General features: G+C 51.4%; 49 protein-coding genes (1 of these 49 only partly in view). 10 read left to right on the forward strand and 39 right to left on the reverse strand.

The features are described 5' to 3' along the window. Nucleotides 1-557, reverse strand: the 5' portion of a protein-coding gene (locus MIB40_RS06690; RefSeq protein ID WP_249692244.1) for an AraC family transcriptional regulator. It extends 349 nt beyond the left edge of the window; 557 of the gene's 906 nt are visible here — the first part of the coding sequence; it begins with the start codon at nucleotides 555-557; the stop codon falls past the left edge of the window. Nucleotides 558-780: 223 nt separating this feature from the next. On the opposite strand from MIB40_RS06690, the gene MIB40_RS06695 reads away from it, so the two are divergent. Both MIB40_RS06695 and MIB40_RS06700 read left to right on the forward strand, forming a co-directional pair. Continuing rightward, complete coding sequence (locus MIB40_RS06695) at nucleotides 781-1,683, forward strand: DMT family transporter (protein WP_249692245.1); 903 nt, start codon at nucleotides 781-783, stop codon at nucleotides 1,681-1,683. Between the two features lie 108 nt (nucleotides 1,684-1,791). After that, nucleotides 1,792-2,916 (forward strand): M14 family metallopeptidase, encoded by a 1,125-nt coding sequence (locus tag MIB40_RS06700; protein ID WP_249692246.1) that lies wholly within the window; start codon nucleotides 1,792-1,794, stop codon nucleotides 2,914-2,916. An 81-nt stretch (nucleotides 2,917-2,997) separates the two neighbouring features. Here the strand turns inward: MIB40_RS06700 and MIB40_RS06705 are convergent, their stop codons facing one another. Next, on the reverse strand, nucleotides 2,998-3,657 hold the full coding sequence (locus tag MIB40_RS06705; RefSeq protein ID WP_249692248.1) for an alpha/beta hydrolase: 660 nt from the start codon (nucleotides 3,655-3,657) through the stop codon (nucleotides 2,998-3,000). A gap of 165 nt (nucleotides 3,658-3,822) precedes the next feature. On the opposite strand from MIB40_RS06705, the gene MIB40_RS06710 reads away from it, so the two are divergent. Continuing rightward, the gene (locus MIB40_RS06710) at nucleotides 3,823-4,821 is read left to right on the forward strand and encodes a metal-dependent hydrolase (RefSeq protein ID WP_249692249.1); all 999 of its coding nucleotides are present in this window, start codon (nucleotides 3,823-3,825) and stop codon (nucleotides 4,819-4,821) included. A gap of 118 nt (nucleotides 4,822-4,939) precedes the next feature. Here the strand turns inward: MIB40_RS06710 and MIB40_RS06715 are convergent, their stop codons facing one another. The 4 genes from MIB40_RS06715 to MIB40_RS06730 all read right to left on the reverse strand — a co-directional run bounded on the left by MIB40_RS06715 (nucleotide 4,940) and on the right by MIB40_RS06730 (nucleotide 9,885). Then, on the reverse strand, nucleotides 4,940-6,316 hold the full coding sequence (locus MIB40_RS06715) for a M16 family metallopeptidase (protein ID WP_249692251.1): 1,377 nt from the start codon (nucleotides 6,314-6,316) through the stop codon (nucleotides 4,940-4,942). 355 nt (nucleotides 6,317-6,671) lie between these two features. Continuing rightward, a complete protein-coding gene (gene cynS, locus MIB40_RS06720; RefSeq protein ID WP_249692253.1) occupies nucleotides 6,672-7,121 on the reverse strand; it encodes a cyanase in 450 nt (149 codons plus the stop codon). Between the two features lie 71 nt (nucleotides 7,122-7,192). Further along, entirely contained in the window at nucleotides 7,193-8,914 is a 1,722-nt protein-coding gene (locus MIB40_RS06725) for a bifunctional protein-serine/threonine kinase/phosphatase (protein ID WP_249692254.1), read from the reverse strand. 158 nt (nucleotides 8,915-9,072) lie between these two features. Further along, nucleotides 9,073-9,885, reverse strand: coding sequence for a formate/nitrite transporter family protein (locus MIB40_RS06730; RefSeq protein WP_249692256.1), 813 nt, complete (start codon nucleotides 9,883-9,885; stop codon nucleotides 9,073-9,075). 381 nt (nucleotides 9,886-10,266) lie between these two features. Here MIB40_RS06730 and MIB40_RS06735 point away from each other — a divergent pair, with 381 nt between their 5' ends. Then, nucleotides 10,267-11,148: a MaoC family dehydratase gene (locus MIB40_RS06735; protein WP_249692259.1), complete on the forward strand. Its 882-nt coding sequence runs from the start codon at nucleotides 10,267-10,269 to the stop codon at nucleotides 11,146-11,148. A gap of 949 nt (nucleotides 11,149-12,097) precedes the next feature. Here the strand turns inward: MIB40_RS06735 and MIB40_RS06740 are convergent. The 8 genes from MIB40_RS06740 to MIB40_RS06775 form a co-directional block, all read right to left on the reverse strand. Then, nucleotides 12,098-12,646: a thioredoxin family protein gene (locus tag MIB40_RS06740; protein ID WP_249692260.1), complete on the reverse strand. Its 549-nt coding sequence runs from the start codon at nucleotides 12,644-12,646 to the stop codon at nucleotides 12,098-12,100. Nucleotides 12,647-12,662: 16 nt separating this feature from the next. After that, nucleotides 12,663-12,953 (reverse strand): putative quinol monooxygenase, encoded by a 291-nt coding sequence (locus MIB40_RS06745; protein WP_249692262.1) that lies wholly within the window; start codon nucleotides 12,951-12,953, stop codon nucleotides 12,663-12,665. Nucleotides 12,954-13,389: 436 nt separating this feature from the next. Continuing rightward, nucleotides 13,390-14,094 carry an NYN domain-containing protein gene (locus tag MIB40_RS06750; RefSeq protein ID WP_249692265.1) on the reverse strand — a complete coding sequence of 235 codons (705 nt, stop codon included), beginning with the start codon at nucleotides 14,092-14,094 and terminating at the stop codon, nucleotides 13,390-13,392. Nucleotides 14,095-14,230: 136 nt separating this feature from the next. After that, entirely contained in the window at nucleotides 14,231-17,512 is a 3,282-nt protein-coding gene (locus MIB40_RS06755; RefSeq protein WP_249692267.1) for a type I restriction endonuclease subunit R, read from the reverse strand. A gap of 153 nt (nucleotides 17,513-17,665) precedes the next feature. Beyond that, the gene (locus tag MIB40_RS06760; protein ID WP_249692269.1) at nucleotides 17,666-18,661 is read right to left on the reverse strand and encodes a nucleotidyl transferase AbiEii/AbiGii toxin family protein; all 996 of its coding nucleotides are present in this window, start codon (nucleotides 18,659-18,661) and stop codon (nucleotides 17,666-17,668) included. 73 nt (nucleotides 18,662-18,734) lie between these two features. Then, a complete protein-coding gene (locus tag MIB40_RS06765) occupies nucleotides 18,735-19,421 on the reverse strand; it encodes a DUF6088 family protein (RefSeq protein WP_249692272.1) in 687 nt (228 codons plus the stop codon). A gap of 153 nt (nucleotides 19,422-19,574) precedes the next feature. Beyond that, nucleotides 19,575-20,999, reverse strand: a complete 1,425-nt coding sequence (locus MIB40_RS06770; RefSeq protein ID WP_249692275.1) for a restriction endonuclease subunit S — start codon at nucleotides 20,997-20,999, stop codon at nucleotides 19,575-19,577. After that, the gene (locus MIB40_RS06775; RefSeq protein ID WP_249692277.1) at nucleotides 20,999-23,392 is read right to left on the reverse strand and encodes a type I restriction-modification system subunit M; all 2,394 of its coding nucleotides are present in this window, start codon (nucleotides 23,390-23,392) and stop codon (nucleotides 20,999-21,001) included. Before MIB40_RS06775 ends, MIB40_RS06770 begins: the two co-directional genes overlap by 1 nt. Nucleotides 23,393-23,629: 237 nt before the next feature. Between MIB40_RS06775 and MIB40_RS06780 the strand changes: the two genes are divergently transcribed. After that, nucleotides 23,630-24,529 carry a translation initiation factor eIF-2B gene (locus MIB40_RS06780; protein ID WP_249692279.1) on the forward strand — a complete coding sequence of 300 codons (900 nt, stop codon included), beginning with the start codon at nucleotides 23,630-23,632 and terminating at the stop codon, nucleotides 24,527-24,529. Here the strand turns inward: MIB40_RS06780 and MIB40_RS06785 are convergent. After that, complete coding sequence (locus tag MIB40_RS06785; RefSeq protein ID WP_249692281.1) at nucleotides 24,513-26,744, reverse strand: PAS domain-containing sensor histidine kinase; 2,232 nt, start codon at nucleotides 26,742-26,744, stop codon at nucleotides 24,513-24,515. The genes MIB40_RS06780 and MIB40_RS06785 overlap by 17 nt on opposite strands. After that, nucleotides 26,741-27,841 carry a substrate-binding domain-containing protein gene (locus tag MIB40_RS06790; RefSeq protein WP_249692283.1) on the reverse strand — a complete coding sequence of 367 codons (1,101 nt, stop codon included), beginning with the start codon at nucleotides 27,839-27,841 and terminating at the stop codon, nucleotides 26,741-26,743. Before MIB40_RS06790 ends, MIB40_RS06785 begins: the two co-directional genes overlap by 4 nt. Nucleotides 27,842-28,041: 200 nt before the next feature. Here MIB40_RS06790 and MIB40_RS06795 point away from each other — a divergent pair, with 200 nt between their 5' ends. Then, on the forward strand, nucleotides 28,042-29,916 hold the full coding sequence (locus MIB40_RS06795; RefSeq protein ID WP_249692285.1) for an ABC transporter transmembrane domain-containing protein: 1,875 nt from the start codon (nucleotides 28,042-28,044) through the stop codon (nucleotides 29,914-29,916). Between the two features lie 29 nt (nucleotides 29,917-29,945). On the opposite strand, the gene MIB40_RS06800 is transcribed toward MIB40_RS06795, so the two are convergent. The 19 genes from MIB40_RS06800 to MIB40_RS06890 all read right to left on the reverse strand — a co-directional run bounded on the left by MIB40_RS06800 (nucleotide 29,946) and on the right by MIB40_RS06890 (nucleotide 47,236). Then, nucleotides 29,946-30,650 (reverse strand): pirin family protein, encoded by a 705-nt coding sequence (locus tag MIB40_RS06800; protein ID WP_249692290.1) that lies wholly within the window; start codon nucleotides 30,648-30,650, stop codon nucleotides 29,946-29,948. Between the two features lie 336 nt (nucleotides 30,651-30,986). Further along, nucleotides 30,987-31,883: a protease HtpX gene (htpX, locus tag MIB40_RS06805; RefSeq protein WP_249692292.1), complete on the reverse strand. Its 897-nt coding sequence runs from the start codon at nucleotides 31,881-31,883 to the stop codon at nucleotides 30,987-30,989. 489 nt (nucleotides 31,884-32,372) lie between these two features. Beyond that, on the reverse strand, nucleotides 32,373-32,948 hold the full coding sequence (locus tag MIB40_RS06810) for a DUF1415 family protein (protein WP_249692294.1): 576 nt from the start codon (nucleotides 32,946-32,948) through the stop codon (nucleotides 32,373-32,375). A 128-nt stretch (nucleotides 32,949-33,076) separates the two neighbouring features. Beyond that, entirely contained in the window at nucleotides 33,077-33,325 is a 249-nt protein-coding gene (locus MIB40_RS06815; protein ID WP_249692298.1) for a hypothetical protein, read from the reverse strand. Between the two features lie 100 nt (nucleotides 33,326-33,425). Continuing rightward, nucleotides 33,426-34,022: a DUF1415 domain-containing protein gene (locus MIB40_RS06820; RefSeq protein WP_249692300.1), complete on the reverse strand. Its 597-nt coding sequence runs from the start codon at nucleotides 34,020-34,022 to the stop codon at nucleotides 33,426-33,428. 119 nt (nucleotides 34,023-34,141) lie between these two features. Next, entirely contained in the window at nucleotides 34,142-34,771 is a 630-nt protein-coding gene (gene ureG, locus MIB40_RS06825; protein ID WP_249692302.1) for an urease accessory protein UreG, read from the reverse strand. 63 nt (nucleotides 34,772-34,834) lie between these two features. Beyond that, nucleotides 34,835-35,500 (reverse strand): urease accessory protein UreF, encoded by a 666-nt coding sequence (locus tag MIB40_RS06830; RefSeq protein WP_249692303.1) that lies wholly within the window; start codon nucleotides 35,498-35,500, stop codon nucleotides 34,835-34,837. 26 nt (nucleotides 35,501-35,526) lie between these two features. Next, nucleotides 35,527-36,075: an urease accessory protein UreE gene (gene ureE, locus MIB40_RS06835; RefSeq protein ID WP_249692305.1), complete on the reverse strand. Its 549-nt coding sequence runs from the start codon at nucleotides 36,073-36,075 to the stop codon at nucleotides 35,527-35,529. Nucleotides 36,076-36,156: 81 nt separating this feature from the next. Beyond that, nucleotides 36,157-37,863 (reverse strand): urease subunit alpha, encoded by a 1,707-nt coding sequence (gene ureC / locus MIB40_RS06840; RefSeq protein ID WP_249692308.1) that lies wholly within the window; start codon nucleotides 37,861-37,863, stop codon nucleotides 36,157-36,159. Next, entirely contained in the window at nucleotides 37,863-38,219 is a 357-nt protein-coding gene (locus MIB40_RS06845; RefSeq protein ID WP_249692316.1) for an urease subunit beta, read from the reverse strand. The genes ureC and MIB40_RS06845 overlap by 1 nt, the downstream gene beginning before the upstream one ends. Before the next feature lie 20 nt (nucleotides 38,220-38,239). Then, nucleotides 38,240-38,542: an urease subunit gamma gene (locus tag MIB40_RS06850; RefSeq protein WP_249692317.1), complete on the reverse strand. Its 303-nt coding sequence runs from the start codon at nucleotides 38,540-38,542 to the stop codon at nucleotides 38,240-38,242. A gap of 63 nt (nucleotides 38,543-38,605) precedes the next feature. Beyond that, a complete protein-coding gene (locus MIB40_RS06855) occupies nucleotides 38,606-39,508 on the reverse strand; it encodes an urease accessory protein UreD (RefSeq protein ID WP_249692319.1) in 903 nt (300 codons plus the stop codon). Nucleotides 39,509-39,787: 279 nt separating this feature from the next. Next, nucleotides 39,788-40,483 (reverse strand): urea ABC transporter ATP-binding subunit UrtE, encoded by a 696-nt coding sequence (gene urtE / locus MIB40_RS06860; RefSeq protein WP_249692321.1) that lies wholly within the window; start codon nucleotides 40,481-40,483, stop codon nucleotides 39,788-39,790. A 4-nt stretch (nucleotides 40,484-40,487) separates the two neighbouring features. Then, nucleotides 40,488-41,318 carry an urea ABC transporter ATP-binding protein UrtD gene (gene urtD, locus MIB40_RS06865; protein ID WP_249692323.1) on the reverse strand — a complete coding sequence of 277 codons (831 nt, stop codon included), beginning with the start codon at nucleotides 41,316-41,318 and terminating at the stop codon, nucleotides 40,488-40,490. Then, a complete protein-coding gene (gene urtC, locus MIB40_RS06870) occupies nucleotides 41,315-42,403 on the reverse strand; it encodes an urea ABC transporter permease subunit UrtC (RefSeq protein WP_249692333.1) in 1,089 nt (362 codons plus the stop codon). The genes urtD and urtC overlap by 4 nt, the downstream gene beginning before the upstream one ends. Nucleotides 42,404-42,406: 3 nt before the next feature. Next, nucleotides 42,407-44,026 carry an urea ABC transporter permease subunit UrtB gene (gene urtB / locus MIB40_RS06875; RefSeq protein WP_249692335.1) on the reverse strand — a complete coding sequence of 540 codons (1,620 nt, stop codon included), beginning with the start codon at nucleotides 44,024-44,026 and terminating at the stop codon, nucleotides 42,407-42,409. 124 nt (nucleotides 44,027-44,150) lie between these two features. Continuing rightward, complete coding sequence (gene urtA / locus MIB40_RS06880; protein WP_249692336.1) at nucleotides 44,151-45,449, reverse strand: urea ABC transporter substrate-binding protein; 1,299 nt, start codon at nucleotides 45,447-45,449, stop codon at nucleotides 44,151-44,153. A gap of 303 nt (nucleotides 45,450-45,752) precedes the next feature. Continuing rightward, nucleotides 45,753-46,214 (reverse strand): flavodoxin family protein, encoded by a 462-nt coding sequence (locus MIB40_RS06885; protein ID WP_249692338.1) that lies wholly within the window; start codon nucleotides 46,212-46,214, stop codon nucleotides 45,753-45,755. A 116-nt stretch (nucleotides 46,215-46,330) separates the two neighbouring features. Continuing rightward, nucleotides 46,331-47,236, reverse strand: a complete 906-nt coding sequence (locus MIB40_RS06890; RefSeq protein WP_249692340.1) for an EamA family transporter — start codon at nucleotides 47,234-47,236, stop codon at nucleotides 46,331-46,333. A gap of 271 nt (nucleotides 47,237-47,507) precedes the next feature. On the opposite strand from MIB40_RS06890, the gene MIB40_RS06895 reads away from it, so the two are divergent. Further along, nucleotides 47,508-48,176 (forward strand): energy-coupling factor ABC transporter permease, encoded by a 669-nt coding sequence (locus MIB40_RS06895; RefSeq protein WP_249692342.1) that lies wholly within the window; start codon nucleotides 47,508-47,510, stop codon nucleotides 48,174-48,176. Nucleotides 48,177-48,748: 572 nt separating this feature from the next. After that, nucleotides 48,749-49,648 (forward strand): helix-turn-helix domain-containing protein, encoded by a 900-nt coding sequence (locus MIB40_RS06900; RefSeq protein ID WP_249692344.1) that lies wholly within the window; start codon nucleotides 48,749-48,751, stop codon nucleotides 49,646-49,648. Nucleotides 49,649-49,796: 148 nt separating this feature from the next. Here the strand turns inward: MIB40_RS06900 and MIB40_RS06905 are convergent, their stop codons facing one another. Then, nucleotides 49,797-51,272, reverse strand: a complete 1,476-nt coding sequence (locus MIB40_RS06905) for a sodium:solute symporter family protein (RefSeq protein ID WP_249692346.1) — start codon at nucleotides 51,270-51,272, stop codon at nucleotides 49,797-49,799. Between the two features lie 38 nt (nucleotides 51,273-51,310). Continuing rightward, nucleotides 51,311-52,282 (reverse strand): DMT family transporter, encoded by a 972-nt coding sequence (locus MIB40_RS06910; protein ID WP_249692349.1) that lies wholly within the window; start codon nucleotides 52,280-52,282, stop codon nucleotides 51,311-51,313. A gap of 539 nt (nucleotides 52,283-52,821) precedes the next feature. On the opposite strand from MIB40_RS06910, the gene MIB40_RS06915 reads away from it, so the two are divergent. Beyond that, nucleotides 52,822-54,054, forward strand: coding sequence for a serine/threonine protein kinase (locus tag MIB40_RS06915; RefSeq protein ID WP_249692351.1), 1,233 nt, complete (start codon nucleotides 52,822-52,824; stop codon nucleotides 54,052-54,054). Between the two features lie 704 nt (nucleotides 54,055-54,758). Further along, on the forward strand, nucleotides 54,759-55,001 hold the full coding sequence (locus MIB40_RS06920; protein WP_249692352.1) for a hypothetical protein: 243 nt from the start codon (nucleotides 54,759-54,761) through the stop codon (nucleotides 54,999-55,001). A gap of 90 nt (nucleotides 55,002-55,091) precedes the next feature. On the opposite strand, the gene MIB40_RS06925 is transcribed toward MIB40_RS06920, so the two are convergent. Next, nucleotides 55,092-56,261, reverse strand: a complete 1,170-nt coding sequence (locus MIB40_RS06925; RefSeq protein ID WP_249692354.1) for a phosphoglycerate dehydrogenase — start codon at nucleotides 56,259-56,261, stop codon at nucleotides 55,092-55,094. 102 nt (nucleotides 56,262-56,363) lie between these two features. Continuing rightward, nucleotides 56,364-57,482 (reverse strand): phosphoserine transaminase, encoded by a 1,119-nt coding sequence (locus MIB40_RS06930; protein WP_249692355.1) that lies wholly within the window; start codon nucleotides 57,480-57,482, stop codon nucleotides 56,364-56,366. Nucleotides 57,483-57,671 lie beyond the last annotated feature (189 nt).

Consider the following 57,671-nt stretch of genomic DNA (forward strand, 5'->3'; position numbering starts at 1 on the left):
CCCGGTCGCACATAGCGCTTTAAAAGATGCAACATGACGGCTTCGCTGGCTTGTTGCAGCGCCAGGGTTTGTTCCACCCCCTGCCATTGCAACGGCATCATTTCCCGGTGCATCAGGCTAACCAGCTCGGGGTCGTCAAAATAGGTCAGGTCTGGCAAAGCCACCCGCCGCGGGTCCAGATCCAGCGCCGTCAGAGCCAGTTGCCCAAGCGCCTCATCGGTAAAGTAGAGATGGATAAACTCCAGATAATCGTCAATCTCCCACTGTGAGTCGTGCCCCACCGGGAACAGGCAGAGGCTATCGGGCTGACCTTTTAGCTGCGGCAGATCCCTGCGGCGAATACTGGGACCACCGCCCTGCAGGTAAAGGCTCAGGGTATGGTGATTGAGATTTTCGTAACTGACCCGGTCCTGATGATTGCTCCAATGGCCCAGGCTGATGCCACCGGGCAGGGTCATCTGCTGGTGACGCTGCGCCCGGGATGCCCCCAGCGTCTCATCCACGCGGGACGAGATATCTGCAGGAGTTGCCGAAGAAGATGGAGTAACCGAATTCATAACGCCAGTGTACCACTGTTGCCTGCTGACTCAGATTCAAATCCTTCGTGACTCATCCAGTAACCGCAAGATCAGAACAAAATCGCAAGATCGTGATATTCGAAGACCCGGCTCATCATCCAAACTGACCACCACAGAACACAACCTGACACATAACGCGGCTCTGACTCAGTCCCATTCGCCAGGCCCGGGACCACAAGCCACATTGAGGATACGGATCATCATGAACGCCACACTTTACCTCTCTACCGTCTTGATCTGGGGCACCACCTGGATCGCGATCCACTGGCAACTGGGAGACGTTCCCGTACTGGCTTCGGTGTTCTACCGTTTTGCCATAGCCGCAGCACTGTTACTGCCCCTGCTCTACCTGAGTGGTCGCGTGCAGGCTACCAACCGGCGGGATCATGGCTTTATGGTGCTTCAGGGGATCTGCCTGTTTTCAATGAATTTCGTTTGCTTCTATACCGCAGGGCTCACGGTCACCAGTGGTCTGATGTCGGTCATCTTCTCCGCCGCCACCCTGTTCAACGCCTTTAACAGTCGGCTGATCTGGGGTGAACGCCCTGCCCCTGTGGTGTTTGTCGCCGGTGGGCTTGGTATCGCCGGACTGGTGCTGATGTTCTGGCCCGAGCTCAGCAAGGGCTCGGCAGACCTCAAGGGTATCCTGCTCGCGACCCTCGGCACCTATCTCTTTTCCCTCGGCAATATGGTGTCGTTGCGTCACAGCAAGAAAGGCCTGAAACCCATCACCAGCAATGCCTACGCGATGATCTACGGATCCCTGGTACTGGCAGCGCTGCTGGCGATCACGGGAACTCCGCTGGCCTGGGACAGCGAACCTCGCTATATCGGCAGCCTGCTCTACCTCTCGGTGATTGGCACCATCGTGGGTTTCACCGCGTACCTGTCACTGGTGGCTCGTATCGGCGCCAACAAGGCGGCCTATGCCACAGTGATGTTTCCGGTCGTTGCCCTGACGCTCTCCACCTGGTTCGAAGGCTATCAATGGACCATCGCCAGCGTTGCCGGGCTGGTTTTGGTTCTGGCGGGTAATGCCCTCATGTTGGGATTGCGCTGGCCCGACCTGTTACGTCCGCGCACCGCCAAAGTCACGGAAAGCTAATCCAGCCATTGCCAAGGGCAACACACCTGATCCAACCCCAGCTTTGTCTGGGGTTGCACCCACTCTCCAACCTGCAATAATCCATGCATTACCCTTTGGAGAGATCTCATGCAGATTAATGCCGCTTTTGATGGTGGAAACATCGAGGTTGTCAGTGCCGAGCGTGCCGACGATATCCAGCTGAATATCCGCACCGATCACAACAGCGATTTCTATCAATGGTTTTATTTTCGCCTCAGTGGCGTGCGCGGCCAGGCCTGCCATATGAAAATCCTCAACGCCGCCGGCGCGGCCTACCCCGGTGGCTGGGAAAACTACGCAGCGGTTGCCTCTTACGATCGAAAAAGCTGGTTTCGGGTTCCTACCACTTACCGTGATGGAGTGCTGGGCATCAAGCACGAACCCGTACACAACGCCGTGTACTACGCCTACTTCGCCCCCTATTCGATGGAGCAACACGCCGATTTTATCGCCAGTTTGCAAACCCATAGCAGGGTGCAGCTAAAGGTATTGGGTGAAACCCTGGACGGACAGCCGCTGGATCAACTGGTTATTGGCGAGCCCGGCGCCGGCAAGAAAAAGCTCTGGATTCAGGCCCGCCAACATCCCGGTGAAACCATGGCCTCCTGGTGGATGGAAGGCTTCGTACCTCGCCTGCTCGACAGCAACGACGCCATTGCTCGCGCCTTGCTGGACAAAGCCGTTTTTTATGTGGTGCCCAATATGAACCCGGACGGCAGTCGCCGCGGACATTTGCGCACCAATGCCGCCGGCGCCAACCTCAACCGGGAGTGGCTGACACCCACGGCTGAACACAGCCCGGAAGTCCTGTTAGTACGCGAACAGATGGCGCAAATCGGGGTCGATTTCTGCCTCGATGTTCACGGTGATGAAGCCCTGCCCTATAACTTTATTGCCGGCACCCACGGTATCCCCTCCTGGAATGAGCAGCGGCTCAATGCCCACAACGGTTTTGGCCAGGCTCTGCGCCGTGCCAATCCGGATTTCCAGATGGTTCACGGTTACCCGGATAACCAGCCGGGCAATGCCAATATGAACATGTGCACCAACTACGTGGCAGAAACCTTCGACTGTGTTGCAATCACCCTGGAGATGCCCTTCAAGGATACCGCCGACACGCCGCAGCCCAAGGAAGGCTGGTCCCCGGTGCGCTGCAAGCGCCTTGGGGCAAGTGCCCTGGACGCCCTGCACGATATTATCGATCAGCTGTAACTTTCAGCAGAACCAAAAAAACGGCCGATCAGTGATGCTGATTGGCCGTTTTTTAAAACAGCTTTATCGCTCGATAACCTTCTACCCCAGCACTTTCTGCAACCAGCGGGAGATATCACCAATCTGCTGCGGACACACCTGATGCTCCATCGGGTAGGTACGATATTCCGGTGCATAACCCCAGGACTGCAAAACCGCCACCGCATGCTTACCCAGAGCCTCCGGTACCACAGGATCGTACATGCCATGATCGACGATCATCGGTAGCTGGCGATTGGCCTCGCTGCGCTCCAGGGTTTCGTGGGTAGCCAGATAGGTCGATAACGCCATCAGCCCGGCCAGGGGTTTGTCATAGCTCAGCGCCGTTTGATAAGCCACTGCGCCGCCCTGGGAGAAACCCGCCAGCAGAATACGCTGACTGTCGATACCCCGTTCGATCTCCCGCTCGATCAACGCGGTAATCGCATTCGCCGATTGCATAATCTGGCTTTGATCGATCTTGCGGTCGATATCCATCGATAGAATGTCATACCAGGCGGGCATCACCATACCGCCATTGATCGTCACCGGAATCTGCGGCGCATGGGGAAACACAAAGCGCACCGCCATGGATTCGGGCAAACCTAATTCGGGCACGATGGGCTCGAAATCATGACCGCTGGCGCCCAACCCATGCAACCAGATAACGGCACTGGTAGCGGGTTGCTCAGGTTCAATTTCGATGCAGGGTAAATAGCTCATAGGGGCTCCTTGTTGATGGCCGCCATTATCTACGTTGTGCACAGCCTCAGCAAATTCTGAAAGGCTCGACAAACCGGAACCCTTATCGCTAGCATGGGTCCAAATTGGACAATCGTGATTCATCACAGCTACTTTTTTCACAACAACTAGAGCACTGCACATACAATGGATCCTGTAACCCAGGGCGTTCTGGGCGCTACCCTGGCCCAAGCGGCCAGCAAACCCAGGTTTATTATCGGCGCGACATTACTCGGAATCGCCGGCGGCATGGCACCCGATCTGGATATTCTGATTCGCTCCGAAACCGATCCATTGCTGTACCTGGAATTTCACCGGCAGTTTACCCATTCGTTGTTTTTTATCCCCTTCGGCGGTGCCCTGGTGGGCTTTTTGATGCACTGGGTATTGGGTAAGCGTTGCGGTCTGTTGGTGTGGCAAAGCCTGCTGTTTGCCACCCTGGGGTTTGCTACCCACGCCTTGCTGGACGCCTGCACCACCTACGGCACCCAACTGCTCTGGCCCTTCAGCAATGCAAGGGTGGCCTGGAATACCCTGTCCATTATCGACCCCCTTTATACCCTGCCTTTGCTGGCCCTGATCATCGCTGCGGCGCTCAAACGGCGACCGACATTCGCCCGCATCGCGCTGGCATGGGCCCTGATCTACCCCACCATCGGCATGGTACAACGGGATCGGGCCGAAACCATTGGTTGGGAGATCGCCAGCCAACGCGGCCACGAACCGATTCGCCTGGAAGCCAAACCCAGTTTCGCCAATTTGCTGGTGTGGAAAATCGTCTATGAAACCGACCAGCATTATTACGTCGACGCCGTTCGGGTGGCCGCCAACCATAAGGTCTATCCGGGACAACATATTCAAAAGCTGAATATTGCTCGCGATCTGCCCTGGCTGGATCCTGCATCGCAGCAAGCTCAGGATATCGAACGTTTCCGCTGGTTTTCCAACGGTTACATCGCCAGGGATCCAGAGCGTCCAAACCGGGTGGTGGATGTGCGTTACTCCATTATCCCGAACGAGATCAAAGCCCTCTGGGGTATCGAGTTAAATCCATTGGCCGATCATCGACAGCATGTTCAATACCAGGAGGGGCGCGATACCGGCCAGCAGAATCGCGACAAATTCTGGAGTATGTTGTTCGACTGAAACCCTTGCAGGATTGCCCCCCGACGCCGAGCACTCACAGAGTATGCCCTGCCGCCTTGCTACCCTGCTGGACCAAGTATCATCACGAGAAAGAAAGGTGTTGATCGCGAATCAGGGGCTAACGCGATCGACGCCGAAGCCACCAGCGCCACAGGGCCAGCGCCGCAACCAGCAATAGCGCCACAATGCTGGTGATAAAGGCGCCGAAGCTCATCAAAGGCGACTCCACAATTCGATAGCCGGTACCCCCCAGGTTACGTTGGATCACCTCGTTCATCTGCTCGACGGTCAAGGACTCGGTGGCCGCTTCCATATCAAGAAAGCGATCGCCTTGCAGCTCAAACAGTGAGGCCGTGTACAGATCGGCCAATGAGCTGTTGGTTTCATAGCTGATGCTGTATTCCAGCAAATCGGTACGAATCAGGCTTTGCAGGGTTTCTTGATCGATGCCCTGCACTTTCAGTTCGGCAAAGATTTGCTCAATGATCTCCAACGCCAGGTTTTCATCATCCGGAGACACATCGGCATACCCCCACAGCCAACCACCGCGTGAATCTTTTAAAGACGAGGTCCCCGGGGTATAGGTAATCCCCTCCCGCGTGCGCAGCCGGGCATAGAGTTCGTTGTCCACATAACGATCCAGAATGGTCAGAGCGTAAAGGTCCGGCGAGTAGAGATTTTCCGTCAGATAGACCACCCCCACTTCGCTCTCACTACCAAACAGCGATGACAGAGTGCCATCGTATTTCGCCCGAGCCGGTGTCAGGTAAGGCGTCAGAGGAGGCACCTGAACGGGCTTGGCGATCATCTGGCCGAAGGTCTGTTCAATGGTGGTGAGCAAATCATTATCGATATCCCCAACCACGATCAGAGTCATATTTGCGGGAACATAATGTTTATCCCGCTCATCCACCAGGCGTTGTCGATCCAGATGATTGGCGGTATCCAGCACCGGACACAGGGCTTCCATATCGTACATAAATTTGGACGCCGCACTGTGAAACAACCCCATTTCAAACAACCAGTTATAGACCGCACTGTCATCGTGGCCCGATTCACGATGCACCACATCACGACTGTTCGCGACTCGGTCTTCGGTAAAACGAGTATCCGTCATCATCTGATAGAGCAAAGAGACCGCTTCATTTTGATAACCGCTGTACAGGTCGAAGTGATATTCGGTTTGTTCCGTGTCGGTATAGGCATTCCAGGATGCCCCCCAGCTGCTGACCAGGTCTTCCAGCTCGGTTTCACTGTATTGGCTGGTGCCACTGAACATCATGTGCTCCAGCAGGTGGGGCAGTTCGCGATCCTCGCAGCTGTAATGGTCCATGCCAATACCCACCACCAGGCGGATGGAAACGTTATGAGCCCCGTCGGTCGGTTTCAGCAACACCTTCAGGCCGTTGGCCAGATCTATACGATCAACCTGATACAGCCCATCCCGGCTATAACGTTCTGCCTGAACCGCATTCGCCCCACCAAGCCAGGACATAGACACACTCAGAGCCACGACCAGGAGACGAGTAAGACATCGGCAACCAAAAGCCCTGGCCGTTAAACCCGTTTGAAACTTAAATGAAAGCAATGCCATGGAAACTCGCTGGTTAATTCGTTTCCAAAGGGTAGGCAAAAACCGAGAATAAAAAAAGCCCGCCTGTCGATCTCCATCAACAGGCGGGCTTAAAACTCGACCAACTCTTATAAGGTGACGCTGTTTTAGCTAAGGCAACTCTGACCGATTTAGATAACGTGCTGCCGGGGTTTCAGACGCATCAAACAGCGTTACTCCAATTTTTTCAGCAAAGGAGCATGACATGCGTCATTCGACATTGTCATCAAGCACCCGATCAATAGGTTTTATACGGCAGAAACTTACCCGACATCACCACATTGACACGATCGCCTTTGGGATCCGCTTCGCGCTGAATATCCATGGAAAAATCGATGGCGCTCATAATGCCGTCACCAAACTCTTCATGAATCAACTCCTTGATGGTGGTGCCATAGACATTGACCAGCTCATACCAGCGATAGATCAGTGGATCGGTCGGCACCGCCGTGGGTAACGAGCCTTTATAGGGGGCAATTTGCAACCAGGCCACGGCCTCATCGGGCAGGTCGAACAAACGCCCGACAAGTTCCGCCTGACTTTTATCAAGCGCCATCTGTCCCAGGCAAGCCGCCGTCGTCCACTCTTTGGACAGACCGATCTCAGCCGCCACATCCTTCCACTTGATGCCTTTAGTGACCTTGGCAGCCAGAATCATTTGAGTGACTTCATCACGATGACTGATCATAGAGTTTTCCTCTTGTTCGATAAATGGATAACACACTTGGGATCTAATAACGCCGGCAAGATCATCTCTTGCTAGCGGCTGAGCAAAAACACAATCACTGCCGCCAACACCACCGACATGCCCTGCCAAAACAGCACCGGATTCCGGTCGATCAATGGAGGCCGCGTTTTATTGATAAAGGCCTGGTTTGGTTGACGCAGATCCGTTAGAAATTCGGATAAAGTGTCATAACGTTTTTCCGGAAAAGGACTGACGGCTTTCTTCAAGGTCTCATCGACCCAGGCAGGAATTTCCCGCTCCTCATCCAGTACCGATTGATAATTTAGCCGTCGTTGTGCCGCCACGGTTCTGGCCTGGGAAACCCTGGTGCCATAGGGAAACTTTCCGCACAGCATGTGATAGGCCAACACCGCCAATGAATAGATATCCGATGAATAGGTGCCCAGATCGCCCAGAAAATATTCGGGCGCGGTATAAAATGCCGTGCCCAACATCGCCTGTTGCTGCGCCATGGGGGAAGCCTCAACCACGCCCGCGACGCGCGCCGAACCAAAGTCGATAATCTTCACCGTACCGGTTTTATCGATCATGATGTTGTCGGGTTTCAAGTCCTGATACAGAATCTCTTTACGATGCAGCGCCAACAATCCTTTGGCCACCTGATCGATAATGTCCCGAACGGTTTCCAACTCGGGTTTGGGGTTATCAATCAACCACTGCGCCAGGGTCTGGCCTTCGATGTACTCCATCACCGTATAGAGATAATTTCGCTTGCGATGTTGCGGCCCGGCTTTTAACACGTGAGCACTGTTCACCCGACGCGCCACCCACTCCTCCATCAAGAAACGCTCCAGGTAATCAGAATCGGTGCGCAAATCGATTGAGGGGGTTTTCAGAATCACTTGAGTATCGGTGCTTTCATCCAGCGCCAGATAGACATGACTGCGACTGGTTGCATGCACTTCCCGTACAATCTTATAGCCATCGAAACTGGCTCTGGCCTCCAGAATCGGCGCAAAAGGCAGCGCTTCCATTTGATGCTGAATAGCATTGGCATCGGCCTGCGGCAGTTCATTGACCTGGACAATTTGCAAACTCAGATTATCACCGCTGCCCTGCTTAAAGGCCTCGTCGACAATCAACCGCGCGGCGGCATCAAGCTCATCCTGCTGCTCATGAATACTGCGGATCATAAATTCGGCATCGACGAATTCGTAAACACCGTCGGTGGCCAGAATAAAAATATCGCCGCTATCAACGGCTACTGATTGGTGGTCAAGCTCCAGTTGGGATTCAATCCCCATGGCTCGACTCAGATAACTTTGCTCCTGGGACACCCAAAGCCGGTGGTCTTTGGTGAGTTGCTCCAGTGCCTTGTCCTGTAGACGATAAACTCGAGTATCGCCGACATGAAAAATATGTGCCCGGTTGGATTTGATCACCATGGCACTCAGGGTGCTGACATAGCCCCGATCCTTGTCGAAACGAAATTCGCTGTTCAGGGTTTGCGAATGCAGCCAGGAATTGGTCGCGGATAACACGCGCTGTACCGACTGTTTTACCGACCAGGCCTCGGAGGTACAGAAATAATCATCAAGAAAACTTTTTACCGCGGTTTCGCTGGCAATATGACTCACCTGGCTGCTGCTGATACCGTCGGCCATGGCCACAGCAACCCCTTTCAAACTGAGCTGGGGTTCGGTGGGAATACAAAAACCGTAGAAATCCTGATTGCTGGCCTTGCGCCCTTTATCGGAATACTGCCCCACAGAGACTTTCAGCTGACTACTCATAAGTCGATCACTACCCCGGCATTATTCGATAACCATTAATGGCTTCAGGTTGTGCGGCATGAATCTGAACAAAGCCCCAACAAGGGGATCATCGGGGCCTTGCTCAAATTCACAACAACCGGGCGCAAACGTCGACTGCGTTTGAGCCCGATATGCCATCAGGCAGCTACGCGCTTACCCACGGTGCGAACGTGAGTGGTGTAAAGCGTCAGGCCAGTGAAGGCCAAACCACCCACCAGGTTACCCAGCACAGTAGGAATTTCATTCCAGATCAGGTAGTCCATGATGGAGAACTCACCACCCATGATGATGCCAGATGGGAACAGGAACATATTAACGATGGAGTGTTCGAAGCCCATAAAGAAGAACAGCATGATCGGCATCCACATCGCCATCACCTTGCCGCTGACGGTGGTCGAGATCATCGCACCAACAACCCCCATGGAGACCATCCAGTTGCACAGCATGCCGCGCAGGAAAATGGTCGCCCAACCGGCGGCACCAAACTCGGCATAACCCAGGGTACGCGCTTCACCGACCGTGGCGATCTTGGCACCAACCGCACCCGGGTCTGTGTTAAAGCCCATGGTAAAGACAAATGCCATCATCACGGCAACGGTGATGGCACCACCGAAATTACCGATAAACACCAGCCACCAGTTGCGCAAAATGCTTTTGATGGTCACCCCCGGACGACCGTCGAGCCAGGCCAGAGGCGTTAAGACAAACACCCCGGTCAACAGGTCGAAGCCCATCAGGTAGAGCATGCAAAAGCCCACCGGGAATAAAATGGCACCGATTAAAAATACGCCGGTTTTTACCGCAACGGTAATCGCAAACGCCGCCGCCAGGGCCAGAATAGCACCGGCCATAAAGGCCCGAATCAAGGTATCGCGGGTCGACATATGAACTTTGGATTCACCGGCATCTACCATCTTGGTGACAAATTCGGATGGAACTAAATAAGCCATGATATTTCCTCATTGAGCATTAAAGTGTGGGTCATTTGCTTACCGCCAGATGTTGTTTTTGTTCTCTTCAGTCCTGCCTTCGAGGGCAGGTACTGCGCTGGTCCAAATGATACTGTCTCATAGCAAGAGCTATGCCCAACCTCAAAAAAATCAGTTTTAAGCTTAATTATCAATAGGTTAACAAACACCCGACAAAATCCGACAAACATCAACGCGCCACAACGGTGCGAAGCGCAACAGCACTGCTCCGATAACGGGCGCGCACCCATTAAGCACGCACTCACTTCAGCGCACGGCTATCACCGCTGCCGATTGCCTTTTATACTATCGCCCTTTCAATCTCCCCTTCCGGGATAACCACCTGCCCTAATGGAACCCCCAATGTCCGATGTCACGCTAAGTTTCGATACCAAACCCGCGATCGCCCCCGCCATGCTGAAAGCCCTGCTGCTGCCCCGCAAAGGCTTTAATGCCGCCACCGGTTTGCCGAGCATTAGCGCCGCCTGGAACGACCTGCACATCGACCCCAATGCGCTTGATAATTATCTGAACCTGTTAGGGCTTGCCGCCACCGATCATCTGCCAGTGCTTTACCCCCACGTGATTGCGGGGGCCATGCATATGCATATGCTGACGCACAAAGCCTTTCCGATTCGCCTGTTAGGCGCCGTGCATTTAAAAAACCGTATTCTTCAGCACCGCCCCATTGGCAAGCATGAAGTCCTCAGTTTGAGCAGCGAGATGGGCGACACGCGCCTGGTGGAAAAAGGCGTCGAGTTTGATTTCACGACGCAGGTCAGGGTACAGGGCGAAACGGTGTGGGAAGAAACCACCATCTACTTTATGGCCGGACGCTTTGGTGGCAAGGAGAACCCCAGCCCGCAGCAAAGCTTTGACCTGGCCAGCCTGGACAGCGCCGAAGAGATCGCGTCCTGGTCGATCCCGGCCAATCGTGGCAAACAATACGCCCGCATTACCGGCGACTACAACCCCATTCATATGTCGGCCACGCTGGCCAAGCTGTTTGGTTTTAAACGGGATATCGCCCATGGTTTTGGCGTTCTGGCCCAGGCCATTGAGCGCAGCCAGATTGCTATTGAAAGCGGTAAGAAAACCCAGGTGGATGTGATCTTTAAAGGCCCGGTGTATCTCGACAGCTCGGTGCAGATCCAACAAAACCAAGCGCAGGATGCCGCCCGGTTCGATCTCTATTGCGGTGATAACCCCAAGCCCAGTATCTGTGCGGCGGTGTTGTCCGTCTAAGTGGTTTTATTTTCGGCTGTTTTGATTACCTCAGGTTATTCCGAGTAATCACAATCCAATTGGCTTTTATAATTGCCGGGAAGGACCCCGGCTGGTCCCTCAAGGGCTGGAACCGCCCAGCCCGGCCGCTCTGGGCCATCCCTGGCCTCTCGGCATTCGAACATCCATGTTCATCATATCCCGGCGGCCCCACATACTGCCCGCTGCGCGGTTCCCTACGAGATTCCTTTTTTGCTCAGGTCGTGCCCATTCGCTCCCGCTCAACGGCACTCAATCGGCCATCCCTGGCCGATGGCCCTGGCAATAACGAAATCGCTTCGGTCAGCATGAAAGGGGGATGGATCGAGTAGACAAAGAGCTTTGATGCAAACCCCCCTTCTCTCTTTGACGGAAGTAAATTATCGATGCCGGGGCCTTCTTGCCAAGAAAGTGCCATGGACGGACATTTGAGTAACCCGACGCAGGACGCGGCTGGTTACGACCCTGACAGCGCTAATTTGCTGGAGTGAATCGTGAAGCGACAAAGAGAGTGGGGCTGGGGGGATTCTTAAGGGGAAGACAGCCCTTCCCCATAAGGCACTCGTCGGGGTGCGTCCCGACCGATGATCTAATTGGATTATTAAAAAAGCACAAATATAGTAACGGGATAATATTTCGAGTCCGCAATGCGTTTTGAACACAGGCTCAAAGTATCTGATTTATTGTCGAATAGATTGCCGGGAAGGACCCCGGCTGGTCCCTCAAGGGCTGGAACCGCCCAGCCCTTAAGAATCCCGGGCGGCCCACATGCTGCCCGCTGCGCGGTTCCCTACGAGATTCCTTTATTGCTCAGGTCGTGCCCATTCGCTCCCGCTCAACGGCACTCAATCGGCCATCCCTGGCCGATGGCCCTGGCAATAACGAAATCTCTTCGGTCAGCATGAAAGGGGGATGGCTGAGTGCTTTCAGGCTAGATGCTCCATTTAATAGAACACCCCATACTGGCGATCTGCTCCTTGGGACCCTGGCCGGTGGCCGCTATCAGGCGCATGGCATTGAGCAATTCGGGCACTCGCTCCGAGGCTTCTCCCATGCGGGCATCGTCCAACCGGCCTCGGTACTGCAACTCACCCGAGCGATTGAAGCCGAAGAAATCCGGCGTACAAACCGCGCCAAAAGCTTTACCGACGGATTGATCTTCATCCACCAGATAGGGGAAGCTGAAACCCTGCTGACGGGCAAAGGCGCGCATCTTGTCGGGGGCATCGGCCGGGTACGACCGATAGTCGTTGGACATGATCGCCAGTACGTTAATCCCCTCTTCCATCAGCAACTGAGTATCGGCCGCCAGACGCTCAGCAATGCGTTGAACATAGGGGCAATGGTTGCAGATAAAGGCGACCAGCAGGCCTTTTTCACCCAGCTGCTCGCTCAGGGTAAAGGGCTTGCCATCCGGGTCTTTCAGGGTGAAATCCGGGGCTTGCCAGCCGAAATCACAGATTGGGGTATCCAGTAACATAGTCGACGTCCTTGACTTAACCGATGGGGGTCATCTCATTCAGGGTAAAGCTGTCCACCGCGCCCTCGACAGCGGCCAGATAGTCTTTCAGGTGCTGATTCTCCATATGGGTCTGCCACAGCTCACGGGATTGCCAGTTCTCGAAGAACAGGAAATGCGCAGGATTTTCGTTATCCTGATGCAGGTCGTAATTGATGCAACCCTCTTCCGCACGGGTAACATCGATCAGCTTTAACAGCTCGGCTTTCACCAGATCGACCTGATCGGCCCTGGCGATGATATTGGCAACGATGGTTAACTGGGACATCTCTTTTCCTCGAACAGGTTGTGTTGGAATCGAGTTTAAGAATAGCGGTAATTGGGAGGGGCAAAAATGGGGTAATTGTTGATTTATTATCAATGATTATTTGTTAATGCTGTTTCGGGAACGACCCCGACAGGTCGATCAAGGGCTGGCGCCGCCCAGCCCTTAATGATCCCGGCGGCCCCAACATGCAGCCCGCTGTGCGGTTCCCTTCGAGACTCCGTTGCTACTCGGGACGTGCACATTCGCATCCTGCTCAACTGCACTCAATCGGCCGTCCATGGCCGATTGCTCCGATATCAACAGAATCTCTCCGGTCAGCATGAAAGGGGAATTTGGTTCCGAGCATACTGGGGACTCAAGAGATAACGCTGTAGCGGTTCGAACAAACATCTCTGTTTTGGATTGCACACTTCACTCGGAAATTATAGGACCAGACTCAACGCTTCTTTCTCGAATCCCTCACTTTATAACCGTTGCCTTCGATTTTTTGCAATTCAAACAGATCAATGGCTCTGAACAGGTCACTTAATTTACTGAAGCCGTAGTTTCTTTGATCAAAGGAGGTTTGATTCGAAATATGGGAGCCAACCGGGCCCAGCGATGCCCAACCGTCATCATCCTCGTTGGCCTCAATCGCCTGGCGCAACAGGTTCATTAACTTGGTATCCGACTTAATGGGCACCGTATCATTAACAGCTTCGTTTATGGTTTCTGGATCATCCAGATAGAGAAACTTAGAGCAAGCATTCACAAATGGCGTCGGTGCTTTACGTTCACCAAAACCAATAACCAACTTACCGTCAGACACTATGCGAGTCACCAACGGGGTATAATCGCAATCCGAAGAGACCAAACAGATCACTTCGACCTGCTTGGTATAGAGCACATCCATGACATCAATCACCAACGCAATATCGGCCGCGTTCTTGCCCTTGGTAATATCAAATTGCTGTATCGGCTGAATCGCATAATCGTGAAGAATATCTTCCCAGGATTTAAGTGCGGGCTTCTTCCAATTGCCATAAGCCCGCCGAATGCTGACCACTCCATACTTGGCCACCTCGGACAAAATTGACTCCATCTTTGATGCCGGTGCGTTATCTGCATCGATAAATACTGCGATACGGTCTTTGTTTAACATTTAGCTTCATCCTTAAAGAAACCCTCTGTGGTGAGTATTCATCAAACGAACAACCAACAAAGGCACAACAAAAAATCCAGTTTCACTTAACATTGAATATCAACACTGATATTTCTTTCTAAGCATATAGCAGCCTTTACTGGTGTAATTTCAACAAATCAAAAATCAATTGCGAAAACCTAGCCGCCTTGTCAGGGTTTGATAACAATTGCACCATCTGAATCTGATGCGCCTCGCTGCTGTTCAAAATCGCATCATCAACGGCCTTTGGAAAATCACCCAACATTGCCTGTTCCGCGGTATTGTTTGCTAACTGATTCATTACGAGTGCATTCTCTTTAACCTTATCGCGCACGGTGTAAGCGTAATTCACCATGTCATCGTCAGTTAAATCATCAGTGACAAAGAGCTCATTCAAGCGCTGGACTATCTGCGACAGGAATTCTTCTTTTTTGTCTTTCGCTTTAGCGGTGCCCAGGCTGCCCCCGGGTTCGAGTTTATAATCCGGTGAATCTTCCATCAACATCAGGTCTTGCTGGCGAATCTTCGACAGGCGATAGTGGCTCATTACCACATTACTGAGATCAATTTCATCGTCCTGATCTTGCACTTCACGCAGCATGGGACGCAGGTTACGGGCATAAAGGCTGAGTTTTTCCAGTTCTTTATCGTCGTAATCGACAATCTGCGACATAAACTCATAGAAGCGTACAAAGGTTCCCAGATCCTTTTTAAAGATATCCAGCGCATCTTTTTCCTGTTTGCATTCTTTAAAGCTGTTTTCGGCGTTGGCAATCAACACCGCATCATCCGTGCGTTTGGTGCGCTCGAACATCTCTTTGGCTTGCAGATAAGCGGCATTGGCTGATTTGTAGCGGATGTTCCAACGCTCTACCGCTGGCTTGCAGATATTAGCAATGGCGGCATTACTCTTGCTCTTCACAAAGAAGGCATCACAAAACTGTTCCACTTCCTGCCATTGGAAAATACCGGCTGTACGCAGCTTATCAAACAGATCAAAAATCAAATCAGGATCGGAGACATCGGCAAGTTCTGCGGTTTGATAATAAGGTTGGAAGGCATCAAGTATATCTTCCGGATCATTGAAGAAATCCAGCACATAGGTGCCGCACTCGGCCTTGCCGGGAAAGGTACGATTTAAGCGCGACAGGGTTTGCACACACTCCACTCCACCCAACTTCTTATCCACATACATGGCGCACAGCTTGGGCTGATCAAAACCGGTCTGGAATTTATTCGCCACGATCATCACTTGATAATCATCGCTATCAAAGGCCTTGCGCATATCGCGGCCTTTAAGGCCTGGGTTCATATTCATCTCGGTAAACTTCTCACCGATTAATGCCACGGAGCTAGGGTCTTTATCGGTAAACTCCACCTCACCGGAGAAGGCCACCATGGCTTGTATCTTTTGATAACCTTTTTCGGTGATGCCCCTTTCTTTCAAAAAAGTATCAAAGGCCAACTTGTAACGCACCGCTTCTTTACGGGAGCTGGTCACCACCATCGCCTTGGCTTGGCCACCCAACAAACCCATCACATTGTCTTTAAAGTGTTCCACAATCACCTGCACTTTCTGGCTGATGTTGTAGTCGTGCAGGCGTACCCATTGGTTGAGTTTCACCTTGGCTTTCTTGCTTTCTACCTCTTCATCGCTTCCTTCTATCTTCATGGCCAGGTTATAGGCCACCTTGTAGTTGGTGTAATTCTTCAGCACATCGAGGATAAAGCCCTCTTCAATGGCCTGGCGCATGCTGTACACATGGTAGGCTTCGGGCTTATTGGTTTTGGAGGGCGCTTCTTCGGGCTTGGGTAAGCGGCCAAACAGCTCCAGGGTTTTGGTTTTAGGGGTGGCGGTAAAGGCCAGGTAACTCAGGTTGCTGGAGGCACGGCGTGAAGCCACGGCGGCATCGAGAATATCCTCAGTGCTCAGCTCTTCGTCCGGGGCTTTCCCATGTGAAGAGCCATCCATCATCAGCACTTCTTTTAACTGGCGTGCGGTGCTGCCGGTTTGTGAGCTGTGGGCCTCATCGGCAATCACCACATAGTTACGCGCTTTGAGGCTGGTGCTGTTTTCTATTGCTTTTAATACATAGGGGAAGGTTTGAATGGTGACGATAATAATCGGTGTAGAACCTTCTAATGCAGCGGCCAGCTTTTCCGATTTTGAGCCATCACCTTCGCTGCGGTTAATACGCCCCACCACCCCTTCTACCGAGGTAAACTGCGAGATAGTTTCCTGCAGCTGATCATCCAGCACGGTTCTATCGGTGACCACAATCACCGAATCAAACAGCTTGTTACCCGCTGCCGTATGAATGCTGGATAATTGATGCGCCGACCAAGCAATGGAGTTGGATTTACCAGAACCGGCACTGTGTTGTATCAGGTATTTATTACCCGGGCCTTCGGTTTTGGCGGCATTGACCAGCTTGGTGACAACATCCCACTGGTGATAACGGGGGAAGATTAAGGTTTCTTTCTTGTACTTACGCCCTTCCCAGTCTTCTTTCTCTTCGATTTGTAAATGCACAAAACGGGCAAGAATATTCAGCAGGTTATCGGGCAGTAATACCTCATTCCACAAATAATCGGTGGCATATTGATTCACATCCGCCGGTACATCGTTACCTGCTCCGCCTTCTTTGGTGCCTCTGTTAAAGGGTAAAAAGAAGGTGTTATCCCCCTCCAAACGAGTAGCCATATACACTTCGTATTGGCTTACCGCGAAATGCACCAGCGCACCGCGTTTAAAGCTTAGGAGTGGTTCGGGCTTCTTCGTCGCTGGATCAATCGCAAATCTAGTTGTCTTATACTGCTTTATCGCGTTTTGCACCGCCTGTTTAAATTCAGACTTTAACTCCAGTGTGGCCACAGGCAAGCCATTCACAAACAACACCAGATCAATGCGCCACGCCTTGGCTTTTTTACCCGTTGCAGCCAACTCTTCTTCGGTCGCCCATGGGCTGTATACCAACTCTGGCACCACCCGTAAACGGTTCTGTTGGTAACGCGCCAAGGTATCCGGGTTTAAGTCATGCTCGGGTTTAAACTGGCATAAGCTAAAACGTGTACCGCGATCACGCAGCTCATGGCGTAACACTCCCAAGGTGCCAAAGGTACGCATGGTTTTATGGGAGGCATTGTTATCGCTAGAAAGGGCTTTATTTAATTGAAAGGCAACACGCTCTAAAAACTTGTTCTCAGTATCGCTAGGGTAAAGCGCACAGAACTTTTTCCACTGCTCGTCCTGAGTGTCTTTCACAAAACCCAGCACATCTTCTTCATACAAGGCCAGTTCACGGTTATAGCCTTCAGGCTTACCCAGCAGCCAGCCATTAGCGACCAATTGTCGAATCATGTCATTCTGAAACGTTAGCTCGTTAGCCTTTCCCATAATTAAACTTCCCTTAAACCTTGAACTTTAGATTCGACAATTGCTGGTGAATGACGTGCAAGGATGCACTAATGTCGCGAGCGCATGGATGCGCAGGAGCGGCCATCTCGTTTTGAAAGGCAAATTCACTGGCGCTTGCCATAGTCTGGTTCCTTAATCTTTATTATTCGCGAGTGCATGCACGTCACTTTCTAAATCAACCAATGCCGTAAGAATATCTTCAAAGCTTGGTTTATCACCAAATAACATTTCTTGCATTTGTTGGTAATCGGCTTTTAAAAAATCCAGATGATCTTCAGAAGGCTGCAATACCAAGCCCTCAAAAGTCGCGCCGTCATAATTAGCCCAGCCACTGGGATAAAACTTCTGTTTAAAGGCCACCACCTCCGCCAACAATTCAGGCTGCTCCATGGCTACACTGTATAAATCCGTTTCAACTAATTTATACACATCATAATAATGCCGGGCATACCGAATAGGCAGTGTTTTATCCAAAGGTCTATGCGCTTCGGCATGTAATATGGTGAGCTTTTCCCAAAACGTGCGAGCCACCACGATAGTTGGTACCGATACACTGACTTGCTCAAACACACCAGGAAAATGCTCTGCTGCGTAGGGCATTACACTGCACCACTCCATGGGCAGCATGGCCGCCAATGGACCAATTTCTAAACGCACTTGTGGTCGCAAATACTCAGAATCAAATGCTTTTGGGTAGGTAATATTAACCGTATGTGGGTCTTCTTCATCAATGGCCAACTCACAAAAATCGCCCATTAACTCAATTAATCGTGGTAATAACGTATCAGCAATATAGTGTTGTGCATGCTCATTAATCGATTGATTTAATGTATTTTGTTTGGTTTTACTGCGTGATTCGGTTGGATCTTCTTGGGTGACTCGTGTCCAATCTAAGATCAAATCAATGTCTTCAGAAAATCGCTCTATGGCGTTGTAACACTTAGAAAGGCTGGTACCGCCTTTAAAGCGTAAACACTGATTTAAATCGTCGGCTTCAAATATGTGCAGCAGTACCCAGCATATCCAAAAATCTTTTTCGGCTGCGGCAGCTGTTACCCCCATTGCCGTGGCGGTTTCAAGAAAAAGCTCGCTACGCTCTTGCTCTGACAGTTTGGCAACCTGTTTCATGTATCCCTGTCTCCCTTCTCCTATTCCCAATTATTCCCTATTCCCGTTTGTACTGGCTTCCTAACCCGTAGGACTACCCTTTAGCGCCAGGTTTTGCCTCTGGGCCTTCCAATAAGGCCTGCCGAATATTACGCATGATCCAGCTGGTGACATACTGGGTGTCTTTTAACAACCGATTGATTAACGGCTCAGACAGCTCACCGCTTTCAACCACCGCCTTTAAGCCGCTGGTGCTGGCCAGATAGGCCCTGGTCTTCTGTATTTCTTCGGCTGTCAGAGGCCTATCACCCAAGGCCTGAATGGCCTGTACCAATATCTCGCTCTGCTGGTATTTAAGGCCCAACTGGGTAAAGCGGGTTTTCTTAAACTGTATTTCAATAGCACCCAGTTGATAGCGTTTACTGGGGCCATCACTTAAATACAGGTATTGGGTAGGCACCTGGGTGGACAACCCCACAATATTCAGTGCCGCATTGCCCGACACCTGAATTTGCCAGCCAAACTTGCGGGCCAGTGCATGGGCAACCTGATCAATATCGGGGCTAAGCGCTTTTTTGAGCAGCTTGCTATAGGCGGGATAGTCGTAAAGGCCACGCATAACACGGCGGATAGTGCCTTTACTGGTCATACGGCTAAGGGCGCGATCAACCGTGGCCGGGGCCCCTAAATGGCTGAAATCCTTCTTGGAAAACGCCCACCCCCTACCGCCACCGTAAATACGACTAACTATTTGATTTTCAATGGATTTATCGTTATTCACGGCGCAATCTTTGTCCGAAAAAACAGGGGTTATTTCGGACAGAGTAACAGTTTACTGGGGGGCCTGCCAGTCTCTGACGTCGATGATGTGCAGGAACCTAGAACTTGCCTGAAACAAAATCCTGTACCGCCTCCTGACAATGTACTCATGCGGCTACGTCTTTGTTTCTATTATTTGTTGTTCTGGGGTTGTGACGTGCATGGATGCACTAATGTCGCGGTCGCATGGATGCGAAGGAGCGACCCAGTTTCTTACGTCAATTTTTCCAGTGACGGTTGCGGAAATTAGAGCTGTGCGACGTTCCTGCAATAGCGTAATTTGCTCCTCGCCCAAACTATCTGTATCACTTAATTTAATTAGCAGCTCATCTAGCATATCGACAATTGCTTTTTGCTCTTCTATTGGAGGTAATGGAATTCTAATAGAGCTGATAATTTCACAGTTTAGTGCTGCTTGGTTTCCTCCTCGCCCTAGCTCTCTGAGGTCGTCATACATCGCTTGAAAAAGAAAATACAAAAACCTAATTTCCACTTTTTCATTTGGAATAATTGCAGCCATATTTTGGTTAATGCACGAATCTATAGCTAGGATTGCAGACGTACCACGTGTTTTACCCTGACCTACCATCCCAACCAATAGGGAATCAGAAGGTATTAGCTCAACAGAACAGCTCTGATAAGCAGCTTCAGATATCAAGTGGCTTGGCTCATCAACTATTTCTGAGTTCAAACATCCAGAAGCCAACCAAGGTACTATTCCCCCTTCCCAATATGACAAGTTAGATTTATCTGGGGTGCTGCCATTCAGCACTCGACCTACATGTGAGATTTTGGGCATAGCCCAATGCTCCGGCACTTCACCTAACCACTCAACACCTGAGTTGCGCATGGGGGCGTTGGGGTTGAGGCCTTTGGTGACGGCATGGCTGATCACGGCCTGGCGTTTTTCTTTTAGCAGTTTGATCAGCTGTTGTTGTTTTTCGATCAGGGTGTCGATTTTGGCGGTTTCGTGGTCGAGGAAGTTGGCGATGTGCGTCGCTAGCTCATCTTTTGGCCTTGGCACAGGAAAGCTATTCATATTCTCCTGCGTCATCGTTGGCATACCACTACCAGTATTGCTGACATCAATCTTGGCTTTAATCAAAGTTGAATTTAGCAAGTAAGATAAATATCTTGAGTCTAGATTTGACTCTTTAAACAAAGCCATTTGTGGGTTTATCGTCATTGGCTCATCTACATTCTTCACAATTGTAGATTTACCAAATGTAGACCCCGTTTTAACCATTAATATATCGCCATCGGCGACCATTATTTCAGGTGACTCGTAGTACTTTTCCCAGCTTAAATATGTCTTTTTTTCTAGAGTAAAATGATCTTCATCGATATTTGATGGGCTTAAGACGATTGCACCTTCTCCCTCATCTACAATATCGTTTACTGTATAGCCACGAAAACCTATACGGCCAAAGATAGAGGCTGTATATTTCAACTTCGTTATGCCCCAATCCACTGGAAGTTCGCCAAGCCATTCAACTCCAGTGTTTTTGTATTCAGGGTATGCCTGATACTTCCCAGTCATTACGAATGCACCTCTTGCAGTAGATTCATAATCTCTGCACTCACCGCATCCAAATCCGCATCAATCACTTCCAAGTCTCTCGGCGGCTGATACTGATAAAAATGGCGATTAAACGGAACTTCATAACCCACAATACCCACTTCCTGATCTTTATCATCGGTCTTGCTGGCATCTATCCAGGCATCGGGCACATGGGGTTGCACTTCTTTTTTGAAATAGGCTTCGTTCAGTGCATTGACGGTCTGCTCGCCTTTCCCTTTAGGACCCAGGGCGACGTTTTCGTTATCACGCAGGTCGCCATCGGGTTTATATTCGACCACTTGTTTTTTGCCATCAAGCTCTACTTCAAACAAACCGTAAAACGGATTAGGTTCTGATTTGTGAATTTTCTTGATGACTTTTTCTGCGGCGGGATTTTTCCAGCTCACGGCATTGGTGATGGCTTTTTTATCTTTAGCTTCTAGCTTAATGCCTAACTCTTTACAGGCATTTTTAAGCACGTCTTCATAGGTGTTCATATTGTCACACTGGACTGTGCCAATGCTGGATTGCAGAGATACACCCAGCGCATGAAGTTGCGTATGGTAGGCCCATAGTTTTTCGCTGAGCAGCTCTTTTATTTTGGCTTCTTTTAAATCGCTGAAATCGGTTTTGATGTGTTTGCGAATGCTCTCTTGATGCTCGGCCAATGTTTTAGCCACATCCACTTCGCTATTAAAGACATCGTACTTTTCCGCCAGCCATTTCATGGGGGCGTTTAGGGGTTTGTTGGCAAAACGTAATTCGGCCAAACTCTCGTCACTGAATTGATAGCTCTCCCGTAAGGGGCGCTCGATAGTGATACGGCGGTAGCCAAATTCATGGGTGGCGAAGATCTTGGAAGCAAATGTCTTCGGCACTTCGGCTTTAGGATTGGCCGATTGACGGCCACGGTTGCTTTTTTGTTCGGTGGGTTTGTCCAGCCCCAATTTATCAAGAGTCGTGGCATCCACCACTTCAAAGGCACCAAAGCTGCGGGTGATAGTGGCGATGTCGTCGCTGCTCATTTCGTTGCGTTTGGAGCCTAGGGATTTACGCATCTTGCCGCAGAGGTTAACGCCGTTGATCAGCTGTACCTTGCCTTTGCGCTCATCGGCCTTTTTATTCGACAGCACCCACACATAGGTGGCGATGCCGGTGTTGTAGAACATATCGGTGGGTAGCGCGACGATGGTTTCTAACAGATCGGCCTCAAGGATGTAACGGCGTATTTCGCTCTCGCCACTGCCTGCGCCACCGGTAAACAAGGGTGAACCGTTGAGGATGATGCCGATTCTACCCCCTCCCTCTGATACATCACGCAACTTGCTGATCAGGTGCAGCAGGAATAATAACGAGCCATCGCTCACTCTCGGTAAGCCTGGGCCAAAGCGGCCCTCAAAACCCTTGAGGGTGTTTTCGTCTTTGATGGTGGATTCAATTTTTTTCCAATCCACGCCAAAGGGCGGATTGGAGAGCATGTAATCAAATTTGTCGGCGTAGAGCTGATCATTGGATAAGGTGTTGCCGAGTTTGATATTGGTGACGTCCTGGCCTTTGATCAGCATATCGGCTTTACAGATGGCGTAGCTCTCGGGGTTAAGCTCTTGGCCAAAGGCACGCATGACCGCTTGTGGGTTTAACTCGTGCACGTATTCCATACCCGAGGAGAGGAAGCCGCCGGTACCTGCGGTGGGGTCGTAGATGGTGCGAATGATGCCGGGCTTGGTGAGGGCGTCATCATCTTCCATAAATACTAATGAGGTGGTGAGGCGCACAATATCACGGGGGGTAAAGTGTTCCCCGGCGGTTTCATTGGAGCCTTCAGCAAAGCGGCGTATCAGCTCTTCAAATACCAGGCCCATATCGTGGTTGCTTATACCATTGGGATTGTTAGGGGCCTTGGGGCTGAGATCGGTGGTGCGGACTTTTTGTACGACCTTGAACAGTAGATCTGCATCATTTAGCTGACCGATAAATTCAGCAAAGTTGAAGTATTCAAAGATTTCACGGGCATCTTTGGAGAAGCTTTGGATGTAACTTTCCAGGTTTTGTTTGATACCGTTTTGCCCCAGCTTGGATAGATCCATTTTTGAGGTGTTGTAGAAGCTCAGCGTCTTTCCATTCAACTGCGTGGCACGAATCAGCAGCTTTTCCTGCGCCTCTTCGGGCAGGTTCATTTTTTGTACTTTTTCGACTTCGGCCAATACCCGCTCTTTGGTTTCTTCTAAAACACATTCCAAGCGGCGCAGTAGCGTAAATGGCAGGATGATGCGGCCGTATTGGCTTTGTTTAAAGTCACCCCGCAATAGGTCGGCGATGGACCAGCAGTAGGCGGCTAGGTTGTTGGGGGTTGGGGTGTTTGATACAGACATCAGTATTTACAAACCTTTAATCAATTCGGCGAAGGAGTTTGTGCGTTATTTGCGCGGCGGCCTCCCGAGCTGTATGTCAAGGGGCACCATTGGCGCTCAATATCGGTGAAATTGGTGATACCTGTACTTTACCCGTTTAACCCCAACGGATGTAGTGCTCTTTGAAGGCAGCTATGCTGTTACAACCGGTAGCACGACCGCGCAACCGCCAAGCGGGCCATTCAACACATCAAACAAATGAACACTCAACAATTCAACCAGGCACTCCAAGACATCCAACAGGACCGAACACAGGGCGCCAGCGCGCTGGCTCGCCAGTGTTTAGGGGTATTGGCTGCCAGCGCCCGGGATGCCGTGGCCTGTGATACGCAAGCGCTGCTTGGGTTATTAGACAACCGGCGACAGCAGCTGTCCGCCAGTCGGCCGAGTATGACGCCGGTGCAGAATCTGCTCGATCACTGGTGGCATGGGGTGAGATCACTGGCTGATATGTCGCTATCACAATGCCGTCTAGAGGCAGCAACCGAGGCGGAGCGGTGGATCGAGCGCTCGAAAAGCGCTTTAAGCCAGGCCGCAGAGCAGGCGGCGGTGTTTATCGGCGGCCATAAAACCCTGATCACCCACAGCCTGAGCGGCACGGTCGTGGAGCTGTTCCAGCGCTTGAAGGGCAGCCATGTGCAGGCCTTAGTAAGCGAATCCCGCCCTTTGAACGAGGGTTATTCGTTGGCGCGCCAACTGTCCGAGTGGCAGATTCCAACCCGATTGTTAACCGATGCCCAGATGGGCCTTTTCGCCCCGCAAGCGGATATCGCGCTGGTCGGTGCGGACTCCCTGCTGCCCGACGGCAGCCTGGTCAACAAGGCCGGCACCTTGCTGTTAGCTCTGGCCGCCCGGGAAGCCGCAATTCCGTTTTGCGTGTGCTGCGAAAGCTTCAAACAACGCACACCGGCTATGGGTCCGCCCCTGCTGGAGACGATGCCGGTGGATGAACTGGGGGCGCCGAGCTTACCGGGCGTGCAAGTCAATAATACCTATTTCGATATCACCCCGGCCCGCTTGATCGATTACTGGATTGATGAGAATGGGGTTTATAGCGAGCCTGCCCCCTCATCGGCCCCGGTCAAACCTGACCATTGACCGGCAAGGTAATGGTAAAGCAGGTGCCCTGGTTCTCCTTCGATTTAACCGACAACTGCCCCTGCAAGGTACCGGTGACCAGGTTGTAGGAGATGTGCAAACCCAGGCCACTACTGCCCTGCCCCAGCTTGGTGGTAAAGAAGGGATCAAAAATTTTTGGTAGATGCTCCGCGGAGATGCCTTGCCCCTGGTCGCTGACATAAACCTCGACCGCCTCGGCTCGGTTGGTTACCCCAACCGTAACAACACCCTCACCTTGCCGGGCATAACCATGAATTTGAGCGTTGATCACAAGATTAGCGATCACCTGGGTTAAGGCTCCCGGATAAGAGGTAATTTCGACATTAGACGCGGGAATAAAGTCGATTTGAACCTGTTTGGTTTTCATGGTGGGGCGCAGAGTATTGACCATATCTTCAACCACTCGATTGACTTCAAAGGTGCGCTCTTTTTCGCCCACCTGATCGGCGGAAATCTGTTTGAAACTATCGACCAATTTGACCAACCGTTTAAGACTGCCACCGAGTATATCGAGAGACCCCGTATTGTCCTTCAGCAAGGTTTCAAACTGACTTTTGGTAACCGTTTTTTCCTCTATGGCTTTACGCAGCCTGGCATCAATCCCTTCGATATGGGAATGAGCCGTTACACAGACGCCCAACGGCGTATTGATTTCGTGGGCAACCCCCGCTACCAGAGAACCCAGTGCTGCCAGCTTCTCCGCCTGAATCAGCTCATCCCGGGTAGCTTCCAGTTCTTGGGTACGAACCTGTACCAGCGATTCCAGGTTAACGTTTAGCGACTCGATGGTTTTTTTGGCCTTTTCCGCTTCATTGCGCTTCACAATCAGGTCTTGTTCGATGGCTTTCATATAGCTGATATCCGTGGAAAAACCACACACCGAAGTCACCTCTCCCTGTTGATTGTGCAGCGGAAACTTAACCGACAGGAAGGTTTTTCCGGTGTTATCCGATACCAGGTTTTCTTCAAAGGTGATTACCGCGTTTTCTGTCAGAACCTTATGATCGTTCGCCCTGAACAACCTGGACCCCTCTTCACCAAACAGATCAATATCGGTATGACCAAGCACCTCCTCTTCACTGAAACGGGTTACTTCCAGATAGCTGTTATTGGCAAACTCGTATTTGCCATTGATGTCTTTAAGATAAACCAGCGCTCCGGAATTATTAAGAATGGTCCGCGTCTTGTATTCACTTTGAACCAGATCAGAAACAATGGTACTGATGCTCTTATTGATACTGTCAATCTCATAAATATGTGAAGTGCTCTGACCGGCCAGGGTTTTGGTTTTAATCAGACGCTCCAGCTGCAGTACAAAATATTCTGACTTGCGCTTCAACCAGAAGGCGCCAAGCAGGGCAAACAGCAGCGAAACCAATACGATCACAATCGACTTGTAGATGGCTGTCATCTGGAAGGCATCGCTCAGGTTATCGATCGGGGAATTGGAAAACGATAAACGAAGATAGTTACCGGTTTTCAATTGAAAAGGTTCGATAGCGACCAGGTAATCATAGGTTTCTCCGGTCTGCTGCAACATAACACCTTGCGTTGCAGTACCTTCGGGGAGGGGTTTGTCTGGCTGATGGTTGTTGACGGTCAGGGCTTCTGTTCTCATTCTGACCAGATTGTTCATGGATACGTTGTTTTTCAGATCGTACCAGCCAACAACCGTTCCGATCACCTTCCCCAGCGGCTCCAGAGTGATCTCTTTATTGACCATGACTCCCTCCAGGCGACCATCGGCCTTCGCAAAATAGACCGGACCACTGACGGGCATACTGGCGCGAATTTCCGAGAATAGCTGCTGATACAGAGGGTCCGACTCCTGGGTATAGATGGCTTTTTCCCGATCAACCGGAATAAAAAAAACCACTTCCGAATGGTCTATTTCATTATCATCGAAAACATTGTGTATGGATTGCCACATCTGATCGGCAGTAAGCTGCCGGTTCATCTCCAGCATGTGTTCTATCTTTCCGGTCAGCAGTTCGACATTGGAAGAGACCTTGTCTATCGCATTCTCAATGGTCAGGTTCGACAAGCGTGTGACCGTTTTCGCGTACTCCTGCTGCTGATATTCGATAACACTGGAGGCCACCCGATAGTCGGGATAGATACTCATCAGACCGACCAGAAGCATAACCAGAGTGGTAAAAAAGCCCAGGACGCTGTACAGGTGGAACTTTATCATTCGCCGGAATACCGAAAGGCTTGCTTTTTAATCTCACTGAGCACCGCAGGATCGGTCTCCTGAGTAATAATTTTGAAAGCACCGGAATAGATCTGCGGCACCTGATGCCCTTGTTGCGTAATGTCCAGCTTAATGGCTTCGGCCATGGCTACGCCGTTGTCATCGTTCATTCGCATAACGGTAAAATCCAGCGCGTTATTGGCAATGGATTCCAGTTCGGCGCTGCCTCCTCCCCAGCCATTCACAACAATGGATTGTTTTTTCCCCGACTGGGACAGATAGTCCATGGCCCCCAAGGCAATATCGGTGGTGGCGGCGAAGATAAAATCGATGGCGCTACGGTTTTCCAGCATATTTTTTGCCGCCGCAAAGGCACCTTCACGGCCGTATTTGACATAATAGGTATCCTCCAGCAAATAGCGCCCTTCGGACTGCAATGCGGCCACAAAGCTGCCACCCCGCATGGTTGAGACATAGCCTTTATTCCAATTCAATAATCCGTAGCGGGCCGAGTCGGGAAACCGTTTTCGGTATTCTTCGGCGATCAACTGGCTGCCCAGCTGATGGTCAAAACCCACATAAAGGAAAGGCTGTCGATCACCCAGAGATTTCAACGGCGTGGTAATGTTTTGCAGAATTATTTTTGTTTGGCTTTGCGCCATAATTCGCTCAAGCAGAGTGCGGTGCCTTAGCGCATCCAGGGTAAACACCAGATAGTCGGGATCGGCCTTGAGGCTCTGCTGAATCTTCTTCGACTGTTTTGCCAACTCGGTGCCTGGCCTGGTGAACAATGAGTCGATCTCAAAGGGAATTTTCAACTCTTCGAGCCGAGCCGAAAAACTGGCTACACTTCGGCGCCAATAATCGGAAGCCTGTTCTCCGGGATAAACGATGGTGATTTTAACCGGACTATCGATGGCATAAGTGACAGGTACTCCCGGGCGTTGTACCAGTCGATTAAAGGCCACGAACTTTTTTTGCTGCTCGGGGTGTTGTTGAAAATATTCTTCAACCGTCCAGTAATCTTTTAAGGCCATAACGGCCAGGCCCTGCGAAGAGGCGCATACCAAAAGTATGGCTATAAAAATCCGTAGCATTCCCGCACCTCCAACACCGTCAATCCCTATGAGCGACTCATTTTTCAGTATATGCCATATCAGGGTAGCCACCAGCAAGAACGCCGATAACCCCCTATTTTATAAGTCCATTATTGAAGAAATACTGGCGAAAAACCCTCAATCCATTAGGATGGTTGCTCTTATCATTCCTGCCGCGCTGCTCATTATTGATCCTGTATATGACTGATACCCCGGACGACACTACACGACCTTCCCCTCAGCCCGCGTCGGGCAAACCAGCCAAAAAATCGCTTTCTGTACTGTTGCAGCTTTGGCAGTTTGTAACGCCGTATCGAAAGACGTCGATCGCAGCCTGTATTGCGCTGATTCTTACCGCCGGCGTGTCGCTCTCGATTGGACAGGGAGTGCGACTGCTGATTGACGAGGGTTTTGTCGCGCAATCCAGCCAGGCGCTGCAACAGGCGGTGGTGTTTATAGTCGGGTTATCGCTGCTAATGGCGATCGGCACCTTCACCCGTTTTTATCTGGTGTCCTGGTTGGGGGAACGGGTCAGCGCCGATCTGCGCAAGGCGGTGTTTAATCATATTGTCACCCTGCACCCCAGCTACTTTGAATCCAACCGTAGCGGCGAGATCATGTCGCGGCTGACCACCGATACGACTTTGCTGCAAACCATTATCGGCTCCTCATTTTCAATGGCGCTGCGCAGCTCATTAACCCTGATCGGCGCCCTGATACTGCTGCTGATCACCAACCTCAAGCTGAGTCTGATCGTGCTCTCCTGCGTGCCACTGGTGTTGCTGCCCATCCTGATCTACGGTCGCCGGGTACGCAAACTGGCCAAGAAAAGTCAGGACTCGATCGCCGATGTCGGCAGTTACGCCGGGGAGATTATCCAGCACATAAAAACCGTGCAGAGTTATACCCGCGAAAGCCATGAGCGCCAGGCCTTTGGGAAAGAGGTCGAGGCCGCCTTTGAGGTTGCCAAGCAACGAGTGCGCCAGCGGGCCCTGCTGATTGCGGCCGTGATTTTGATGGTATTCGGCGCCATTACCGGCATGCTCTGGGTGGGCGGTAACGATATGCTGGCCGGCCGTATGAGTGGCGGTGAACTGGGCGCGTTTGTCTTCTATGCCATTATGATGGCCATGTCGGTGGCCACCATTTCAGAAGTGTATGGCGAACTGCAACGGGCCGCCGGTGCTACCGAGCGTTTGATCGGTCTGCTGAATGTGGAATCCCTGATTCCCCCCGGGGGCGAGCTTGGGGCGCCGAGCGATACGGTTGCGCTAAACCCGACCGAAGACACCCAGCCAGTTGCCATGAGTGAAAACACCGGGCACAGCCTGCTGTCCTTCAATGATGTCTCGTTTCATTACCCTTCCCGGCCGGAACAGGCGGCACTGCATCAGCTGAATCTGATGATCGCCGAAGGTCAGAGCCTGGCGTTAGTGGGGCCATCGGGGGCGGGTAAATCGACGTTGTTTGAACTGTTGCAACGTTTTTATGATCCCCAGAGCGGCACGATCACCCTGCAAGGCAATGATATTCGCGCTCTCGACCCGCACAGCCTGCGTCAGCAACTGGCCGTGGTGCCGCAACAACCGGCGCTGTTTACCGCCGATGTCTGGTACAACATTCGTTATGGCAAGCCTGAGGCCAGCGACGACGAGGTGATCGCTGCGGCCCGCGCCGCGCATGCCCATGATTTTATCGAGGCGTTGCCTGAGGGCTACAACAGCCACCTGGGTGAACAGGGGACACGCCTGTCGGGTGGGCAGAAACAGCGCCTGGCGATTGCCCGGGCTATTTTGAAAGACCCCAAGATTCTACTGCTTGATGAGGCAACCAGTGCGCTCGATGCGGAAAGTGAATTCCATGTGCAGCAGGCGCTGGAAACCCTGATGAAAAACCGCACGACATTGATTATTGCCCATCGACTGGCCACCATTCTGCACGCCGACACCATTGTGGTCATGGATCAGGGGCAAATTGTCGCTCAGGGCAAACACCACGAGCTGTTAACCCGCTCTCCCCTGTATCGACGCCTGGCCGACTTACAGTTTCAGGAGCCGGAACGCTCAGTGTCTTAACGCCGGCACCCGCTCGCCACTGACCATTGCTATGGCAGATCAAACAGCAGCGCCTTGACGCCCGGTTGTTTGATCTGCAAATCCAAATGCCCTTCATTGGTGATGGTGACCGCATCGCCGCCGGTTAGTGTTTCTGCGTTATTTGATGGGCCTGTGATCGACAGCTCCCCCTGATACAGGTGAAGGTAGCAAGTACGGCCTTCGCTGAGAGGAATGGAATGCTCGCCAGCATCGAGCACTAACTGATAGATATCGGCGTCCTGGTGAATGGGCAGCGAGCCGTCTCGAGCATCTCTGGATGCAAGCAGTGTTTGGCCCTTGGCTTCGCCAAAGTGTTGCTGCGCGTAGCTCGGTTTCAGGCCATGGGTATCGGGTTCTATCCATATTTGCAAAAACTGTAACGGCTCTTGTGCAGAGGCGTTGTACTCACTGTGCTGCACGCCCGTACCCGCACTCATCACCTGCACATCCCCCGGCTGTAATCGGTGCTGATGGCCCATTGTGTCCTGGTGCTCTATTACACCGGCCAGCACGACACTGATAATCTCCATATCCCGATGCCCATGGGTATCAAAACCACCGCTCGGGGCCACCCAATCGTCATTGATCACTCGAAGAGTTGATACCCCCATATGTTGGGGGTCGTAATAACTGCCAAATGAAAAGCTATGGCGGGATCTCAACCAACCAAAATCGGCCGCGCCGCGATCATCACCTTTACGTACAACCAACATATTGCCTCCTTTGTCTCGAATGGGCTGCTCCGCCGGAATCGAGACTGGCGCCCAAGGACTGGAGCGCTAACCGAATAGCGATAACAGGCGCTAAAAATGAAGGCATTAATATAGGCAGGGCAATGCGGCAAACCTAGCGGTATATTTTGCCCATTGTTATCAAAATAATTGAATAGCGGCCAAGCGGGAATATTGGAGATTTAAACGCTGCAAGCCTGGTCGAACATTGGCTATTTTCTTGTCCCTTTAGACAAAAAAATAGCCTGACATACAGGCTAAGTCACCAACCTGAGAGCTTGGCACGAAAACGGCCAAGCTCTCAGTCTATAGAAGATATCAGGATGCCATTCTTGCGGCACGCTCTTCCAATGCTTGAATACGATCTTCTATTGGCGGATGGGATGACCACAGGTGAGCCCAGCCTTTTTTAGGCTTTTCATCAATACCAAAAGCGGCCATCTGCTCGGGGAGAGCTTCCGGCTCTTTTTGCGCCAAACGCTTGAGGGCATTGATCATATTCTGATGCCCGGCTAAATCGGCACCACCCGTGTCGGCAATAAACTCACGCTTTCTGGAAAAATACATAACAATCACACTGGCAAGAATGGACAGAACCATTTGCGCAACGATCACCGTGACGAAATAACCAATGCCATGACCACGTTCATTCTTCAGGATCACTCGATCAACCAGATGGCCAATAATACGTGACAAGAACACCACAAAGGTATTTACGACGCCTTGAATAAGGGTCAGGGTCACCATATCGCCATTGGCAACATGGCTCATTTCATGCCCGACAACGGCCTCAATTTCTCCCTGGTCCATATTGTCCAAGAGGCCTTGCGAAACCGCTACCAGGGCACTGTTTTTGCTCGCACCGGTGGCAAAGGCATTCATCTGGGAAGAGGGAAAAATTGCCACTTCCGGCATTTTAATCCCTACGATTTGGGCCTGCTTTTCAACGGTGCTCAACAGCCACTTTTCAACATTATTCGATGGAGTGGTAATCACGACCGCACCGGTCATACGCTTGGCCATCCACTTGGAAATAGCCAGAGAGATAAAGGAGCCACCAAAACCGATTACGCCTGACAGAATCACTAACGCCTGAACATTAAGATCAGACCCATTCTCGGCCAATATGCTATCCACTCCCAGAAGGCGTAGCGTAATACTCAGCACTACCATGATGGCGATGTTGGTCATTAAAAAAAGAAATATGCGTTTCATGTCGGTTCCAGGTTTGGGCTAAAAAATGATTAAACGTTAATAACAGACGTTATGAGAACTGTTTGCCCTCATTTTTGCAACATAACGGAGCACAATCGATAGACTGCGCAATTGATGATGGAATGGCTACCGTGGAATATGCCTAAAAGAAGTCCAGGGCAACTCTGAATAGAGATATGCGGGTATTTTCAGCTAACTCAAGTCAATACGCGTTTAATCTGGTGAAAAACAGGGAATTGGTGAATCTTGGACGTCTATATGGACTATATGGGCTATATGGGCTATATGGGCCGATCACAGGCTATGGCAGTTATAGGGTTATAACGCTTTGTTTGCTCGTTTGGTTTCAATAGAAGTCGCTATGAATCAGGCATGAATCGAGCCGTCGAGGAACGAGGGCTATCGGGGACGGCCTCGGCAGGTCGCTTTGGGAAACTCACAGCGCGGTCCATTAAAAAAGGGAGCCCAGGCTCCCTTGTTGGTCGGTTATCAGGCGGCTTCCCAAGCCTCACCCGCTAGACACTGCATCTGCGCTATGCCCTGCTCACCCCTCTTTAACATCCTGTTTTTTTTTCCGCCGTCCTCACTCCCTTCCGGGAAATTCAACAGGGCGTATTCCAGGCAGGATTTACGCACCAGGTGCAATGTCGGATAAGGAGAGCGCTTGATGTAGTTAATCGGGTTTTTGGCACTGCTGTCCCGGAAACGATAATGAGGATGCAACAGCTCCAACTGATACTGGTCCGAGAAGCCCTGCTCGGCCATCAGTTCGCGAGCCATATCAGCAACCAGTTTAAAGGAGTAAAAGTGTTGCATATTGTCTGGGAAAATCATCAGGGTGTTTTCAATATGCGAGTTCTGATCAAGGTGTTCGCACTCTTCGATCAATGAGGTCATGGCGTCATCAAGATCGTCGTCCATAACACGATAATGAACTCGGTCCTGAATCAGGCTTGGGTTAGAAGGAGCACAAAACTTCAGCCCCACCAATACGCGTTCTACCCAATTGCGGGTAATTTGTGTAGCCGGAGGCAGCACGACTACAGGATCATTTTGTTGTGACATCAACACATCCTTGTGCAAGTTTCAGAGAATAAAATCGATCTACATCAATCCATGTAATTGCAGATCATTCAGCGCACAGATACTACCGAACAAAAGTGAGCAAAACACGCTTTTATTGACTGGTTCACTCAATTCAGCAATCCGTCATCAATGGTTGGCTGTGCATCGCTCTGGCGTGATGCTATTGAGCCAAAATCCAGGAGGACACTCAATGCTTGGATGTGACTTGAATATAACGACATTGCGCCAAAAGATTGTAAGCGATCTCTTACATACAAGGGTAATTGGCTATCAATAATCGGGCAAAGAATTCCAACCAGATCAATAAGATAGGTCTTTACTGCCGAAAAAAGACCTGATGCCTGTAAAACGCTCATAAATCGAGCAATATCAGGGTTTTATCACACTTTCTGGCCACAAGCTGTTCGCACAGATATTCGCCTGTGTAGGAGAAACACCGCACTGGCGATAATCAGCTTATCGGCTGGTCAAACAGTTACCTAACAGCTGCTGCATTTTTTCCAAGCCCAGTTCCCGTGCCTTATTGATATTATTCTCCGGAATCGACTCCGGATCCGGGTAATGTTCCAGGGCTCGTTCCAGGCTGGCCTCTCGAATCAAATGCAAGGTCGGGTAAGGTGATCGATTGGTGTAATTTGCCGGGTCATCCGCTTCACTGCCTTCGAAGCAGTAATCCGGGTGAAAGGTTGCCAGCTGGTAAACGCCTTCATAGCCTTGCTCCAAAAGCAGATCGGTGGCCATTTCAACCACGAGCAAGAAACTGTGAAAGTCGTTCAGGCCGGCGGGAAAGATCAGTAATGATGTTTCTATATTGCCATCGGCATCCAGGCGCTGGCATTCGTTCACCAGTGACCACAGGGCTCGCTCCAGATCCTCCTCCATGATGCGAAAATTGATCCGTTGCTGAATCAGTTCGCGCTTGGCAAAAGGGCAAAAGTTGAGGCCTACCACGACACGTTCGACCCATTCACGGGTCTGGGCGGCCGGGTCGAAGATGGGTGAAGTGCCTGATGCTTCCAGACCTGAGGTATCGCAATCGGTTGGCTGTGTCATTGAGAATCCCTGGCGGGGGTAGTCATGTTGAACCCACCCCAAAAACGCCAGTTTATCCCATAGCGGCTCGCTGCAGTAGACAGATCACCAGCCCCTGGCAGAAAACCGCACAGCAACCATCAGGCGACCTTGATACCCCGTGGTTCCAGCATGCCCTGGGTAACGATAAAGTCGATGATCGTCTGCAACCCCTTGCCCGACTTCAGGTTACTAAAGACAAAGGGGCGCTCCCCACGCATCATGCTGGCATCACGATCCATCACCTCCAGATCGGCCCCCACCAAGGGTGCCAGGTCGGTTTTATTGATGATCAGCAGGTCGGATTTGGTGATACCAGGACCACCTTTGCGGGGTATCTTGTCCCCGGCGGACACATCGATCACATAGAGGGTAAGGTCGGACAGTTCGGGGCTGAAAGTTGCGCTGAGGTTATCCCCACCACTTTCGACCAACACCAGTTCCAGACCTTGGTGACGCGCTTGCAGTTCATCAATCGCGGCCAGGTTCATGGAGGCATCTTCCCGTATCGCGGTATGGGGACAACCACCAGTCTCCACCCCCATAATACGATCCTCTTCCAGTGCTTCGTGCCGCAACAGGAACTGGGCATCCTCACGGGTATAGATGTCGTTGGTCACCACCGCCAGATTGTAATGCTCGCGCAGTGCCTGACAGAGTGCTTTTAACAGGGCGGTTTTGCCCGAACCGACCGGCCCACCAACACCTACGCGTAAACATTGTTGACTCATAATCTGACTCCTTCATTTTCTATAAAACAATTGGTACGGCAGGGGCCCTGCGTACTATTAGGACTAGCTGCGGAACAGGCGTGAATATTGGGTTTCATGGCAACCACTGGCAATTGCAAAACCCGGCAAGGTCCCCCCCATCTCCTCATCGTCCAGCGACAGTGCCTGCAGCACCGACTGCTCGATATTGGGCATCAAGCGGTGCAACAGTTGTTGCGCAGCGGTCTGGCCCAAAGGCACCGTTTTACAGGCCACCGCCACCTGATTTTCCAGCCAGCTCCAGCAAAAACCGCGCAGTGCATCCGCCTCGTCGATGTTGTAATGGCAGGCGGCGATAGCAAACAGGGTGCAATAGGCGGGTTCTGCGGGCTGAATGGTCTGTTCGGTTAACACCGCCAGCGATTGCAATAAACGATTGAGAGTGCCACCCAACTGAATCTCTTCCTGAAGCAGTTCATGGGTTTCACGATTGGCCAGCAACCATTGATTCCAATGTTCCAGCGCATGCTGATCACCCGTTCGCCAGGCGCGCATCTGGCGAAGAATGACCGGAAGATCGGTACAGGCCAGACCGTCCTTCATCACGCCGGCCAACCAGGCATCGAGATCCCCCTCCGCCGTTAACCAACCACTATCAATCGCGTATTCCAAACCTTGCGAGTAGGCAAAAGCACCAATCGGCAACGAAGGGCTGACCAGATGGAGCAAGTGCAATAGGGGTGTGTTCATTCTTGTATTTTCCTGCTGCCGGGTGGTTATGAATGTGCATGCGTATGAGCATGCCTGTCTTCATGAGAATGACTATTGGGGGGCTCATGAGAGTGCCCCTGAGAATGCTCATGGTCGCCATGGGAATGCCCTCCCAGATGACCGTAAGCACCGTTTTCCGGTGAAAATTCAGCCGCTTCGGTAAGGGTGCTAAGGCCGTGCAAGCGCACCAGCTCTTCCAACACGTGATCGGGCTGAAAGCGCAACCAGCGTTCGCCGACCTGAAGCGGAACATGACGATTGCCCAGGTGATAACAGGCCTTGGCAAATTGCAGCCAACTGTCTGTGCTGGCTGTCACCACCGTTTCCGCCTGGCTGCGCACCTGAACAAGCTGGCCACATTCAGTTTGCAGAAGATCCCCGTCCTGCAACACCTGCCCACGCTCGATAAACACCCCCACCTCTTGCCCGCTATCGGTGCTGGCACGGAAACGTCCCTTGCAACGCAACTCGAACGGCAAACTCAGCACCTCGGGTATGCGAGGGGGGCAATCCTGCGTGGCTTCCGGTTGGTAGCGTTGGATGATTTTTAACATGTCAGGCTCCAGAGAGATTTCTGTTCGATGCACGGGTTTGAGCTGTGAATATGGGCCCATTCAGACAACATAAAGCACCGATCAAAAGAGAAAATAACGCTGCGCCATGGGCAGTTCGCTGGCCGGTTCACAGGTCAGTAACTGGCCATCTGCCCGCACTTCGTAAGTTTGCGGATCGACTTCCATGTGGGGCTGGTAGCTGTTCAGTTTCATATCCGGCTTGCCGATCTCCCGCACGCCTTTGCAGGCCGCCAGCCTACGCTCCAGACCCAACGAGGCTTCCAACCCGCGTTCAAGCGCCGCCGCCGCTACGAAAGTTAAACTGGTCGCGGCCGCCGCCGCTGGAGACGCCCCGAACATGGGCCGGTAATGCACCGGCTGCGGTGTCGGAATCGACGCATTGGGATCACCCATCGGCGCCGCAGCGATAAAGCCTCCCTTGATGATCAACGAGGGTTTGATGCCGAAGAAGCGTGGCTTCCAGAGCACCAGATCCGCCAGCTTACCAACCTCCACCGAACCGACTTCGTGCGCAATACCATGGGACAGCGCCGGATTGATGGTGTACTTGGCGACATAACGCTTGGCGCGATAATTATCCGCGCCCAGATTACTATCTTCGGCTAATAACCCCCGCTGCACTTTCATTTTGTGAGCGGTTTGCCAGGTGCGGGTAATCACCTCCCCTACCCGTCCCATGGCCTGCGAGTCGGAAGCGATCATGGAGAAGGCGCCCAGGTCGTGCAAAATATCCTCGGCGGCGATGGTTTCCTTGCGAATACGGGAATCGGCAAAGGCCACATCTTCCGGAATATTCGGATCCAGATGGTGACACACCATCAGCATATCCAGGTGTTCATCCACTGTATTAACCGTGTAGGGGCGCGTTGGATTGGTCGACGAAGGAAGCACATTGGCCAGACCACAGGCCTTGATAATGTCCGGTGCGTGCCCGCCTCCGGCACCTTCGGTATGGTAGGTGTGGATTGAGCGCCCCTTGAAGGCGGCAATAGTATCCTCAACAAAACCTGACTCATTCAGGGTATCGGTATGAATCGCTACCTGTACATCGAAACGGTCGGCTACGCTCAGACAGTTATCGATCGACGCCGGCGTGGTACCCCAGTCTTCGTGCAATTTCATGCCCATGGTGCCAGCCGTTAACTGCTCTTCCAGCGGACCGGGCAGGCTCGCGTTACCTTTGCCCAGAAAACCAAAGTTCATTGGCAGATGATCGGTGCCTTGCAGCATTTTGCCAATATTCCAGGGACCCGGTGTGCAGGTGGTGGCATTGGTACCCGTCGATGGCCCGGTGCCGCCACCGAGCATGGTGGTGACGCCAGACATCAAGGCTTCGTCGATCTGTTGCGGGCAAATAAAATGAATATGAGCATCTATCGCACCAGCGGTGAGAATCTGCCCTTCTCCGGCAATAACATCGGTACCGGGCCCAACCTCGATGGTCACACCCTCCTGGGTATCGGGATTCCCCGCCTTGCCGATGGCGACAATGCGCCCCTCCTTGATACCCACATCGGCTTTGACGATGCCCCAATGATCCAGAATCAGAGCATTGGTGATCAATGTGTCAACCACCTCGTTTGACAGCCCCTGACTCTGCCCCATACCGTCGCGGATCACTTTGCCGCCACCGAACTTAACCTCATCGCCATAGCGGGTGAAATCTTTTTCGACCTCGATCCACAGCTCGGTATCGGCCAGGCGAACCCGGTCTCCCGTGGTAGGGCCGTACATTTCCGCGTAAGCCTGTCGTGTAATGGTCGCCATTATTCCGTCTCCCTCGAATCCATCGCAGAACTGTCCACCTGGGGAGCATCATCCAGGGGCCCCATCACTTCGCCGCGAAAGCCAAAGATGCGTTGCTTGCCGGCAAACCGCACCAGTTCAACAGTCCGGCTTTGTCCCGGCTCAAAACGCACCGCCGTACCTGCGGCAATATTGAGGCGAAAGCCACGGCTCAGCTCGCGCTCAAACCTGAGCGCCGGATTGGTTTCATAAAAATGGTAATGGGAACCAACCTGAATCGGCCGGTCACCGCTATTGGCGACTTTAAGGGTACAGGTTTCACGACCGGGATTGAGTTCAATCTCCCCCGCTTTTATCTGCAACTCACCGGGTTTCATCGGCGTACTCCCTGTTCGTATTATTGGATAGGGTCATGCACGGTGACCAGTTTGGTCCCGTCGGGAAAGGTGGCTTCGACCTGAATTTCATCGATCATTTCGGGCACTCCATCCATCAGGTCGTCCCGACCCAGAATGGTGCGACCAAAGCTCATCAACTCGGCAACGGTCTTTCCATCCCGCGCACCTTCAAGAATTTCAGCACTGATCAGGGCGACCGATTCGGGGTAATTGAGTTTTAGTCCCCGAGCTCGGCGCCGTTCTGCCAACAGCGCAGCGGTAAAGAGCAGCAGTTTATCTTTTTCTCTGGGGCTTAATTCCATAATGATCTCGCTGTTATCTAAAAATGCCTAAATGCATAACGTTCTTAATTGACTAACAAAGCTTCAGGTTAACCAGATGCGTGGCTGGACGCCGTCTCGCTGCAATAGCACTGGACGTATGATTTGCCAGGCTTGAATAAAGAAATGTCGAGCCGCCTCCATCTCGTCCCCCAGATAACGAACACAAAGCACGTCACGTCGAAAGCTGATCGCAAAACGGGCCTGAATATCTTCGCTTTTCAGGGCGCGTAATTGGTCGATCACTGCTTTGGGGTCAGCCTCAAATCCCGTTGCCCAGGCACTGCCGCTTACCACCCGGTTATCCAATCCCCAGGCTTGATGCGACAGCTCACTGTCTGCGTACAGATCCTGCTTTTCGATCAACAGGGGTTTTCCTTCGCGATAGATGCTCATCTGCTGCAACATGCTACCGCGGGTGAAACGCTCATCGCTGGCAGGTCGTCCCAGGCTGACCAGTTCCCAACCGATAAATTTTGCATCCGCCGCCAGGTTCACCTGTGCCTGGGTACGACCTAGCGCGCCATCGAACATAATGGTTTCCTGGGGCAGCCATTCCAGCACGGCTTGAGGACCCACCTGAACATCGAGGTGTTGATGCTGGGCGACAGCATGGCTGTCACTCTTGTAGATCTTGCCGGCCGAAGGCGTCGTGACCAATGCTGAGGACCCAGTATCAAGAGTCATGTTGATATCGAGCCGGTCGCCGCTGACGAGCCCCCCGGGAGGATGCAATAAATACACATGACAGCAACCACCTTCCGGATAGAACGGTTTCTGTACCCGCAAAGGGCCCTGGTGGCGAAGGTGATGCAGTGCCGTACGCGGCCCCCGCAGGTCAAAACCCAGTTCGAGAGAAGCCAGCCATTGTCGATTTTGCCCAAACCCTTCGCGCGGCGGCGCTACGCAATCTGGCGTACTCAGGGCCGGTTCTGAACTGGACTGCATTGCTTCCCCTGTTTCAAACGGATCAGTGACTCTCGTGCCGCCATTTGTTTTATTATGATCGCTGCTTGCGAACATCATGCGGCTACCTTGTAGACCGAGTCTTGCAAACCCCAGACCAACCCTAGGCAGACCCGTATTATCAATCTTTAAAGCCGAACGATCTTAGCCACCTCATGATTTTTGCACCAAAAAAAGGCGCGCACCGAAATAGCGCGCACCCTTATAAGGCAAAATCCTGACTAGCAAAGCGAACCTTCTGGAAAAGAAAGCTGCTCGGCATCAAACGGTCAGGTATTTTTTCACCAACTCATCACCAAGCCCCGCCATTTCCCCCATGGCCACATTACGCCCGCGCTCAAGAATGCAAAAATCGTCCGCGACTTTGTGAGCAAACGGCAGTTTTTGTTCAACCAAGAGTACCGTAAGACCGATCTCTCGGTTGAGCTTGCGAATAATATCGCCGATCTCCTGCACCACATTGGGCTGAATCCCCTCGGTCGGTTCGTCCAAAATCAGTAGCGAGGGATCGGTAACCAGCGCACGGCCGATGGCCAACTGTTGCTGCTGGCCTCCGGAAAGATCGCCTCCCCGGCGGTGCAACATCTCCTGCAAAACAGGAAACAGTTCGAAGATAAACGGCGGGATGCGCTTGGCGTTATCCCGGCGTGCCGGTAATCCGATCTGCAAATTTTCTTCCACGGTTAACAGCGGAAAGATTTGCCGCCCCTGGGGCACATAACCAATTCCCAGGCTGGCTCGGCGCTCGGCCGATTGTTTCAGCAAGTCCTCGCCCTTGAATTGCATGGACCCAGAAGCCACCGGCAACAGACCCATAATGGCTTTTAACAAGGTGGTTTTGCCCACACCATTGCGCCCCATCAAGCAGGTACAGCGCCCCTCATTCACATTGAGATCAAGATCCCAGAGAATATGGCTTTCACCGTAAAACTGGTTAATACCCTGAATCTGTAACATCGCCCTACTCCCCCAAATACACTTCTTTGACCCGCGGATCGGCTTGCACCTGATCCATAGTGCCTTCGGCCAATACAGACCCCTGATGCAATACCGTTACGGTACGGGCAATGGAGCGCACGAAATCCATATCGTGTTCAACCACCACGACCGAGTGCTTACCCGCCAATGAGTTCAACAGCTCGGCGGTGCGATCCATCTCCTGATGAGTCATACCGGCCACCGGTTCATCCACCAGCAACAGCTGAGGGTCCTGCATCAGCAGCATCCCGATCTCCAACCACTGCTTCTGACCGTGAGAGAGTGCACCGGAACGCTGATCAGCATGATCCTGTAAACCAATGGACTCCATTGTGCTTTCAATATGAGAGCGCTGCTCACCCCTGACTCGAGCGCGAAAAGTACTCCAGACTCTTTTATCGCCCGACATCGCCAGCTCCAGGTTTTCAAACACCGTCAGGGGTTCAAACACCGTAGGCTTCTGGAATTTACGGCCTATGCCCGCCTCGGCGATCTCCGCTTCACTGAGCTGTAACAAATCAATACGACGACCGAAAAAAGCCGTGCCGCTGTCGGGCCGGGTTTTACCGGTGATGATATCCATCATGGTGGTTTTGCCGGCACCGTTAGGACCGATAATGCAACGCAGTTCACCGGGTTCTATATAAAGATTCAGATCATTGATCGCCTGAAACCCATCGAAGCTGACGTTGAGCCCCTCCAGGTACAGGATGGTATTTTTCGACAGATCCAGGTTACTCACTGCCGGCGGCATCAGGAAATCAAACACCTGATCGCGACGGGTATGGTGACGGAATGTCTCTATCATGCTCATGCGTCAGCCCCCTTGCGCTTCAATAGCCCGACAATGCCATTGGGCAGATACAGTGTCACCAGTACGAAGATGGCCCCCAGGGCGAACAGCCAGACCTCGGGCATCGCCATGGTGAAAAAGGATTTGGCGTAGTTGATCAGCAAGGCACCGACCACGGCACCGTATAGTGTGGCCCGTCCACCTACCGCGACCCAGACCACCGCCTCGATCGAATTAAGCGGCGAGAACTCGTTGGGATTGATAATACCCACCTGAGGCACATAGAGTGCCCCGGCGACGCCGGCGAGCGCCGCGGACAGGGTAAACACCGCCAGCTTCACCCGTTCGACGCGATAACCGATAAAGCGCACCCGATCTTCACTGTCGCGTATCGCCACACAGACTCGTCCGAGACGCGATCGAGTGACCGCTCGACAGATCAGGTAACCGGCAATCAGGGCCAGTGACGAAGCGATAAATAACAGGATACGCGTGGTGTCCGATTGCAGGCTGAAACCAAGAATATCTTTGAAATCGGTCAAACCGTTGTTGCCCCCAAAACCCATTTCGTTGCGATAGAAGGCCAGCAACAAGGCGTAGGTCAGGGCCTGGGTGATAATGGACAGATACACCCCCGTGACCCGGGAGCGAAAGGCCAGCGCGCCAAAGGCAAAAGCCAACAACCCGGGCACCAGCAATACCATCAACATGGCAAAACCAAAGTGATCAAACCCCTGCCAGAACCAGGGTAGTTCCTGCCAGTCGAGGAACACCATAAAGTCGGGCAGTTCAGGATTACCATAGACACCTCGGTCACCAATCTGACGCATCAGGTACATGCCCATGGCGTAACCACCCAGGGCAAAAAATGCGCCATGACCCAGGCTGAGAATGCCCAGATAGCCCCAGGCCAGATCCAGTGCGACCGCCAACAAGGCATAGCAGAGGTATTTACCCAGCAAGGTAACGGTGTAGGTCGGCACATGAAACGCACTGTCTACGGGCAACAGAACATTCAGTAATGTAACCAGCACCGTGACCACTAACAGAGAGCCAATCAGAATTTGGCCACCCAGATCATTTTTAAAAAGTTTGTTGAGTAGCATGACTTAATTCTCCGCCGCCCGGCCCTTTTGCGGAAAGAGTCCGCGGGGGCGTTTCTGGATAAACAGGATAATGAAAACCAGCACCAGGATTTTGGCCAGCACTGCACCCGCCCAGGGCTCAAGCAGTTTATTACCCACACCAAGAAAGAGACCGGCGACCAGGGTTCCCCAGAGATTGCCGACGCCACCAAACACCACCACCATAAAGGAGTCGATGATATACGCCTGACCCAGATTCGGTCCCACATTGGTCAGCTGGCTCAGCGCAACACCGGCCACACCGGCGACGCCACTGCCGAGACCAAAGGTCATGGCATCAACCCATTGCGAGCGCACTCCCATGGAACGAGCCATTTCACGGTTCTGCGATACCGCGCGAACTTGTAATCCCAGGCGTGTTTTCTTCAGCACCATAAAGAGTGCCGCGAAAACGATAAGACAAAAGATAAGGATATACAGCCGATTAAAGGTCAGGGAAAAGACACTGTTGATCTCCAGTGCACCACTCATCCATTGCGGAGTTTCCACACTGCGGTTCAGTGGTGAGAAAATGGTTCTTACTGCCTGCTGCAGGATCAGGCTGATCCCAAAAGTAGCCAGCAAGGTTTCCAGTGGTCGACCGTACAGGAAACGAATCACGCCGCGTTCAATCGCAATACCTACCAATCCGGAAACCAGAAACGCGGCAGGAATCGCGACAAAAATAGAATACTCAATATGATTGGGCATCATCAGCTGAATCACATAGGTGGTATAGGCACCTAACATAATCAGCTCACCATGGGCCATATTGATCACACCCATAACGCCAAATGTGATGGCCAGACCGATAGCCGCCAACACCAGTACCGAGCCCAGGCTGAGGCCAAAGAAAAGCGTTTCCATATGACCGAAGAGTTCAATCCGCTGCTCAATACGATCAAGACTCGCATCCAGCGCGCGAAGCACCTGTTTGTCGGTTTCGGATGACAGCAAAGCCGTCAGGCGATTGCGCACCTCGGGTTGCAGGCTTTCGGCCAATTCCTCAACGGCTGCGGCTCGCTCTTTCGCCTCTTCGCTTTCCAGCATGGCCAAAGCGATTGCCACGGAGATCAAGGCACTGACGTCATCATCGCTTTCCTGCTGTTGACGCGCTTTCAGAAGATCCAGTTGCTTCAGGCTGATCGATGGCAGCATCGCCTGTAACGATTGCAAACGCAGCTGCGGGTCGGGACTGGCCAACTGCAACATGGCCACCGCACTCTTTATCTGACTGCGCAAACGGTTGTTAATAGGGATTTTCCGGATTTTGCGTTTGGTAACGCTACCCAGGGATTCATCCGTTAACACATCCGTCAGCAGATACTGTTTATCTGCTTTCTCTACCAACACCAGAGTTTTGCTGGCTTTGTGCAGATACAGCTCCCCCTTCTGTAAAGGCAGCAACAGTGCCAGGGCTCGAGGATCGGCACTCTCTACGATCCATTCGACCGCTTGTTGATTCTTTTTTAACTTGGCTTGCTTCAGTTGTTCGACACCCTGATCAAACAGGGTATTGGACCAGACGGCAGAACTGGCCGTGAGCAGCCCTATGAACAACAGGACTGTGGTTATTACTCGCGCGCAATAATGGATTATCGACATAACAATGCTGTCCTCAGGCGCGCTCTAACGGCACGCTATGGATGCCCTTATGGGCGACAGAATGCGTAATAAAAAATTGGAAAAGTGGACGGCAACGCCAGGCGCTGCCGTCACAGGCCGAGAACTAGTAGTTCTGGCCGGAGCACTTATTGGTTTTGACGTTGTAGTTACCGCAGGACAGCGGTGCACGCCAATCAGAGATAATATCCTTGGAACCGGACAAGAAGTCAGACCAGGCATCACCCAATACGGTACCGTTGGTTTCCCAAACGACCTGGAATTGACCGTCTTCCTGGATTTCACCGATCAATACCGGCTTGGTGATATGGTGGTTCGGAGCCATAGTGGCATAACCACCGGTCAGGTTTGGCACGCTAACACCAATGATCGCATCCTGAACCGCCGAAGGATCAGTGGTACCCGCCTTTTCTACCGCTTTAACCCACATATTGAAACCAATGTAATGGGCTTCCATCGGGTCATTGGTTACGCGGGCATCATCTTTGATGTAAGCATGCCAGCTGTCGATAAAGGCATCGTTGTGATCCGACTCGACACTCATAAAGTAATTCCAGGCCGCAAGGTGACCAACCAGGGGCTTGGTATCGATACCGGAAAGCTCCTCTTCACCGACCGAGAACGCCACCACGGGAATGTCTTCCGCGGAGATACCCTGATTACCCAACTCCTTGTAGAAGGGAACGTTGGCATCACCATTGATGGTAGAAACGACTGCGGTTTTCTTGCCCGCACTGCCGAATTTTTTCACATCGGAAACGATGCTCTGCCAATCTGAATGACCAAAGGGTGTGTAGTTGATCATGATATCGCTTTCAGCCACACCGTTGGCTTTCAGATAAGCTTCGAGGATTTTGTTGGTGGTACGTGGGTAAACATAGTCGGTACCCGCCAGTACCCAACGCTCAACGCCCAGTTCGTTTTTCAGATAATCTACCGCAGGAATAGCCTGCTGGTTTGGCGCCGCACCGGTGTAGAAAACATTTTTAGAGGATTCCTCACCTTCGTACTGAACGGGATAAAACATAATGCTATCCAGCTCTTCAATGACCGGCAGTACGGACTTACGAGAAACCGAGGTCCAGGCACCGAAGATAACGTCTACTTTTTCTTTTTCGATCAGCTCGCGGGCTTTCTCGGCAAACAATGGCCAGTTAGAAGCTGGATCGACCACAACGGCTTCCAGCTGCTTGCCCAGCACGCCACCCTTGGCATTTTGATCGGCTACCAGCATCTCCATGGTGTCTTTCAGCGTGGTTTCACTGATCGCCATGGTTCCGGAGAGTGAATGCAGCACCCCAACTTTGATGGTATCGGCGGCGATGGCCATACTGCTGCCAGCGACCATAACGCTGGTACCTAGCGCCAGCAATGTCTTTTTAAACGTGACTCGAGAGAATCCCATAGTAACTCCTGTCCTATCGATTATTTGATTATTGGTTTTCGATACTGCAACCCAACTGGTCACATCGATAAATGCAAAGGACAGACCAACAACGATAAAACGCTCTAGCACGCAGTTATTAAAGGGATATGACAGTTTCTTATAATGACAGACTAAGCCTGCAAGCACCGAATCGGAGCAATCATTTGGTGCGGCGCCCTAAATGCGGGCAAAACAGAAAGTGAGTGTTTTTCTGCACAGATATAGTGCGAGCAAATCAAAACATATGGCCACTGGCCATTGGCTCTGCCGAGTTAAAGATCATTAAATGATCCCCGCCTCCAAACCTACCGCCATGGCCATGCCCAACTCACGACACTGATCGACAAAGGCCGGATCGAAGTCCCCACGACAGATCAAGGGTTCCTGAACCGGCCGCCAACGCAGTCCGGTGGTAATGCTATCAACAGCCCGTCGAGTCCCCGTACCATCATGGCCGGCCCGAATGTACAGGGCATAGGGCAAACCCTGCTTCACTTCGAGACAAGGGTAATAAATACGGTCGAAGAAATCCTTCAGGGCTCCACTCATATAACCCAGGTTTTCTGTGGTGCCCAAAATCAGGGCATCGGCTTGCAAAACATCCTCGGCAGTCGCCTGCAGCGGCGGGATATGACACACCTGAATTCCCGGGGCCTCACTTTGCGCCCCTTGCAGAACCGCATCGGCCAATATTTGAGTATTGGGCGACGGTGCATGCGCAACAATCAACAGGATTTTGGTCATCGTCTTAACTCTCCGAAAAACGGCGCGAATTAATTTACTATCTATCTTTTGAAAGCGGTCTTTTTTAGCGCCCCCTGTTCACGGACCTCAACCCCGGGGTATTAACAGGGTAGCTGTCAGGGCAGTGTTTTACCCTGTGCCGCTTTCTGCCGCAGTCGTCCCCCGAACAGATTGATGCCCAGCCCCAGCATCACCATGGCAATACCAAACCATTGCAGACTATTAAGCGTTTCATTGAGCAACCGTTCTGCAAAGAGCAAACCGACCACAGGCACCAACAAGGTTAAAGGTGCCACCACCCCCGGAGAATAACGGGTCAACAGTCCGCCCCAAACCCTGTAACCAAATATCGTAGCGACAAAAGCCAGGTAAATCAGTACCAGTATCGACTTCACACCCAACCCCGTCAGGCTGGACTCTATGAGCGCTGCTCCCTCAAGATAGTAGGACAGGATAAAAAAGGGCACAGGCGGTATCAAGGCACCCCAAACCACAAGCCCCATCAGATTGGCGCTACCCATAGAGCCAATATGACGATTGATGATATTCCCCAGCCCCCAGCAAGCAGCCGCGCCAATCGTTAAAACGAACCCAATAAGGCTCATATTCCCTGCATCGCCCCCCTGTAAGGCCAGCACCAATAACCCCGCACTGGCCACCAGTATGCACAACCATTGCTCGAGGCGTGGCGGCTCCCCCATCAACAGGGCCGCAAATAGCAGAGTAAAGAGTACCTGGGCTTGCAGCACCAATGAGGCGAGTCCGGCGGGCATTCCCAAATGCATCCCCGCAAACAACAGGGCAAACTGACCAAAACTGATGGTTATGCCGTAGGCAAACAACCATTTCAGGGCTATTTTGGGCGGCGCGATAAACAATATCGCAGGAAAGGCAACCAGGGCGAAACGCAGCCCGCCCAGCAGCATCGGCGGCATTGTGTCCAGGCCCCAATGAATCACGATAAAGTTAAAGCCCCAGGCCATCACGACCATCAGGGCTAACAGCCAATCCCTCAGAACCACAACTGACCTCCTTGGTGTCATCAGCCAAAACGGGGGATATGGCCATCCCGCCAAGCTATTCGGCGCTGTCGCACCATGGTAACGACTTTGACGATAAGGAGACAGCCAGGCATGAAGAAGATTCAAGCCAGGATGAGTAGCCGACACTCCCTTCGCGGGCTGGATACTGGTAAGCTTTGCGCCATAATTGATTGAGACATTTCAACGACAACCCGCATCATTCGGCCTTACCCTGCAAACGGATAATGCGCCCCCGCCATGGAGATAAAACATGCACATCGAACCCGGCTTTGTTGCCCCTGTAAAGGTAATTGCTGCCAACGTAATAACCGTTTCGTTATTGGTTTTTTACGTTAGACAGTACCTGTTTAGCCTGTCATCACTGGCGGTTCAGATTCCTCGTATGCTACTGGCTGCGGGCTTCTTCTCGTTATTTATGCAGAGTTACAGCGTCCCTGTCGGTCCCTCGGAGTTGCACTTTGTTGGTGCCATGGCCATCTATCTGACACTGGGCTTTATCCCTACCCTGATCGGTTTTGCCTTCGGACTGCTGATGCAGGGATTATTGTTCGATCCAGGCGACCTGGCTCACCTGGCGATTAACAGCCTGTCCCTGATGCTGCCACTGATCAGTGTCCACTTCCTGGCCGGCCGCCATTACCTTAGCGGCGAACGTACCACCAGTATCACGCAGATTGTTAAACTGGACGCCATCTACTATTCGGGGGTCACTGGCATGGTGGGTTTCTGGCTCGCAATCAGCGATGTCGCCACGCCACTGAACGCCTGGATGAGCTTTGCAGCCTCCTATTTGATCATTGTGATGCTGGAACCTCTGGTATCGATTGCAGCCGTTAAACTGCTTAAAGCCTTCGACCACTCTCCCCTGATCAAGCGCTTCTTCTCGGTGCAGAAGCTGCAGCTGAACAAGCCTGTATAAGCGTTTTCTCAATACGCAACTGCCACTGTACAGTTGCGTATTGAACCGGCCTTATACCCTGCCTTAATCGCCTTTCCGTCACGCCCTTTTCATATTTTCTGCCCAAACCATTCACGCTGGCCCTGCAGTACTCGTAGCCTTTGCGTCATTACTTGGCCGTTAATCAAGATCAGAAAGAGCCGCGCAAACTTCACAATCTATATGGCACCTCTGATTAATCAGAGGTGCCATAAGTAATAACATCAAATATTTTAGAAAGACTACGTATAGATACGTACGAATAATTGCCATCTAATAGTACTAATATGGGTAGTAGTTTATACAAACTTACATACTAGCCAGTCGACTGCAGTGGAAGCTCTGTATTTGACGCCAAGGTGACTCTGAACCATTCAGGACTGCGGATACGTCTGGTGAACCACGAGGTCCAGGTTTATTCTGGATTGCAGCATGTTTATTACCAGAAAGTTGAAGCATTTCAAGCAAGCGTAACAAAGAGTCTGGAATGGCCCGGAATGTGCCCATAGAACAGCTTATAAGCGGAGTTTCAACCAGCAGGCGGAGTCCTCTCAATGTCATCACGCATTAAAGCCAAAACCTTCGATTTTTCTCTTTTCGACATTCACCGAAACATCGATGCTCATGAAAAAATGACCTATTGCGCTGATTACATACTGATCAAACCCAACGATAACTCCTGCCGTATTGAGCTGTCCCTCAAAAGTGGCCGCCTGCAAAAAGGCGAACTACTATTACTGTCCCCCTTAACCCCTTTCAAATTATCTTACGACAAACAGTGCAAGGATCATTTACGGTGCGATGCCCTGCACTTTCGCTTAAACAGCCTGGGTCAAACCTTTATCGACAGCGTCCAATTTAAACCCATTATGGACATGCTCGAACGACCTACCAACGCCCAACTCTTTCATGCCCTGGAACCCGAATGTTTTGATCTGATTGCGAAATTTAATAACACCTTTGCCTTTTCCCAGGTTATCTATTTACTTCAATTGCTGGAGAATCTTTCCAAAGCAGAAATTTTGAACCGGGAGTTCGATCAAGAACAGGAAATCACCAGTAACCAGCGCATAGAAGACCGGATTCAGACGGCCATTAACTACATTAAGGAGAATTTGTCCGAGCCCTTAATGATCAGGGATGTCGCCAGAAAACTGAATATGGCTGACAGTACCTTCTCCCGTTTTTTTCACAACAATACCGGAAAAACCTTTCGCCAATTCGTTATCGAACAACGCATTCACTATGCGGCCAAACAATTGATCTCGACCGATTTGAGTATTTCCACCATCAGCACCGATGCCGGATTTCTATCGTTGTCCAATTTCAATTCAAAATTTAAAGTCCAGTTTAATGCCACACCTCGAGAATATCGCGCAAAGCGTATCAACCTCAGAGAGAACATCGATAATCAACTCTGCGTTGAAGGCCAGCTCAACAACCTCAACTCTTAAGGCACCTCTGTTTCATTCAGCTAGATCTCTGCGGATCCTGAAAATGATTTTTATCAAGGCGAAGCTCGACGCAGTAGCCCCATCAATATCTGCAGGCTTGATGGTTAATCCAGGATTCACAAAAGCAGCAACCAGACACCCTGACAAGTCAGCGAGTACCCAGGGACTCAAGACCCTCTTTGGAGTTCTTCGCCAGAAGGCTCGTCATCCAGACGACAAGAGCATAGGAAGCACAAGCAATAGCCGATGCATACAACGGCGCTTCCATCCATCCTAATTCGAAGAACAGGAATAAAATTGTGGCCGCACCAAAACCCGTCAACATCGAAATCAGCGCTGCATAGATATTGCCTTTAATGAAATGGGACAGTAGTACCGGAGCTATCAGGGCAGCCATCAACGTGCCGGAACCCAATATAGCCAGCATCGATAACATCACCGGTGGTGCATAGAGCATCCCCAAGAACCCCACCATGCCGAGCAACCAGACGGCAGAACGATTAATTCGCAGCAACCAGGTTTCGGACAGGTCCGTTTTAGAAAACAATGACTGGCGAAGATCATGAGAAACCGCGCTGGAAATCGCATGCAACACCGAATTGGCCGTCGATTTCATGGCAAACAGGATAAACAGTGTAATGATGGCCGCCGCCATGGGCGACATAAAGGTGTTAAGAAACACGGGCATGGCCTGATCAGGATTTTCCAGTCCAGGCACCTTCAGCCGCGTATAAATACCCACCAGAGGCACCAGGCTTAACAGGCACGCCATGGGCGTCATATAGGCAATCACGTGATGAAGCTTGGTCTTTTTGGACAAAGCCATGAAACGAACGGCCATAAACGGCAACGTTGTCGCGTAGATAAAAGCATAAGGAAGAATAAAGGCCACGTGCCAGACCGTTGAGCCGTAGGGGCCAGAGTCGGTGGGCTCAAGTAATGTCTTGTCCATCGCATGAACCTGATCGAGCAGTTCAAACAGGGGAATATCGAGAAAAATCTTACCAACAATAACCAGAGCCGAAATACACATGCCCATTACCATGATGGCATCGGTAAAGGCAACGGCGGCCAACCCACCAATCGAGGTGTATAGCATGATGATGGCGATCAGAATCAAGGATGCGGTTTGCGGTTCAATTTCCAGCCACTGCCCCGCCAACAAGCCCAGCGCTTTGATTTGCCCTACCAGGAAAACCAGCAGCAGAACAATACTGACCAAGGCGGCCACCGTCTGAGTCAAACGTTTGATACTGGCAGGGCCATCGTGAATATTCACAATGTATTCGGGGATGGTGAGGCTGCCCATTTTCTGGGCTTTCTCTCGTAAGAAGCGTGCACATAACAACACGGCCAAGACCATGGCGGGAGCAAAAAAGAAGTTACCCAGTAACTCTATGGCGCCATATTTGTACGCCATTCCAGGGGAACCCATAAACCCCCAACCTGAGAACCCGGTTGCCACAATGGTAGCGGCCCCAATAAAGGGGCCGAGTCCACCGGCGGCCAGAAGGAAGCCGCCTTCGCCACTTTTCATTTGGATGACTTTGTTGCTGTATACCGCGAGGGCAATCATGATAACGACCGTTATCAACAACAGTATCCAATTGAATGCAGTGACCATGACGTCTTCCTTCTTTTGACCGGGTTGCAGTATGGGTATTACTTGGCTGGCTCCTGAGCCGTAACTGTAGCCGGTACAGCTTCAGCTTCAACCTCAGCAGCATTATTTCTTTTTTTGCGAACAGAATTGATGATCTCACCCATACCGCCGGCAATAACCAGAGCGCCACCGATAAACTGCAGGGTCGTCATTGATTCGCTGAACACCATAATACCAATACCGGCACCGACAACAGTCTCAAAGTAGGAGACACAGGCCAGCTCTGCTGCTTTCAAATGTTTGGCAGCCACAGTCAACAGGCTCAAGGCACCAAAGCCGATAAAGAAGCCCATTGAAATCAACCAGATCCAGGAGCTGGTATCCATTTCTGCCAACGAGGGTGGGCTGATGACAAAGTAGATTGCAATCGCTAGCGCACCAAACAGGAAGTTGAAGAAGGAGCGAGAATCGGAACCTACATCCGTACGATAACGGCTCAGGAACAGGTACATACCGTAACCCAACCCGGAAGCCAGGCCCAGCATATCGCCGATAAAGTTCTCTTTAGAGAAGGACAATGTCAGGGTCAATCCACCGGATTCATTAAAGCCTATGATGCCGATAATGAACAAGCAACCAATAAAGACCGCCGTTAATAAGGCCGCAGTGAGTTTGGATATTTTCTCTTTCAAGAAAATTGCTGCCAGTATGGTTGAAATCACAGGACCGGTATAGATGAGGAATACCGCATTTGCCAGGGATGTGTATTTGGTCGCTGACACGTAAGCTGCCAGGCATAGACCCAGACAAGCACCACTAGCGATTACCGCCGGCGTTAACTTGGTTGCCTTTAACATTAATGCCTTACCCTGGTAAGACATAATCATCAGGATACAGATCGCGCCTACACACATTCGAGTAAAGGCAATTACATCGCCACTGGTATTAATATTACGCGCAAACAGACCGACACAACCCATTAGCGCAGCCGAGACTATCATCGTCGAATAGCCTAAAGTTTTAGTATTCATAACCACCCCTTTTTTACCGTTTCGAGCTAGGATCTATCGCCTTTATGTGCTTCTTTTATCTTCTGGTGAACCACAACCATAAAGACAAAAACACATAAAATGACGTTACATACGATAAAAGAATCAATTGTCCAGTACCCAGAAAGCATATCGACTCCTTACACCGTTTCTCTTGTAAAATCACAGCGCACAGCCTGCTCCTCTACGCTCGTTATTTCTAGCTCTTTTCTGCCAACTACTTGCAGTTTTATGCTTTAAAAAACATAGCTATAGGTAGTTACCGAAACAGGGAAAGACCTCAGATTTTATCGCGGCAGAAAACAGATATTTTTGGTCAGAAAATCGCTATTTATTTTCCACAATAAATCTAAGATGGCTCCACTGATGGAAAACACAGAGACAGAATTTAGCTTTACCTTTCTAAGTAACACCATCTGTAACATCGCATCGATTAAGAAACGTTTTTTAGAAAATCGATAAGAACATTTCAAAATATCATGCTGTAGTTTTTTTTAATTGCTATATATTGGAGTTTAGTTATGAGCGTATCGAATGACCTTTATCCCAATGCTAGCCACCCACTGAAGCGTAAGGAATCTGGCGTTCCTGTTGTACGAAAAGGGCTTCACGTTGAATCCTACAACGACTTCGATCCTTTGAAGCACGTTATCGTCGGTATTGCCGATAACCAGCACATTCCTGAAGCGTGCCCTGCGTCCAACGAAAAAATTCCGGCTGACTCCCCAATGCGTGGCGGTAAAGCAGGTCGTCGCACCCAGGAAAGTATCGATCGTGCGAATGAATGCCTGAACGGATTTGCCGATACGCTCGAAAAGCGCGGAATTATTGTTGACCGCCCCGGAGCCGTTGACTGGCACGAGCGTATTACCACTCCAGACTTCACCATTAGTTCCGGTTTTGGTGTTATGCCGCCTCGCGACTGCCTGCTCACTATGGGCAAGAGCATTCTGATGGCGCCCATGAGCTTCCGTAGCCGTTACTTCGAGTATCTGGCCTACGTTGATCTGTGCCGTGAATATTTCGAGTCCGATCCAGACTGCCTGATCGAACAGGCACCTCGCCCACGCCTGGGGGATGAAAGTTTCCGCATGGACTATGTGGCCGCTTATGAGCATCTGACCGACGAAGAAACCATGGCGCGTTCACTGCGCAAAGAGTACAGCACCAAAGAAACCGATATTCTGTTTGATGCCGCCGACGTTATGCGTCTGGGCAAGGATATCTTTGTCCAGCACGGTTTAACCACCAACCTGGCTGGCATTCGCTGGATCAAGCGCCGCTATGAGCCGATGGGCTACCGCGTTCATACCCTGAGCTTTGAAGACAACCATCCGATCCATATCGATGCTACCTTCTGCCCATTGCGCCCAGGCTTAATGCTGCTGAACCCACACCGTCCATTGTTCAAGGGTCAGCGTGACATCTTTGAGAAGAACGGATGGGAAATCGTCGAAGCGGTTGAACCGGCCTGGGACAACCCTCCTCCACTGTGCTACTCCAGCACCTGGTTGTCCATGAACACCCTGATTCTGGATCACAACACCGTCTGCGTTGAGAAATCAGAAACCGGGCAACAAGAGCAGTTCGATAAGTTAGGCTTTGACGTAGTACCGATCGACTTGCGTGATGCCTATGCGTTTGGCGGTGGTCTGCACTGTGCAACAGCAGACGTATGGCGTGAAGGTACCTGTGAGAACTACTTTGACAAGCAGTTCAAAGGTGCTCATAACGTCGATCACTGGGAGTATTAATCCTATATCGGAGCAACGGTAACACGGCGGGTTTCTTTCGAACCCTACTCATCGAATAGAGACCCGTCACCACCCACTGCATTCAATGTAACAACGAATGCAGTGGCAAACACTAAAGACGGAGGAACTTAGTTCTGCAATTGCTTGTCAGTATAGTTGGCGGCCACCTTTAGGGACGATTAATCTTTCTTACTCATGCGAAAGCTTAGGGTGGCCCCTTTTTTCCTACCGTTCTGGCTACTGACAGCTTATATCTTTATCCCTTCTTGTTACCTCCTTCTCATCAGCACTTTATTCGCATCTGTAACGAAAATTATCTCATTTTCTACGCCATACCCTTCAACACCAGGCAGTACAATTAGCAGGTCTTGCGAAATTCTGCCGTCGTTTATGCGATAAAATTACTAAGAATAAACTTGCCCCAAAAAAATAGCACTAAAGTACCAATAAGTATTTGTATAAATTCAATTGGTATTTCCTGCAATAACGTCAAAATTCTTTGCTATGCAAGCCTGATCCCAGCGGAAAACTGCAGCCCAATAGGTAGTACTCCCTGTCGAAAACGAGCCTTTACGTATAGTGAGAAACCCTCTATTAACGTTTAATAAACCCATCAAACGAAACACTGATTTCAGCGATACTTGAAGTGAAAAACAGCGTTTCGATCACTGATTAAATAATGATTCCTAATGGAGGGAATAATCATGATAGGTGCCGTTTTTGCTGTAACTTTTGCTGGTATGGTTGGTGTTAACGCTATGGATACAAACGAGTCAGGTTACTCTGATGAGTGTCGCCAAGTTGCCATTGAGATGCGTAACGAGTACTACAACAATCCGGGCAACTATTACTATGGCCACGCTTCTGACGATGATGGCTGGGGTATGAGAGAGATTGCCCGCGACGCGGAAGCGGCCAAGCGCGCCTGTCATGCAGAAGGCCGGTGAGTCAATCCCCTTTCGACTCCTGAAAAAAGAGCTGCCTCGGCAGCTCTTTTTTATTACCAGATTGTAATTAGAATTTAAAAATCTTCCCAATCAAACGACTCTAATCTTGATAACATGTTCAATACCGGTCAGGCCCTGCAACAACTCTTTTGTGACCTCACCTTCGACATCTACAATATTGTACGCTAATGCATCGCGGCTTTTGTTGAGCATATCGAGCACATTGACTTTATGATCTGCCAACATTGACAGCACATCACCCAGCACACCGGAAACATTATGATTTGAGAATGTTATACGCCGGCCGCCCACTCGATCCATGCTGATATTGGGAAAGTTTACCGAATTGCGAATATTGCCATGTTCGAGGTAATCGATCAGTTGATCGGCCGCCATCAGCGCGCAATTTTCCTCCGCCTCCTGAGTACTTGCTCCTATATGGGGTAACAGCAGTACGCCCTCTTTGCCCAATAAATCAGGCGTAGGGAAATCAGCGACATACGCCGACAGTTTCCCAGCCGCCAGAGCAGGCAGTATCGCGCCAGGGTCAACAATCTCCTCCCGGGCAAAGTTGAGCAATTTCAAACCCGGTTTGGCACTACTCAGGCTATCCGGATTGATCAGATGATGCGTAGCCTCGAGGGAAGGCACATGCAAGGTGACGTAATCGCTGCACGCTAGCAACGAATGCAGGTTATCCATTTTGCCGACTTTGCTCGACAGCCGCCATGCGGCCTCAATCGAAATGGCCGGATCGTAACCTACCACCTTCATACCCAGCGTCAGAGCCATGTTGGCCACCATCGAGCCTATGGCACCCAAGCCAACAACCCCCAGGGTTTTACCGGCAATCTCGGTCCCGGCAAAACGCTTTTTTTGCCCTTCCAGATAGGTCGACATCTGTTCGGCCGATTGCCCCGCATCCAGCCCCTGGACAAAAGCGAGCCCTTCGGAAACCCCGCGTGAGCTAAGCAGGAGGCCAGTCAGCACAAGCTCTTTGACCGCATTGGCATTGGCTCCTGGCGTGTTAAACACCACTACCCCCTGGCGTGAACAGTGCTCGACAGGAACATTGTTAACACCGGCACCGGCGCGCGCGATCGCCTGCAATGAGTCCGGTAGCTCATCGCCATGGAGGTTCTGGCTTCGAAGAAGGTAGGCGTCAGGATGGGTAATTTCACTGGCGACTTCGTAATGAGCCCGGGAAAAGCGCTCCAGGCCACAGGTGGAGATCTGATTGTAGGTTCGAATTTTATACATCAGTACCGTCCTTATTATTGTTATATGATCGCCCCGGGGTACTGGCCGCAGGGCGATTTCTGGAGCCGTTAACCACTCCTCGGTCCTTGGATACTGTTCAGGTTACAGTGACGCCACCTCGGCATAGGCCCAATCCAACCAGGGCAACAGCGCCTCCAGATCACTGGCTTCGACCGTACTGCCACACCAGATACGCAAACCGGCCGGTGCATCACGATATGAGCCGATGTCATAGGCAACCGCTTCCTGCTCTAACAATTTACCCATCTGTTTGATCTGCTCAGGTGCAAGATCCAGTGTGAAGCAAACACTGGTATTGGAACGGATCTCAGGCTGCTGGGCCAGAAAGTCGATCCAGGGTCGATCGGCTACAAAGGCCTCCAACACAGCAAGGTTATTACGAGATTTCTCGATCGCTTTGTGGACCCCGCCCATACCATCGATCCAGCCCAAAGCATCCAGATAGTCGGCAACACAGAGCATGGACGGAGTATTGATGGTTTCACCCCGAAAAATACCCTCGATCAGCTTACCACCCTTGGTCATACGGAAAACCTTTGGCATGGGCCAACTCGGAGTGTAGTTTTCCAGCCGTTCAACCGCGCGGGGACTAAGTATCAACATACCATGCCCACCTTCGCCGCCCAGCACCTTTTGCCAGCTAAAGGTGATTACATCGAGTTTTTCCCAGGGCATCTCCATGGCAAAAACCGATGAAGTAGCATCGCACAACGTCAGCCCCGCTCGATCGTCATCTATCCAGTCGGCTTGATCGACCTTGACCCCGGACGTGGTTCCATTCCAGGTAAACACCACATCGTGAGCCTGATTGGCCTGGCTAAAATCGGGTAACCGCCCGTACTCGGCCTCATAAGCATTAACGCTATCTAACTGAAGCTGCTTAACAATGTCGGTCAGCCAGCCTTTGCCGAAGGATTCCCAGGCAAATACATCAACCGGTCGCGGTCCCAACAACGACCACATAGCCATCTCCATAGCCCCCGTATCCGACCCCGGTACAACCCCAACTCGATAACCCTCTGGCAACCCCAGTAGACGGGCGGTCTCCTCACAAGCTCTCTTTAACGCTTGCTTGCCCACGGAGGAACGGTGGGAACGGCCCAGCGTCTGAAGATCCAGCGCCTCCAGCTGATACCCAGGGCGTTTACTACAGGGTCCGGATGAGAAGTTCGGGTTGGCCGGTTTTATCTCTGGCTTCATGGAGGCTCCTTAGGGGTACAAAAGGCTTCTACTATTATTGAACGGTAGGTCACCGCTGGGTCAGCCAACATTATAGGGGAAGCCGGATCCTGCTGGCGAGCACAGACCGATCGCTAGACCACCGGCAACAGAAGTCGAGCCGCAAATACCTGCCCATTACCCAGACTGATAATTGTTTACCGCAGTAGC

Source organism: Aestuariirhabdus haliotis, from assembly GCF_023509475.1.
Lineage (GTDB): Bacteria > Pseudomonadota > Gammaproteobacteria > Pseudomonadales > Aestuariirhabdaceae > Aestuariirhabdus > Aestuariirhabdus haliotis.

Bases quoted from the DNA above. Each gene is read 5' to 3' on its own strand.
- MIB40_RS06740 (WP_249692260.1), bottom strand. From the start codon at position 12,646: ATGTTACTGGATACCCCAATCTGTGATTTCGGCTGGCAAGCCCCGGAT.
- htpX (WP_249692292.1), bottom strand. From the start codon at position 31,883: ATGAAACGCATATTTCTTTTTTTAATGACCAACATCGCCATCATGGTA.
- MIB40_RS06845 (WP_249692316.1), bottom strand. From the start codon at position 38,219: ATGAAACCCGGTGAGTTGCAGATAAAAGCGGGGGAGATTGAACTCAAT.
- MIB40_RS06800 (WP_249692290.1), bottom strand. From the start codon at position 30,650: ATGTTGGTTGTACGTAAAGGTGATGATCGCGGCGCGGCCGATTTTGGT.
- MIB40_RS06760 (WP_249692269.1), bottom strand. From the start codon at position 18,661: ATGAAACAGGTTGCCAAACTGTCAGAGCAAGAGCGTAGCGAGCTTTTT.
- MIB40_RS06770 (WP_249692275.1), bottom strand. From the start codon at position 20,999: ATGACTGGGAAGTATCAGGCATACCCTGAATACAAAAACACTGGAGTT.
- MIB40_RS06780 (WP_249692279.1), top strand. From the start codon at position 23,630: ATGAACACTCAACAATTCAACCAGGCACTCCAAGACATCCAACAGGAC.
- MIB40_RS06925 (WP_249692354.1), bottom strand. From the start codon at position 56,261: ATGTATAAAATTCGAACCTACAATCAGATCTCCACCTGTGGCCTGGAG.
- MIB40_RS06850 (WP_249692317.1), bottom strand. From the start codon at position 38,542: ATGGAATTAAGCCCCAGAGAAAAAGATAAACTGCTGCTCTTTACCGCT.
- MIB40_RS06900 (WP_249692344.1), top strand. From the start codon at position 48,749: ATGTCATCACGCATTAAAGCCAAAACCTTCGATTTTTCTCTTTTCGAC.
- MIB40_RS06745 (WP_249692262.1), bottom strand. From the start codon at position 12,953: ATGTCCCAGTTAACCATCGTTGCCAATATCATCGCCAGGGCCGATCAG.
- MIB40_RS06725 (WP_249692254.1), bottom strand. From the start codon at position 8,914: ATGAGTAGTCAGCTGAAAGTCTCTGTGGGGCAGTATTCCGATAAAGGG.
- MIB40_RS06785 (WP_249692281.1), bottom strand. From the start codon at position 26,744: ATGATAAAGTTCCACCTGTACAGCGTCCTGGGCTTTTTTACCACTCTG.
- MIB40_RS06855 (WP_249692319.1), bottom strand. From the start codon at position 39,508: ATGCAGTCCAGTTCAGAACCGGCCCTGAGTACGCCAGATTGCGTAGCG.
- MIB40_RS06750 (WP_249692265.1), bottom strand. From the start codon at position 14,094: ATGTTAAACAAAGACCGTATCGCAGTATTTATCGATGCAGATAACGCA.
- MIB40_RS06820 (WP_249692300.1), bottom strand. From the start codon at position 34,022: ATGACACAGCCAACCGATTGCGATACCTCAGGTCTGGAAGCATCAGGC.
- ureE (WP_249692305.1), bottom strand. From the start codon at position 36,075: ATGTTAAAAATCATCCAACGCTACCAACCGGAAGCCACGCAGGATTGC.
- MIB40_RS06815 (WP_249692298.1), bottom strand. From the start codon at position 33,325: ATGAGCGTTTTACAGGCATCAGGTCTTTTTTCGGCAGTAAAGACCTAT.
- MIB40_RS06705 (WP_249692248.1), bottom strand. From the start codon at position 3,657: ATGAGCTATTTACCCTGCATCGAAATTGAACCTGAGCAACCCGCTACC.
- MIB40_RS06715 (WP_249692251.1), bottom strand. From the start codon at position 6,316: ATGTCCTGGCTTGGTGGGGCGAATGCGGTTCAGGCAGAACGTTATAGC.
- MIB40_RS06735 (WP_249692259.1), top strand. From the start codon at position 10,267: ATGTCCGATGTCACGCTAAGTTTCGATACCAAACCCGCGATCGCCCCC.
- MIB40_RS06700 (WP_249692246.1), top strand. From the start codon at position 1,792: ATGCAGATTAATGCCGCTTTTGATGGTGGAAACATCGAGGTTGTCAGT.
- MIB40_RS06885 (WP_249692338.1), bottom strand. From the start codon at position 46,214: ATGACCAAAATCCTGTTGATTGTTGCGCATGCACCGTCGCCCAATACT.
- MIB40_RS06895 (WP_249692342.1), top strand. From the start codon at position 47,508: ATGCACATCGAACCCGGCTTTGTTGCCCCTGTAAAGGTAATTGCTGCC.
- MIB40_RS06695 (WP_249692245.1), top strand. From the start codon at position 781: ATGAACGCCACACTTTACCTCTCTACCGTCTTGATCTGGGGCACCACC.
- MIB40_RS06730 (WP_249692256.1), bottom strand. From the start codon at position 9,885: ATGGCTTATTTAGTTCCATCCGAATTTGTCACCAAGATGGTAGATGCC.
- MIB40_RS06930 (WP_249692355.1), bottom strand. From the start codon at position 57,482: ATGAAGCCAGAGATAAAACCGGCCAACCCGAACTTCTCATCCGGACCC.
- cynS (WP_249692253.1), bottom strand. From the start codon at position 7,121: ATGATCAGTCATCGTGATGAAGTCACTCAAATGATTCTGGCTGCCAAG.
- MIB40_RS06915 (WP_249692351.1), top strand. From the start codon at position 52,822: ATGAGCGTATCGAATGACCTTTATCCCAATGCTAGCCACCCACTGAAG.
- MIB40_RS06830 (WP_249692303.1), bottom strand. From the start codon at position 35,500: ATGAACACACCCCTATTGCACTTGCTCCATCTGGTCAGCCCTTCGTTG.
- urtD (WP_249692323.1), bottom strand. From the start codon at position 41,318: ATGAGCATGATAGAGACATTCCGTCACCATACCCGTCGCGATCAGGTG.
- urtE (WP_249692321.1), bottom strand. From the start codon at position 40,483: ATGTTACAGATTCAGGGTATTAACCAGTTTTACGGTGAAAGCCATATT.
- MIB40_RS06905 (WP_249692346.1), bottom strand. From the start codon at position 51,272: ATGGTCACTGCATTCAATTGGATACTGTTGTTGATAACGGTCGTTATC.
- urtA (WP_249692336.1), bottom strand. From the start codon at position 45,449: ATGGGATTCTCTCGAGTCACGTTTAAAAAGACATTGCTGGCGCTAGGT.
- urtC (WP_249692333.1), bottom strand. From the start codon at position 42,403: ATGCTACTCAACAAACTTTTTAAAAATGATCTGGGTGGCCAAATTCTG.
- MIB40_RS06775 (WP_249692277.1), bottom strand. From the start codon at position 23,392: ATGTCTGTATCAAACACCCCAACCCCCAACAACCTAGCCGCCTACTGC.
- MIB40_RS06755 (WP_249692267.1), bottom strand. From the start codon at position 17,512: ATGGGAAAGGCTAACGAGCTAACGTTTCAGAATGACATGATTCGACAA.
- urtB (WP_249692335.1), bottom strand. From the start codon at position 44,026: ATGTCGATAATCCATTATTGCGCGCGAGTAATAACCACAGTCCTGTTG.
- ureG (WP_249692302.1), bottom strand. From the start codon at position 34,771: ATGAGTCAACAATGTTTACGCGTAGGTGTTGGTGGGCCGGTCGGTTCG.
- MIB40_RS06795 (WP_249692285.1), top strand. From the start codon at position 28,042: ATGACTGATACCCCGGACGACACTACACGACCTTCCCCTCAGCCCGCG.
- MIB40_RS06790 (WP_249692283.1), bottom strand. From the start codon at position 27,841: ATGCTACGGATTTTTATAGCCATACTTTTGGTATGCGCCTCTTCGCAG.
- MIB40_RS06710 (WP_249692249.1), top strand. From the start codon at position 3,823: ATGGATCCTGTAACCCAGGGCGTTCTGGGCGCTACCCTGGCCCAAGCG.
- MIB40_RS06910 (WP_249692349.1), bottom strand. From the start codon at position 52,282: ATGAATACTAAAACTTTAGGCTATTCGACGATGATAGTCTCGGCTGCG.
- ureC (WP_249692308.1), bottom strand. From the start codon at position 37,863: ATGGCGACCATTACACGACAGGCTTACGCGGAAATGTACGGCCCTACC.
- MIB40_RS06920 (WP_249692352.1), top strand. From the start codon at position 54,759: ATGATAGGTGCCGTTTTTGCTGTAACTTTTGCTGGTATGGTTGGTGTT.
- MIB40_RS06810 (WP_249692294.1), bottom strand. From the start codon at position 32,948: ATGTCACAACAAAATGATCCTGTAGTCGTGCTGCCTCCGGCTACACAA.